The organism is Pseudoduganella violacea, assembly GCF_014191875.1.
GTDB lineage: Bacteria > Pseudomonadota > Gammaproteobacteria > Burkholderiales > Burkholderiaceae_D > Rugamonas > Rugamonas violacea_A.
Window position 1 is genome coordinate 1 of sequence record NZ_JACHXD010000014.1, and the last position, 56,292, is coordinate 56,292.

Below are 56,292 nucleotides of genomic sequence, written 5' to 3' on the forward strand. Positions count from 1 at the left end.
AATTCAGCATTGGGCAATCTGTCGCCCGCCGTCTATGAACGGAAAATGGCAGTGCGTGAACCTATTGTTGTGTCCGAAATTTCTTGACCACCGCATACGCACCCGAAGATGAGAGTGCGTCTGTCACGCTGGACAGTGGCAAAGGACAAGTCGTGGCCTTCTGTTGGCCTTGTGGGCTGCGCGTTGGAGATGAGGTTGAGAACCGCTTTTCCACCTTGGAGGGAAGTGCAAGTGCCGCTTATTTTCACGATTGGCCAGCCGAGGAAATAGAGGCGCTATCCTCCGAATGGATAGAGCGCACCGGACCGTATTCATATAAAGGCCGGGGCCGCGTCGTCGATGAGGCCGAAGGGCTTATTGAGGTTAACGGGTTTTTAATCGAACTTAGTAATGTACTTGGTGATGGCTACGTTGACTTTGAAATCAAGCGCCTTGACGTTCAAGCATAGCGAAGACAAAATCGGCCAAGAGCTGACGCTGGGTACGGATAGCGATCTTTTCGCGAAAAAACATTGGAGCGGCAGCGGAAATGACTAAGTGGTGCAATTACTGCAGGGTTGTGGATCTTATTGCGTTTTGGGGGGCGCTGCGTGAAGCGAAATGGAAACGGCCCGCGCTGTTCATCTGCTCTCTTGTAATGGGAGGGGGGGCGGCATTTGTAACCTGGATGCTATTCGGACAGGAAGAATATAAATTCTTTCCCTTCCTCTCACTACCAATCGTGACTCTTGGATTTCTTGGCGTGTTGGTTGCACTCAAGGGGTGCGATGCTTGTGTTGCCAAAATGTTTGGAAGCGCGTAGTTTCTGACTGTGGTCGAAACTATCGTAGGTTTCGTACTTTGGTGGTCGTGGGGCTCCTGTTCGCGGTGACGTCGCTTGCACGAACGCGTACTATCGGCCAATAGCCGCCGGATGTATCTGTAATAAATAAGGAAATCTGTGAAGAAATTGTTTGCTTTAAAGGAGTAGTTAATGGTTCAGTTGCAACGACCGAAAATCGCAACTCCTGAAAGTGCCAAAATACTTTATTGCATTCACGAGACTGGCTCTCTTCTCATCGGGGACCGTTTTCTTCCGGGTTACATCGCGGACTGTATCCAGATGACAGAAGGGCTCGGTCACCTTCATAAGCTGCTTATCGCTCAGGAAGGTGCTAAGTGGAACACCGACCAAGAAATCTTAGCTCGCCTTATTGCGCAAGCTGACGATACCATACGATGGGCGAAAGAGATTCGTAGCGAGAGTTATCATCAAATTCACACGCTCACCTTTCTAAGTGAATGGTCCGCTCAAGAAGCTGGTACCGAGAATGTCATAGCAGCTATTCTTGAAACCATTAAGGACGCTGCCAACGTAGCTGCTTCAAAATTTTCCGTTGGACGATATGACATGAAAGATTGGCCATGGGTGAACGAAAAATGTCTTGAGATAGCGCAGAAACTAGACCAAAAAGCGAAAGAGAAAACTGCGGATGGGGGCTGGGACATCTCTGCAAGACTTGCTGTTTTATTTGGATGGTTGGGCGTCACTTTGAAAGTAGAGCCTGAAGTTGCAGCCAAATATAACGAGGCTTCCATGGTACGTAATGTTATTGTCCATCGGTATGGACGGCTCGGGACTAACGATGTTAAGCGAGCGCCTCATTTGTCCGAATGGATTGGCAAAACCGTACCTATGACCAAGGATAGACTTGCTGAATATCACCAAGCCATAGTCGATGTTCACCTAGCAGTGATGAATGGCGTGCTCGCCAATGGCTGGAAATAACGGTGACGGGCCGTAGGCGCAAGCAGTCTCCGGCCTCGCCACTGGTGGCAGACGACCAGCTTTGAACTAATGCAAGAGTGTAAATAGATCAATTCCTAGCTCATTTGCATCGCGAATACATGAACGATGCTCGTGGTTCGTGACCGAGGTTGGGGTGGACGATATAGCGTTCCAACCGGCCTTCACGCTTGAAGCCGGATTTTTCCAGCGTGCGTGCCGACGGAAGATTTTCGGTATCGCAGGTGGCCTGGATGCGGAAGTAGTCCGGCAGGGCGAGGGCGGCATCGCAGAAAGCCACAATGGCCTCGGGCATCAGGCCCGCGCCCCAATATTGGCGGCCCAATACATAGCCGATGTCCACTGTATGCGAGAAAACCAGCGCATCCAGCATGCCAATCGGGACGTCTTCACGCTCCGCCAGCGCCAGGATATATGGGCGGCTTTGATTGCTCTCCCACCGGTTGATGCAGCCTTCGATGAAATTTTTAGTTTGACGCAGCGTTTTATGCGGCCGCCAGACCATATAGCGCGCTACGTCCATATCCTGGGTATAGGCCTCAAAAATCAAAGCGGCGTCCTCGGGACGCGGTTCGCGCAGAACCAGTCTTTGCGTGCGGAGCAGGGTGGGAAGCATGTTGATATTGCCAAATATTGAAGATATTTATTGAAACTTTAACTCATTTGCAAGTCCGTGTCATCGTGGTCTTGACTTAACGGTCGATGAAGAAAAGGCGCCGCGGCGCCTATTTTTCTGGCCTCGGCGCGATTGATACATTACGATACATGCGACTCTACCCATGCTTAATCAATATGCAATCAATGTTTCTTCCCGCCGCAGCGCTGCCTTCCGGCCGTCGTCTTTCCAATCTGCTGATCGTGCTCGGACTGGCGCAGATCCTGATCTGGGGCGTGGCGGCAGGGCTGGCATATAGTTCGACCGAGCTGGATTCGGCTGAGCAGCTGGTGTGGGGCGCCGCCATCGAAGGCGGCTACTGGAAGCATCCGCCGCTGCCGTCGTGGATCATGAACGGCGTGTTGCGGTTTACCGATCCTTCGGTGGCGCTGCCGCTGATGATGGCGCAGGCGGCCATCGTGATCGCGCTGGCGCTGAGTTGGCGCCTGGCGCGCGAGTTCCTGCCGCCGGCGCAGGCCGCGTTGTCGGTGCTGCTGACGTCCTTGGTCCTGTACCACAACGCGGGCGCCGACAGTTACAACCACAATACGGCGTTGCTGCCGTTCCAGGCGGCGGCGACCCTGGCTTTCTTCCTGGCGACGCGGCGCGACAGCTTGCTGTATTGGGCGGGCGCGGGCTTTTTCGCAGGCCTGTCGATTCTGGTGAAGTATGTGGCGGTCATGCCGTTGGCCGGCCTGTTGCTGTATTTGCTGCTGGACCGCAGCCTGCACCACCGTCGCACGCTGATTGGCCTGCTGCTGGGCGCCGCCGTCTGTGCGTTGACGCTTAGTCCGCACCTGCTTTGGTTGCAGCAGAACGATTACGCGCCGTTCCAGTATGCGCAGTCGGTGGTGCTGCCGCTGCAAGGCTTCGGCGCGAAGCTGGGCAGTGTCGCTTCCTTCCTCGTCACCCAGCTTTATCGCGTGCTGCCCTTGCTGCTGGTGCTGGCGCTGCTGGCATGGCGCCGTCCGCGTGAAAAGAAAGAGGCGATGCCCTTGCAACAGCGCGACCGCCTGTTTATCTGGATTGCCACCTTGTCGCCGTTGGTCGTGACGATCCTGTTCGGACTTGCCTCGGGCACCCGCCTGGAGGCGCGCTGGGGCGCCAATGCCTTCCTGCTTAGCGGCCTGCTGGCGGTGATGTTGCTGCGTCCCGTGACGACGGCGGGCCTACTGAAGCTGATTACGGTGCTGACGGTGGGCGTGCATGTGCTGTTATGCGCCGGCCTGGTACTGGGCAAGTCCATGGTGGCCGAACACTTCGGCCGCACCACGCGCGCCAATTTCCCGGCGGCCGAACTGGCGCAGGCAACGCAGCAGGCCTGGCGCACGCACACCACGGCGCCGCTGCGCATCGTGGCTACTGACATCTGGCTGGGCGGGAATCTGCGCGCCTTCGGCCTGCCGGACATCGCGGTGCTGATCGATGGCAGCCACCATAAATCCCCCTGGGTGCGGCGCGAGGACGTGCGCAATTGCGGCGCGATGGTGCTGGACGATCAGAGCAAGGATGGCCGCGCCGGTCCCGTCAATCCGCCCGAACAACTGGCGCTGATCGCGGGCGCCGCCACCACGGGCACCTGGCAACTGGCCTGGGGTAACGATATGAAGCAGCGCCGCACCGTGCGCTGGGCTTATCTGCCGCCGCAGGATCCTTCGCGCTGCGCCCAATGAATTCCGTCGCGCATATTGCCGAAGGCTTGTAGTACACGGGTGGCTGGATAGTCCTCGAATACGGGATAGCGATCCCGATAATAGCAATACCAGTAGCTCCGCACGCGGCGCGCGGTGGTCGCGAAATGGCCGGGATTCTGTGTCAGATATCTGGCATACATAGACTGGTCGAGCAGGGGCAGGGCTTGGTCTATCCTCTGGATAATCTCGATAACGTATTCGCCCACCAGTTGAATGACGTAGGGAGCTATCCAGTTTTCACCGCGTGTGAGTAGACGTTGCAGGCACGCTTCTCGTACGTGGCCGTCGGCATGACGGGTACCGAGGCAGAGCGCCATGGTTTGCGAAGGCTGGCAATTGACTGCGAGAGCGAGCAGGCTTTCCGCCGGATAGTAAACGCGGCTGGGGATGACCAGGGTTTCTCCATCAAGATAGACCTGAAATGAGTATCGCGGCGCACCTAGCCTGTTTTCATTGAGCATGGAAAGCAGTTCAGGTGCGTAAGCCGATAGCGCCCGGGGAAAGGCCTGGATTTCAAGACGGTCTTGAGCGGAAGAGTGCATTTTTCGGAATCCGTTTAAACGGTGCGTTGGACCAGTTGCAAGGCGGCGCGGATATGCGCGGCCGCATCCCATTCCGGCATCGGCGAAATCAGGCCCAGGGCCATGCGCCGCAGCGGCTCGCCGATGGCCATCCCCAGCAGCAGTTCGCAGAAGATGCGCGGTTCGCCGATCACGATCAGCTTGCGGCTGCGCTGGCGCTCCAGCCAGTCCACCAGCATTTCCGTACCGCGCTCGATGCCGTTGCGCTGGTAGATGGCCAGCATCTCGGCGCGTCCCGGAAATTCCGTGGTCAACAGGCGGAACAGGCCGACCGCTTCGGCCGATAGCACGCTGCGCGCAATCGCCAGCAGCATGCGTTCCAGGGCCGGAAAGACCTGACCGGTTTTGCCCACATCCTCCAGCAGCAGCGGCGCGAAAGCATCCGTCATATGGCGCACCACCAGGCCCACCAGCTCCTCGCGGTTGGCGGCGTGGCGGTATATGGTCTTCTTCGCCAGGCCGGCGTGTTTGGCCACAGCCTCCATCGTAGTCGCCGCGTAGCCCTGGTTCAGCAGCAGCCAGGTGGTGGACGCCAGCATCGCTGCCACCACTTCTTCCTCGGGCCGCGCCGGCCTGCCGCGCTGTTTCGCAGATGTTTCGCTCATTCCCGCCTCCTGAATCGTCCTGCCGGTATTTTAACCCAACGAAGAATAAAGAAACGTACATCGTTTCCTTAATATATAATCGGCTTCCCAACAAGCGAAGGAGCGTTGTTATGAAACCGAATCACACTGCAGCACAATGGGATCTGCCCGAAATCGAACAACTGCTGGAACGCCGGCCGGTGCGGCTGGAAACCGGCATCACGCGCAATGCGGCCGGCCAACTGGTGGTGGCGGTACGCACCGATATGCACGGCTGCAAGGGCCGCATGCTGGACTGGTGGTTCAAGTATTTCGAGACCACCCAGCACATCAAATGGTGGCACCCGCATGACCATGTGGAGCACCGCGGCTGGGACAGCAAATGGAAGAAGGGGGAGAGCTATATCGGCGCATCGATCCACGCCGTCGAATCGTTGTGTGACATTCCGCCGGTGGCGGCCAAGCTGAAATTCCACGCGCCGGAAGAGGCTTTCGCGCCGGACCGTTTGCGCCAAGCCTATGCCCAGGGCGATGTGGCGGCAGCGGTGTATGCCCGCATCGGTTTCGGCGACCATATTCAGCTCGATGAGGATGGCGACCCGCAGGACGGCCATATGCTGCATATCGCCACCGATACGCCCTTTGGCTGCGTGCTGCGCAGCCGCTTTCTGCTCGGCCTATCCGCCGCCCAGCCGGTGGACGAGGTGCCGGACAATCTGGGCCTGAGTCTGATGCGCCATTGCTATACCGAGTTTACCTACCTGAGCCGCTTCCTGCCTTCGCTGTACTACGGCGAGCATGCGAACGGGGAAGCCGTGCCGCTGCCTTGGTAAGTCAGTCGCCGAGAACGGCCGCCTGCTGTGACAGGCGGTCCGCTTCGTTGTTCCTATGGCGCGGTATCCAGCGCAGGGCCACTTGCGACAAGAGGCCCATCAGCTGGGTGACGCGCGCGCGGTGCGCTTCCAGCCCCTTGGCGTTGGCGGCCTGCTGCAGCACGTCGTAAATCACCACCTGGCTGTCGCCATGTACCAGCAGCTCCGGCACCCGCATTTGCACGGCCGTTTCCAGCAGCGCGATCAGGGCCAGGTATTCGGCATCGCCGCTGCTGCCATGGCCGGCGCGCCTGCTGATTTCGATCCGTTCGCCGGCGGGACCGGCCAGCAGGCCGCCAATGCCGATGCGGCCCGGATTCGGATGGGCGGAACCGTCGAACCAGGCGCGCCAGGCGGTGGGGGAGGTATCCAGACTTGTTTTTTGCCGCGCCAGCTTTTCGGCGCGGGCGCGTTCAGTGGCAGCCAGCCGGCGCGGATTTGGCGGTAATACAGATAAGGTCATGCTGATAAGTTTATTGACAACAGTATTCGATCTTGCAAGACTATGAAGCGCTTTCACCCGTATCCTAACAGGAGATTGTTTATGCGCTTAATCCACCGTGCCGCGCGACTGACTGCGCTGGCCTTGTTGTTGCAGTGTGCATTTGCCCCAATCAGTTCCCAGGCCGCCTCCGTGGCGCGTTCCGTTCAAAAGACTCCCAAGAAGTACAGCATCGAGCAGTTCATGGCGACGACTTCCATTTCGGGCGCAAGCTTCAGCCACGACGAGAAGAACATCCTTTTCAGCAGCAACGAGAGCGGTATTTTCAACGTCTATTCGATCCCCGTGGGCGGCGGCAAGCCGGTGGCGCTGACCAAATCCACCGTGGACAGCCACTACGCGGTGAGCTACTTCCGCCATGACGACCGCGTCCTGTTCACGCGCGACAAGGGCGGCGATGAACAGAACCACCTGTATGTGCGCGAACTGGATGGCACGGAAAAAGACCTGACGCCGGGCGAGAAGCTGAAAGCGGCCTTCGCCGGCTGGTCGCAAGATGGCAATGCCTTCTATGTGCAGACCAATGAGCGCGATCCCAAATACTTCGACCTGTACCGCTACGACGCGAAGACGTATGAACGCAGCCTGCTTTACAAGACCGAGAGCAGCCTGCGGCCCGTGGATGTGAGCCGCGACGGCAAATGGATAGCGCTGGACAAGCCGAATACCACGGCCGACAGCGATATCTATCTGTATAACGTCGCCAGCCAGGAGACGAAACACATCACGCCGCACCAGGGCACGGCCAGCTATAACACCGCGACCTTCGATCCGGCGTCGAGCAAGCTGTTTTTCACCTCCAACGATGGCGGCGAATTTACTTCGCTGCGTACCTATGACCTGGCCAGCGGCAAGGTAAGCGAGCATGAGAAAGCACGCTGGGACGTGATGGGAACCGACTTCTCGCACAATGGCCGCTTCCGTATCACGCCCATTAATCACGATGGCACCATCGTACTGCGCATTGTCGAAGGGGGACAGGAAAAGCCGCTGCCTCTGCCCAAGCTGGAGGGCGGCGAAATGCGCGGCGCCACCTTCTCGGACAGCGGCAATCTGCTGGCCTTCTACGTGAATGGCGACCGCTCGCCCAGCAATCTCTTCGTCTACGACCTGCGCGCGAAAAAGCTGAACCAGCTGACGCGAAGCCTGAACAAGGAAATCGACGCCGCCGACCTAGTGGAGGCGGAAGTGGTGCGCTTCAAGTCCTTCGACGGCGTGGAAATTCCATCGATCTTCCTCAAACCGAAGGGCGCTTCATTGACGAACAGGGTGCCGGCCGTGGTGTTCGTGCATGGTGGTCCCGGCGGACAGACGCGGCGCGGCTACAACCCGCTATTCCAGTATCTGGCCAATAACGGCTATGCGGTTCTCGGCATTAACAACCGGGGCAGCAGCGGTTACGGCAAGACCTTCTACACCGCCGACGACGGCAAGCATGGCCGCGAACCGCTGTGGGATTGCGTGGAGGCGAAAACCTATCTGGCCAGCCTTGGCTATATCGATCCGGACCGCATCGGCATCATGGGCGGCAGCTACGGTGGCTATATGACGCTGGCGGCGCTCGCCTTCCGCCCCGAGGCCTTCAAGGTCGGCATCGATATTTTCGGCGTCAGCAACTGGGTGCGCACGCTGGAATCGATTCCGCCTTACTGGGAGGCGCAGCGCAAAGCCCTGTATGCGGAAATCGGTGATCCGGTGAAGGACAAGGAGTTCCTGATCGAGACCTCGCCGCTGTTCCACGCCAAGCATATCCGCAAGCCGCTGATGGTCATTCAGGGCAAGAACGATCCGCGCGTGATCAAGCCGGAGAGCGACGAGATTGTGGAAGCGGTGAAGAAGAACCAGGTGCCGGTCGAATACGTGGTCTTCGATGACGAAGGCCATGGCTTCAGCAAGAAGAAGAACCAGATCGAGGCGAACGGAAAAATGGTCGAATTCCTCGACAAATACCTGAAGCCGGGACTGCCGCAGGCGAAGTAAACGGCAAAGGGCCATCCAGCGATGGCCCTTTTTACATGCCGCGCCGGTTTGGCTTAGCGGCGGTGCGGATTGTCGGGGCGGCGGTCGTGGCGGTTTGGCACGCCGTCGCCATCGCGGTCGCGGTCGCGGCGGTTGGGAATGCCGTCGTTGTCGCGGTCACGGTCGTAGCGGTTGGGGATGCCGTCATGGTCGCTGTCGCGCCAGCCATCGCGTCCATGTCCGCGGCCGTGGTTATGGTCGCTCCAGTGGCCGCCGTTGTGCGGGCGCCGGCCGCCGTCGATCCAGACCTGGGTATTGCCGCGATAGTCCCAGTAGCCGGGCGCCGGTTCATAGCGCGGCGGCGGCGGGGGCAGGGCGACGTAACTGCGGCCGCTGATGCGGTTCGTAACCCAGCCGCCACGGTCCAGGCGCCAGCCGGAGCCGGTGTGAATCCAGACCGGCTGCTGATAGTACATGCCGTAGCGTTCCGTTTCCCAGCGGCCGGGCAACCATACGTGGCGGTAGCCGTCCCAGTTCCAGTAGCCGGGCGCCCAGATATAGCCGGAGCGCGGCGGCGGCATCGTTTCCAGTCGCATCGGTGGCGGCGCGTTGCCGACAACAATGCTGACGTCGACCTGCGCCATCGCGGCGGGCGCCATTGCGGCCGAGCCGAGAAGCAGGGCGGCGGCGATAAATGTCGGCTTGATCATGATTCACTCTCCAGTTGCTAGTGCGCTGAATTCACTATATCAAGCGCCAGTGGCGGAGGGTAAATCTGATGCAGTTTTTTACAAATGACCAGAGTTTGCTACAGAGTTTTGCTGCATTGCCGCATGTGGCCGCGTTCAGATCGTGCTTTGGCTCAGCGGCTTGCGTTCATCTTGCAGCAATTGCTTCTTTTGCTCGGCATTCGGGCGCTTGGCGCTGACCACGACAACTTGCATATCGGGCGCCACGCTGGCTACCTGGGCTGGCAGGCTGCGCGCCGGAGCGCCTGCAACCACGGGCTTTGCATCGAAAACGTAGGTGGCGGCGCAGGCCAGGCCGAGGGCGATGACGAAGATCGCTTCAAAGTTTTTCAGCGTATTCATTTGATTGCTTCTCCCTTGTGAGTAGTTTTGCTATGTGCTCACTGTACCCAAACCCAGGGATGGCCGCCACGCGCATGCGACGAGCTGTGGTTTTTGCGGTGCGAGATGCAAAAAGACAGCGACGAATGATGCCGCTTTCGCCACATTTGCCCATCCCCCGGCTAAGGCTTGCCGAGTACATTGTCGCGGGGGCGCCATGCCACGTTTCTTCACACTTTTACGCCAGGCCTTGAACTGGCCGGGCCATGCCGGCCGCATATGGCGCCGGCGCGCCAATTTGCGCGCGGGGCGGCGCCAGGTTGGGAGTCCGGCGCGGCGCGCAATGAAAGCGGCGCCGGCCGGGAGCTGGGGCTGGTGGACGGCAGGGGCGCTGCTGCTGGTCCTGGGCGGGGCGGCGTTGCTGGTCTGGCATGCGCGCCGGCTGGGCGAGTCCAGCGTGAGCACGGCCGGCGCGGCGGCACAGCAGCAGGCGGCAAATATCTATCAAACGGTGTTGCCCGGGGCGCGCTTCAATGTGCCGTCGGTGGCGGGTATTTTTATCGAATTGCAAGCGAATGGAGCGCTGCTGATGGTTTCGGGCTTGCGCGCGGGGCCGGCGCAGCGCGTGGACCTGTGCCATCAGATGCGCGATGCGCAGAGCGGACGGTTGCTGCCTTTGCGGATCGGCTACCGCTTTGCCGATGTCGCGCGCTGGGTGGGGCGCGGCCGGGACGATGGCGTGCCGCTGGCGCTGCGCAATGTGCTGCTGGTGTCGGACGAGGCTTCGGACGCGATGCCCGAGGTGCAGCTTAGCGGTACGGCGCGCGCCGACTTCGCCGATCCGCTGGGCGAGCCGCTGAAACTGAGTTGGCGCGCCAGGCAAGGCGCGGCGCGCTGGCTCAGCGACGCAAGCTTGGGCCAGCCGGCTGAAGGCGTCAGCGGCGAGGTGGGGCTGCGTCAGCAGGGCTGGCTGGTCTGGGGCGCGCAGGCCTTGCGCGTCGAGCGGCGCGTCAGCGGCGCTTGTCCGCAGGCAGGGGAGCTGGTGGTGCAGTTGTTCCGGGCTGCCGACGGCGCGGACAGCGGGGCCGCTGCGCCTGCCGCCGCCAAAGCCTTGGTCGTGGCTTTCCCGGCGCGCGGCAAGGCGGTCAGCGCATGGCTGCCAGCCGGCGACTATGCGATTCCCGGCACGGCACGGCCCGCGCTGGAAGATGAAACCCTGTTCGACGCCTTGTTGGCCCGGGGGCTGGTGCGTCTGGACGCCGACGGCGGGATTGACGCCGTGCCGCGCGACCTGGCGCTGTGGCGCGCAGCGCCCGATTCCGCGCGCGCGGCCGATCTGGCGCGTTGGCGGCAGGTGCAGCTCGACGAGGAGGGCCGCAGTCTGCTCAAGCGCCTCTACCGCCAGGCCGATGGCGTCTACGTGCGCCAGCAGATCGATATTTTCAATAGCGAGCGGCGCTTGCTGGCCTGGCGCGTTCCAGACGAGGGCGCGGCCGATGGCGGGCCGGAATGGCGCGCCTCGGCGGGTGGCAGCCCTTTGCCGGCGGGCGAGGCGATGCCGCCTTTGGTTGCGCGCCTGTTTGCCGATCTGCCGCAGGGTTGGGCGCCGTGGTCGCGCGTGCTGCAATGGCCGGCGGCGCTGGTGCGCCAGCCGCTGCGGCTGACCTTGGACTTGCCCAGCCCCGCGGGTGGCGGCGAGCGCCTGCGGTTGATGCTGCTGGGCCGGGCCAGCGCCGCTAGCGGCGCTGCTTTGCGCGCCGATCCTGCTTGCAATGGCCGCGCATGCAGCCGCCCGGACGACGCGCAAATCCTGACGCTGACGCTGCAAGCCGGCGCGCGCAGCGTGGCGCTGGACGTGCAGCCGCTTCTCCCTGCCACCAGCGTCGATCAACAATATCGCCATCTGCGGGTGAGCGGCGGCCGCATGGTCTGGCAGCGCCTGCCCGATCCGGTGCGCGTGGCGGCGGGGAAGGCAGCGCCGGCTGCGGCCGTGGGAGCGAATCCCGGCGCTGCCGCGTTCAATAAGGGGCAGGGCGCGGCCATCGCCGCCGTCCGGCTGCAAGACCGCAACGGCACGCTGCTGTGGGCCGACGGCGCATCCACCTCCGCCGCCAGGGACGCCGGGCTGGCGACCATGCTGGGACTGGCGCCGGGCCATGCCAGCAGTATCGCCGGCATGCTGGCGCGCCTGCCGCAGGGCGGCGAAGCGCGTCTGACGCTCGATCTGCCTTTGCAGGCTTTGAGCCAGCGCATCCTCGATTGCGCCGGCATGCGCCATGGACGCTGGGACGGCGCCGCATGCAGCGCAACACGCGAAACTCCGGCGGGCCGCCGCGCCGGTCTGGTGATTCTTGATGCTGAAAACGGCGATATCCTGGCCGCCGCCGGCGCGGGTACGGGAGAAGCGAATGGCGCCAACTGGGCCGAAATCCGCGATTTCGACCGTGCCAATCCGGCCCGCAGCCCCTTGCGTCTGCCCGCCTTGCAGCACGACGGCGGCGCGCACCAGAGTCCCGGCTCGACCTTCAAGGTGGTGACGGCCCTTGGCCTGGAAATGGCCGCGCGCAAGGATGCGCAGATGGACGCGATGCTAGGCGGGCTGTCGCTGGCGGCGCTGAACGGCGTGGCGCGCCAGCGTGGTTTTGCCTTTGAAACCAGTGCCGCCAGCTACCCCGCCGCCGCCGCTTCGGCGCACCAGGCCCGCGTCACCAACTATCGCGAGCAAGGGCTGGACCGGCGTGCCCAGGAAGGCAAACTGGGATTGGCGCAGGCCATGACGTACAGCCTGAATACCTGGTTCGCCTGGTCGGCTGAATTGAGTGACCGCAGCCTGTTCGGTCGCGCCGAGGGCGGCGCGCCGGATTTGCAGGCACTGGAGCCGGGGGCGCTGGATGGCGTGCGTCCCATTGTCGCGGCGGCGCGCCTGCTTGGCTTCGAACAGCCGCTGCGCCTGGATGGTGGACTGCTGCCGCCGGATTTCAACTGGCAGGCGTATGATGCCTTACAGTCCACGCCTGCGCATATGGACCCGATCCACACCCGGCACGAGCTGCGCCAGATGGCCATCGGCCTGCGCATGCAGGCCACGCCGCTGCAAATGGCGCTCGCTTCCGCCGCAGTGGGCCAGGGCCGCGTCGTCGTCCCGCGCCTGCTGCTGCAGCTGGACGGCAAGGAGGCGCGCAACGAGGCTGGCGCGCGCCTGGAGATGCGGCTGGACCGCATCCGCGCCGGCATGAAGGGCGTGGTGGAGCGCGGCACGGCCGCCTCGGCGTTTGGCGGCGCCGCGCTGGCCGCGCTGAAGCCTGGACTGTATGGCAAAACCGGCACCGCGCCGGTCACGGACCAGGAAGGGACGGTGTGGTTTACGGGATGGCTGGAGCCGGGCAGCCTGCCGAAACAGCAGCGTCGGCTGGCGTTTGCCGTCTTCATCAGCCATTCGCCGGGCAGCGGCGGCGAGCATGCGGCGCCGGTGCTGGCCGCCATCCTGGCCAGCCTGGCGAACCAGAACGTGGAAAAGAGGGGGAAATAAGCCTGTGCCGCGCCGAATGATATGGCCTGCTCTGTGCCATGCTATGCAAACGACCATTGGCAGCCATGCGATTGTCCATGGACCGATGATGGTATTTTTATCAACAGGATAGTATGCGGCTGCCAGGAACCCGGTATCAGGAGCATGGCTGGGAACAGGTGCGCAAGCTGTTGGGGCATTGCTCGCTGCAAGCCTTCCAGCACTGCGAGATGCACCATTTGCTCGATCGCGCGCAGGAGGCTGCGCTGTTGGACTGGTACATCGATGCGATGGCCGTCCTGCTGCGCCGTGCCGCCCGCAGCGCGCGCGGCGAGGTGGCCGGCAACAGCTATGGCGACAGCGTGGCCGAGCTGTCATTAAGCCTGCTGTATGAATTGCAGGTCCAGCCCGCGTTCTGGAGCGCCTTCGCCGCCGCCGTGGCGTCCGAGCATGCGCGCGTGCCGGCTTTCTGGACCGGTACGGCGGGCGACGCCATGCTGCGCAAAAAGGTCAACGATATGTTCGCCACCCTGCGCGACAAGGTAGACGCCGACAATTACCAGGTTGCCACCGGCCGTTCCTGCTCGCCCAACAAGATTTATACCTACCGTATGCTAGATACCGCCTTCGGTGAGATCGAGCGTCTGTTCGCCAACTGGGCGCAGAATGCCGGGCAGGTCGGCGCGATTCTGGGGCGCGTGAGTGACGGCATTCCGATCGAAGTGCGGCAGATGCGCGGCATCGGTGGCTGCCGGCCCGAATGGCTGATACGCTGGAGTGAAACGCTGGAGCGCTTCACTGGCGCGCCCGGGCCGCTGCATACCAAGTCCAAACGCTTCGCCAGCCTGAAAAACAATCCGGAGAAGATCGGCGCCATGCTGGCCGAAATAGGCGACTACGCGGAGCTGTCGTCGAACCAGGACACGGCCGCCTGGGCCAGCGACGCGGAGGAAGCCGCGCTATGGCTGGAGGATTACTGGCGCGTGGTGGCTGAATCGCAGGCGCAGGGCGCGTTTGCGGAGCCCGACCGTTTGCTGGTGGTCGAGCATGACGATGATGAGGAGCGGGAGGGCGCGCCGGAGGAGGATGCGGACGAGGATGCCGCGCCCGACCCGGAACTGACGCAGGCCGTGCGCGCCGCCTGGGAAGCCGCCGCCGCCGCGCTTTCCCTGCCCCTCCGCTATATGGAATTGGCGGGCGCCGCGCAGGATCGCGGCAGTCCCTTGAACCGGCTGCTCGAAGGCGCAAGCCTGCCGGTGCGCCTGGCGGTGTATCAGAAGCTGCTGGGCGCTGCCGACGACAGCTATCCGGACGAATGGCTCGACCCGGCAACCGGCGAGCTGCCCACTTTAGGCCAGTTGGCCACCCTGGACCAGGTTTCGGTCCCCACGCTGCGCAAGCGGCGCAATGAAGCGATAGACCGGCTGTACGCGGCGCAAGGCGCCCTGCAGCCATGAAGGAGAAGCAATTGGACACGAAATCGCCGGACCAAAAACTGCAGGAACGCCTGATGCTGGCGCGCACCGCCCCGGATGACCGGCTGCTGCTGGCCGACGCGGTGCTGCTGGCCGCGCTGGATGGCAGCCGGCCGCTGTCGCCGGGCGAACTGGCGGCCTTGCAGGCATCGCCGCTGACGCTGCGCCGCTTCCGCCATCTGGCGCTGGAGCGGCGCGCGTGCAGCGCCGGCCCGGTGGCCGCCAACGATCCGGTATGGAGCCGCAGCCACGGCATGCTGCGCGCCGCCGCCACTGCCGCCGCGCTCGACGAACTGGTGACGGACGACGGCTGCTGGTCGCTGCATTTTCTGGCGCAGGGAGCGGGCTGGCAGGTGATCCTGAAACTGCATGCCGACGCGCCTTTTGCATCGCGCGTGATGCGCGAATTGCCGCTGCTGCGCGTGAGCGATGGCGGCGGCGCGGTGCTGTTGCAGGGCCGGCTGGATACGGACGGCGAGTGCGAGCGCGCCTGGCCCCATGCCGACGCGCCGGCCGAACACTTCCAGCGTTATGGCGCGGTCTTTGCCATCGAAGCGGTGGAACCTGCGCTATGAGCCTGTTCCAGCGCCTGCGGCGCGGCCTTGCCGCCCACGATGACCAGGCAGCGTCCGCGCGGCTGGGCAAGGACGTGCTGGCCATGCGCCTGGCTGGTGGCAGCATCGTGCCGCCGGACTGTACCGCCGTGATCCTCGGCGAGAGCGGGCAGGCGCGCCGCTTGCCCGAGTTTCGCGCCGGCGGCGCGGCGCAGCGCTTGGTCTGCGGCGAGAAGGAAAGCGCATGGTGTTTTCATCCCGGCCCTTACAGCGTGGATCTGGCGCCTTTCGCGCTGGCGCCGGAGTTGGGCCTGCGCCTAGGTTTTGTGGTGGATGCGCCCGACCCGCGCGTGAGCCAGCAGCGTTTCGACCTTTTCCTGTCCAGCGAAGGCGGGCAGGGCGAGGCCTTGAGCGTGCAGGCTTTCGCCGCCGCCGTGCAAGACAGCCTGCGCCTGGCGCTGGCCCAGGGCCGGCTGGAACTGCCGCCTTGCACCTCGGCGGAGGAATGGACGGCTTTCCGCGCCGGCCTGAATGAATTGCTGTACATCCGCTTCGGCATCACGGTCGAGGACTGCATGCCGGTCGATCTGGGCGACGGCATCGACTTTGCCGCGATCCTGCGCGCGCGCGCAAGCGCCGACGCGGCGCCAAGGCCGGAGCCGCAGCCAGAGCCGCAGCCGGAGCCGGTTCGCCAGGAGCCAGCCACCGCTGCCGGTCCGGCATCGGCCGCTTTGCCGGCGTCCAGCGTGACGAGCGCCGTCTCAGCCTCGATTCCGGCGCCGCGCGCGCCCGCCGAGGCGCCCTGCGCGGGCGACGATGCGGCCGCGCTGCGCCGCCTCTTCCTGGAACTGCCCGCCTTGAGCGGCGGCCTGCGCATGCTCGACCTGCCCCAAGGCCAGGGCTTGTTCCTGGTGCATCAAGGCCTGCTGCAAAGACTGGCCCTGCTGGCGCTGGACGTCAACACCATGCCGGCATTGGCCATGGCCGCGCCCGGCCAGCATTTGCCCGCGGCGCGCCAGCGCCGCCGCAGCGGCGGCACGCTGCAGGCGGTGACGGCGTTGGACGAAGCCTGGGGCTTGCTGGCGCGCCTGAAACTGGCCGCCGCCGACGCCATGCCCACCCTGCTGGACGATGCCGACCGCATCCTCGCCAATATGGAGTTGAGCCTGGAGCAGCGCCGCGCCGCGCAGGATGGGCCGGAAGCGCCGGGCGCCGCCCGCATCTACGAATTGCCGCGTATCGAGCCTTCGCTATGACCATGTCCGCCACCCTGTCCATCCCCCTTTCAAACGCTGCGGCCGGCAGCGCCGAGTGTTTCTGTCCGCTGCCGGATGGCCGCCTGCTGCGGATCACCGCCACCCGCCGTCCGCGCGCCAACCGCGCCGAGGTCAAATGCGTGGTCGCGGGAGCGCCAATGCTGAGTGAACGCATGCAGGAAGTGGTGCGGCTGGCGCGCCATACCGAGGTGCTGTTCGACAGCCGCGAGCAGGTGGTGCTCAGCCTGGAGCCGGCGCCGCCGGCGGGGGAGCGCGGCTGGGAGCTGGCCGCCGTGCTGGCCGACCGCATGGTGCGCGGCGTGTGGCTGGCGCCTGCGGGCGGCGTGGCGGCGTATGGCTGGTCCGACGCCTGGCATCTGGGCCGGCTGGACGGTGGGCAGCGGCTTGCAAACGCTGGCCGCGGGTCCAACATACGGGAAGAATGCCAGCTGCTGTTGGGTGGCAGTGTCGATGTGGCGGACAGCGCGGCCGTGCAGCTCAGCCATATCGGCGCCTTGCACGGCCACGCCGATCCGGCCGGCGCGCTATCCCGCGCGCGTGCCTGGTTTCCCCTGCATAGCGGCGGCATCAACGACAGCCTGGCCTGGGTCGAGGTTTGCGTGCGCCCCTTGCAAGCCGAAGAGACTTGCGAAGAAGAAGACACCATCGCCGCGCCAGGCCTGGACTTGACCGCCCAGCAGGCGGTGCGCCAAGCCTTGGGCGGCGCCCGACACTTCGACGGGCGGGCCTTGGGACGTTGGCGCACCGTGGTGCGCTTCAGCCAGACGCGCTTCCAGGGCAGCTCGTACCAGCTGGCGCTGGTGATGGCCGACCGCCTGGCGCGCGGCCGCGAGTTCGTGCCGCGCGGCCGCCTGATCGCCAGCGGCTGCTCAGCCGCATGGCATGCGGGCCGCGTGGATACGGTCGAGGGCCGGGAGGCCAAGACGGAGTTGATACTTCGTCAAGCGGCGCCGGGCGACCGCGTGCTGCTGCCGCATGCCTGGCGCCAGGAGCTGGACGATGGCGCCTATGCTGAATTGGCTGGCGCGCTGAAAGCGAAAGGCGCGTCGCTGGCCTGTATTGAACGCATTGGCCTGATCTGAATCAGGGCCGGTGCAATGGAGGCGGTGCGGCGCGCCTGCCCCTGCTAAAATCGGCAAAGCAGCCGATACAAGAAGAAAGAGTTTATAGGAGTCTGGCATGTTCAAGATGTTTGGTTTTGGTGGCAGCAAGTGCGTGCGTTGCGAGCATAAAAATGCCGAGGCGGCGGCCTACTGCGCCCAATGCGGCCTGTCGCTGGGCGCGGCGCGCAATGAACCGGTGCTGCGCGATAACCGCTGGATTCCCGCCAACGACGAACTGGCCGTGTATTTCGGCGTGCGCCAGTTGTCTGGCCTGTTCAGCAAGACCCTGCGCGTGCCGCCCACCACCCGCGCCTACATCTTGCAAGGCAGCCAGGCTACCGAAGTGCCGCAGGGCGAGTATGAACTGGAAGGCTTTTTCACCCGTCTGAATAATCTGCTGCGCGACCAGCATGCCGAAATCCTCATCACGCGCACCACGCCGCTGCCGGTCGAGTTCCACTTCGGCGATCTGCCCAGCGCCGAACACCTGAAGGTGGCGGCGCGCTTCAGCGTCGGTATCAAGGTCGAGAATGTGGCCGCCTTCGCGCAGCACTTCATGCTGGCGCCAGGTGCGGTGACGGCGCTCCAGCTGCATGAGCTGCTGGCGCCATCGGTGCGCCAGATCGCGGCCGAATTCATCGGCGCGCGCTCGCTGCGCGAAATGAGCGGCAATCCCGATCTGCGCGTGCAATTGGATGAGCGCCTGCAAGCCTTGCTGAAACAGCGCCTGGCCGAATTCGGCCTCGCCGTGGCCCAGGTGGAAACGCTGTCCCTGCGCCATGATAAATTCGACAACAACCGCGAGCGCGTCGGCAGCCTGTGGCTGGTGGCCGACGAGCGCCACGCCCAGCTGGAACATGTGAAGCAGCTCGACCAGCTTTACGACGACGAAGAGTGGCAAGTCATCTGGCGCGAGGAGCAGAAGCGCCGCAGCGAGTACCGCCGTGGCGAGCTGCGCGTGGACGCGGCCGTGGACAAGGCCGAACTGGCGCAGCAGGAAGCGGAGCGGGTGCAGGCCATCCGCGCCCGCGAGGTGGAACTGTACGGCCGCATCGTTGACGCCAAGACGCGCAAGCTGGCCTTCGAGCGTGGCGCCGGCGCCGTGCTGACCGAGCTGGAACACGAGCTGGCGCAGAAGAAGGCGGCGCGCAGCGGCGAGGCGGCGCAATGGGACCATGTGCGCCAGCTGGCGCAGATCCGCATGCGCACCGAGCTGGAAGTGGCGCAGCAGGAAACGCAGGAGCAGCGCCAGTTGGCCAGCCAGCGCTTCTCGCACCAGCTGCATGTCCAGCAGATCCGCAACCAGATCGAAAAAGCCCTCGCCATCGAGGACGAAGCCCTGCGCCGCGCCCAGTTGCAGCGCCTGCGCCAGGCCGAAGACGAGGCGCAGCGGCGCGAGGCGTCCCTGGAAGCCGAGCAGCACAAGGCGCGCTTCCAGGGATTGAGCCTGGCCAATGCCGCCCGCCAGCGCGAGGCCGAACGCGTGCAGGAATGGGAAGAGCTGCAGCATGCGGCGCGCCAGCGCGAGCTGGGACGCGGCGAAGAAGCCAAGGACGCCGAAGGCCAGGTGCAACTGGCCCAGATCACGGCCAAGCTGGAAGAGCTGAAGCGCGCCGGCGCCGGCGCCGATTCCATGCTCCAGTATGAAAAGCTGCTGCGCACCATCGAAGCCGACGCCATCCAGCAGCGCAAGGCCCAGGAACTGAACACCCAGGGCATGCTGGACCAGGTGGTGATCGAGGAACAGCGCCTGCACCTGAAACAGAAGGAGCAGGAGGCCCAATGGCAGCAGGAGTTGAAGAAATTGGCCCAGCAGCGCGAAGAAAGCTACGCGCGCTGGAAGCATGAATACGACAGCATGGTGGCGCAGCAGGAGCACGCCGCCGCGCTGGCCCGCATCGAGATCGAGAAGGCGCAGGCCATCGGCAGCTTGAGCGACACGGCCAAGGTGGCGCTGGCGCCCACGGCCAATGCGCAAGCCTTGGCCCAGTTGCTGAAAGTGCAGGCGCAGTCGGGCATGAGCGCCGACCAGATCCAGGCGCTGGCGGCGGTGGTCGCCGCTGAAAACAGCATGACGCCGGCCGAGGCCATGCGCCTGGCCGAGGACAGGGCACGGCAGGAGCGCAGCCACGCCGACAGCCAGGCCGACAAGGACCGCGCCCACCAGCTGGAGCTGCTCAAGCTGCAAAACGCCACGCACGCCAATGCGCTGGCGTCGCAGATGCAGCTTGGCGTGGGCGTGGCGCAGGCGGGCGCGCCGGTGCGTCACCACCATACTGCCGCCGCGCCTGGCCTACGCTACTGCATCAATGGCCACGCCATTCCGGCCGATACCCCGAATGCGAAGTTCTGCGCCGAATGCGGCGTGCCGCTCCGATGATGCAAACAGCAAGAGACAAGATCCGCGAACTGCGTGCCCTGCATGAAGACGGTCTGTTAAGCCTGGCGGAATTCGACCGCCGCAAGAACGCCATCCTGGACGCCGAGTATGCGCCGCCCGGCCACGCCGCCGCGGCTTTGCCCGTGCCTGTGCGGCAGGGCACGGAGCTGGGACTGATGGCGGGCCAGGAAATCGGCCCGCAGAACCGGCGCTACCGGCTGGAACGTCTGCTCGGCATGGGCGGCATGGGCCAGGTATGGCAAGCCACCGACCTGGCTACGCACGCCGAGCTGGGACACAGCGAACAGGTGGCGCTGAAAATCTTGCCGCCGCAGCTGACGCAGAATCCCGTGCACGCCAAGCTGCTGATCGAGGAAGCGACGCAAGCGCGCCGCCTGGCGCATGACAATATCGTGCGCGTCTACGAGTGGGCGCAAGACCCGGCCACGGCCAGCTACTTCATCATCATGGAGTGCCTGGAAGGCCAGGACCTGGATGCCTGGCTGGCCGAAACCGGCGCCGCCACGCTGGACCAGGTGGTACAACTGCTGCGCCCCGTGGCGAACGCCCTGCAATACGCCTGGGACAAGCACCGCCTGGTGCACCGCGATCTCAAGCCCGGCAATGTCTTCCTGACCCGGCGCGGCGAAATCAAGCTGCTCGACTTCGGCATCGCTTCGCGCGTGCGCAGCTCGGGCAGCACCCTTGGCCTGCTGCAGACGCCCAATGCCGGCACCGCCGGTTACCGCGCGCCGGAAGCCGGCACCAACCAGGGCCAGCCCGCGCCGCAGCTCGATGTGTACGCGGTGGCCGTGATGATTTACCAGATGCTGGAAGGAAGCATGCCTTTCGGCGAAAACCGCTCGGCCCAGGTCCAGCCCGATGCGCCCAAGGCTCTGAACGCGCTGCAATGGCAGGTGCTGCAGCGCGGCTTCGCTTTCGACCATGAGGAGCGTCCCGGTTCGGTGGGTGGGCTGCTGGATGCCTTGCAGCGCGCGGCCGGCCCCAGCGAGGAAGAGCTGGCGGCGCAAGCCGAGCAGGCGCGCCAGCAGCAGCGCGAGCTGGAACGCCAGCGCGAACGCGAACAGGCCGAGGAAAAGGAGCGCGCCGCGCGCGCCGAACAGGAACGCCTGCATCAGGCGCAGCTGGAAGCGCAGCAGCGCGTCGAGACGCTGGCGCGGCGCAAGGCCGAAGCCGAGGCGTTGGCCCTGCAGAAGCTCAAGCTGGAGCAGCAGCGCCGCGAACAGGAAAAGCAGCGCCGCCTGGACGCGGAAGAGGCAACGCGCCAGCGCAAGGAACAGTTGCGCCAGCAGTTGCTGGCGCGGCGCGAGGCCGACGCGCAAAAGGCGCGCCAGGAATTCGAGGAGAAGCAGCGCAAGGCCGCCCAGATCAAGGCCGAAGCGGCCTATCGCGCCGAGCAGGAACGCCACCGCAAGGAACAGGCGGCGCGCAACGAGGCCGAGCTGCGCGCCATCCTGCCGACGGCTGACAGCCCGGTGGCCGACGCCAGCGGCGTGCTGCGCGACAGTTTCGCCGACGGCAGCGGCAAGGGACCGGAGCTGGTGCTGATCCCGACCGGCCGCTTCCAGATGGGCGGCGCGCCGCATGAACATGCGGTGGCGCTGAAAGCCGGCTCCCAGCAATCGTGGCTGGAGCGCGAAACGCCGCAGCGCTGGGTCGGCATCGAACAGTCGTTTGCGCTGGGCCGCTATCCGGTCACGGTGCGCGAATGGCGCCAGTTCGCGCGGGCCACTGGCTGGGAGTCGAAGCTCGACGTGGACTGGAGCGCGCCCGGCTTCGCCCAGGACGATTTGCATCCGGTGGTCTGCGTCAGCTGGAACGACGTCCAGCTTTACCTGCAATGGCTGAGCGAGATGACCGGGCAGACGTATCGCCTGCCGAGCGAGGCGGAATGGGAATACGCCTGTCGCGCCGGCACGCGCACCGCCTTCAGCTTCGGCGACACCATCAGCACTGAGCAGGCCAATTACGACGGCAACTTCACCTACAACGGCGGGCCGCGCGGCGCGCACCGCAACGGCACCAGCAAGGTGGGCAGCTTCCCGCCCAATCCCTGGGGGCTGTACGATATGCACGGCAATGTATGGGAATGGGTGCAGGATACGGTGCATGAGAATTACCAGGGCGCGCCGCTGGACGGGCGCGCCTGGGAAGAGGGCGGCGATGCCGCGCGCCGCATTCTGCGCGGCGGCGCCTGGCTGTACAACCCGCGCTATCTGCGCTCGGCGCTGCGCAACGGCTATTCCGCCGTATTGGCCAACGATGTGGTGGGCTTCCGGGTGGCGCGCAAGTTGGCTTGATGGCGGCAAACGGTGTACATTGCGGTATTCGCAATTCGCCAGTAAGGAAACAGCCATGACCATCAAAGTAATCCGCGATCAATCCCTGCCCATGCGCCATATCGCCCACGTCCGCAACCACCTGATTTCGGTGGACGGCACGGTGGCGGAGGGCGGCAATGACGCTGGTCCGGCTCCGCATGATCTGTATGACGCCGCCATTTCCGCCTGCAAGGCGCTGACCGTGGTCTGGTACGCCAAGCGCAAGGGCATTCCGGTCGAGGATGTGCAGGTCAGCACGGAGCGCGACGACAGCGAGGAACGCAAGGGCGTCTACCGCCTCGCCACCACCCTGCATCTGACGGGCGACCTGACCGAGGCGCAGCGCGAAGAGTTGCTGTCGGTCGCGCAGAAATGCCCGGTGCATAAGCTGATGACCAGCGTGACCACCGAAGTGAGCACCGTGCTGGGGTGATGCGATGACGATTTCCCATGTATTGAAAGGCCATGAGAAGGACCTGGGCGGCGGCTTCATGGTGCGCCGCTATCTGCCCTCCGTCGTCAAGCAGGCGGTCGGCCCCTTCATCTTCTTCGACCATTTCGGCCCGGTCGACGTGAAACCCGAAGACAACCACGATGTGCGCCCGCATCCGCATATCGGCCTGGCCACGGTCACTTATCTGTTCGAAGGCGCGATCGAGCACCGCGACAGCATCGGCTCCCTGCAGCGCATCGAGCCGGGCGCGATCAACTGGATGACGGCCGGCAGCGGCATCGTGCACTCCGAACGCACGCCCAAAGACCTGGCGGGCAAGCCGCACCGCACCCATGGCCTGCAACTGTGGGCGGCCCTGCCCAAGGCGCATGAGGAAACCGAGCCGGCCTTCGTGCACACGGCGGCCGAAGAGATTCCCGAGCTGGAAGTGCAGGGCGCGAAAGTGCGCGTGCTGATCGGCAGCGCCTTTGGCCGCACCTCGCCGGTGGCCACCTTCAGCCAGACCCTCTACCTCGATGTGCAATTGCAGGAAGGGCAGGAACTGGGCTTGAGCGGATTGCCGGAAGAAGCGGCGGTGTATCCGGTCTCCGGCGAGCTGGAAATCGACGGCACGGCGCTGGCGCTGCACACCATGGCCTTGCTGGATACGCGCAGCTCGCAGCGCGTGGTGGCGCGCAGCACCGCGCGTTTCGTGGTGATCGGTGGCGAACCGCTGGATGGCCACCGCTTCATGCTGTGGAATTTTGTTTCGTCGAGCAAGGAACGCTTGCTGCAGGCGGCCAGCGATTGGGACGCGCAGCGCTTCCCGAAAGTGCCGGGCGAAACGGAGTGGATTCCTCTGCCGCAGAATACGCCGCGCGCATCCTGAGGCCGTGCGGCCGTATTGACTCAGGCCGTTTGCATATCGTGCAGCGGCAGCGTGCCGTGCTGGCCGGCGCCGCCGGTGCGGATGATCCAGCACTCCGGATAGGGTTCGCTGGCGAAGCGCGTATGCTTGGGCAGGCGGCTCAGGCGCTCCAGCGAGGCCGATGGCGCCAGCGCCGTTTCCTTGCCGGTCAGCTGGTCCAGGTGCCAGAAGCCGCCGCTGTGGTGCATGAGCAGCGGCAGCGCCGCCGCATTCGGCGCGGCGGCAAAGCGCGGCATCGGATAGCCGGGGTGGGTCTCCGGCATCAGCAGGTAGAAGCACTCGGCCGGGGCGCCCTGGTCCAGGCGGTGCAGGATCACGCCATGCGGCATGACGGCGCTCACCGTCAGCACCACGATGCCCTTGATGCTGGCGCTCATTTCAATGCGCATGCCTTGGCGCAGCGGCACCGGCTTATGCTTGCCGGGCCAGACGCCGTCCAGCAGCAGGCCGTAGCGCGACACATCCTCGATCTCGAAACCTTGCTTGCCGCGCCGGATCACGGCGTGGCGGCCCGAGAGGCGGCGCGTCAGGCCGCCCGTGTCCTGGCCGTTCTCGCTGAAATGCGTGAGCAGCACATCGGCTTCCGGGTCCACCAGCTCGTGGCGTCCCAGCACGCAGTCCTCCAGCGCGAACAGGCGGATCTGGCGCTGCGCGCCGCCTTCCGGCGCGGCGTTGACGATGCTGGCGGCCGTGCTGGGATGCGGGTGGCTTTCGCCCGCGTGCGGCAGGTCGATTTCGATCAGGTCTTCATCCCAGGCGATGGTGGTGAAGCCCATGTCCACCTTGCCCTGCGGCGCGCCGAGGTCGAGATGGGCGATGCCGGCATTGCGCGCGGTGACGTCGATGTCCATGCTGGCGCCACCTTGCGCGGCCACACGGGCGATCGAGGCGTCGTCGGCCATCACGCGCACATTCTTGTGCGTGCTGAGGAAGATGCGGTGGATGTCGGTCAGCGTAGCATCCAGGCGCGGCACCAGGATGACAAAAGTGCATTCCCATTTGCGCGTGGGCTGGCCCGTGGCCTGGCTCAGGATTTCGGCGCGGATCTGGTACTGGCCGTGCTCCTTGCCGCGCGAGGAAAATTCCACGAAGAGCGGGCGCCAGCCGCCCTGCAGCACGCGTGAGAATTGCTGGCGCGAGGCGCCGTTCGGTATCAATTCCGATTGCAGATGGATAGCCAGCTGCGGCGCGCAATCCTGCGGCATGCCGCGCAGTTCCATCTTCAAGGTCTGGCGGCCGCCGGCCGCGCGCGGATCGAAACCGCTGATATGCAGCTGCGGCCGGGCGCCGGAAGAGCGCATGGCCGTGGCATAGTTGGCAACCATCTCCGCCGCCGCCTGCGTGGCGGCCTGGGTGGCCGCCGGCGTCTGCGGACCCGAACGCGCGCTGCGCACAGCCGTCAGCAAGTCATAGCTGGTCGGCGCGGACGCCGCCTGGCTATGGCCAGCCGTGCAGCTGCTCTCGCCGGGCGTGACCCAGCAAGTGCAATGCGGATGGTCGGGGTTACTGCATTTTTTCATGGCAGACGGGAAGAAGGGATAGACGAGAGCTTACGCGCTTTCTCATCGTTTTGGCAACCTGCCGTTAGTATGAATAGCGCAGTTTTTTCGCCTGTGCTCAAGGCACGCTTCTTCTGCAACAGTGGGGCGTATCGATTCAGGCCAGGCGGAAGGCGATCGCTGTCAAATTGTCAACGTGCAGGCCGGGCGGCGGATGGGCATTGAACTCGCCGAACAGCGCATCGAGCGCGCCTGCGGCGCTGGCATGCGCCAGCAGCTCGGGCCAGCGCGCCGTCCAGAGCTGCGGCTGGCGGCAAGCCCAGAAACCGTCGCTGGCCAGCAGGTACAGGGCGTCGCGGCGCAGTTCCAAAGCGCGGCGGTCGCCCAGATGGCGCAGGAAGGGCGGCAGGCAGCCGCGGTCCAGGGCGCGCAGCCCGTCTTCCAGCTGCAGGGGATTGTCGAAGGCATTGCCAAGGATGAAAGCTTGCGAGATCTGCGCGCGGTGTTCGCCGTGCACCTGCTGCCACCATTCTCTTTCATCGAGCAAGCCGTGCAACGCAAACATCGTGGCCGGCACATGGTCCACCGTCAGCGGGGCGGCCCATTGCGGCGTGATCTCGTACAGGCGCGAGTCGCCCACGTGGTACAGCAGCGGCGCCTGGCCGGGCGCCAGCTCCACCAGCGTCAGCGTGGTGCCGGGGCGGCGCTCGTTGTGGGGCTGGCCGGGTGGACTGAACTGGGCTTGCAAGTCGGCGTGCAGGGCGTCCAGCTGCTGCGACAGTTGCGCCAGCGTGGCGCAAGGCGGCATGCGCAGCAGGCCGGCAGCCGTGGCTTCCGCCGCCTCGCGGCCGTGGCCATGGCCGCCCATGCCATCCATCACCGCCAGGCGCAGATGGCCGGCTGGCCAGTGGGGCAGTTGCAGGCGGCGCGGGACTTGCTGGTGCAGCATCACGGCTTGGCCGCTGGCGTCGATCAGCACATAGTTGTCCTGATTCTCCAGCCGCAGCGCGGCGCCGGCGATGGCGCAGGGATTGCTGCGCGCCGCCACATCGAGCAGCGGGCCGAAATTGAGCGGGGCAGGCAATGTTGTCATTGTGCTCCCAGTGTAGCGCGAAGCGGGCGCACTGGCGACTGCGGCGACGTCACTCATCGGCCTTGCGCAGCCACAGGCTGCTGGCCCAGCCGGTATACATATTGCCATCCACCTTGGCCTGCACCTGCCACCAGTCGCCTTGGCGCGCACCGGTAAAGGTGACGCTGGCGCCGGCCGGCACGGTGGCCAGGCGCGACGCCCCCACGCTGGCCGCGCTGCGCAGATTCAGGTCGCGGTGGACGCGGTAGAACGGCCCGGCACCTATCCGCTCAGCCGCTGGTGCCGCCGTCGGCGCCGCCGGCATCGGGCGGCTGGGCGGGATGCGCGTGGCGCTGGCGTTGGCGACGGCGCTGCTGAATGGCAGGGGCGAGGCGTGGAAGAAATACAGCAGCAGGCCGCCCAAGGCCCAACTGCCCGCAGCCAGGATGAACAGGCCGCGCGCGGTGGGACGGCGCCACCAGCTGCGCGGCGTCAGGTAGGAGGCCAGCACCAGCGTCATGGCCAGTCCGGCCAGATAGGCCAAGGCGCCGTAGTAGGAGGCGAAGTCCATGCTGGGTTCCATCCTAGGCCTCGTAGCGCAGCACGTAATGGCCGGCGACGAGGTGGTGGCCCGGCGGCAGCAGATAGGGCGCTTCGCCCGCCGCCTCGTCGATGCGGGCGACAGGATGCAGCTTTTCATCCAGGTGGTATAAGGCCTGGCTGGACGAGAGGCGGCCGATCAGCAAGCCTTTGGCGCTGGCTTCGAAGCTGAAAGCGTTGCGCGAAAGGCCGATGCGGTCGGGGCTGGAGCTGTGCTGTCCCGGCGCGGCTGAGGGCTCGCCGCAACGCAGATAGCGCGGCGAATCGAGCACGCGCAAGGCGCTCAGCGCCGGCATGCCGCGGCCGAAAGTGAGGCGCGCGCCGCTGGCGATGGGGGCGCTGGCCGCATGCGGCAGCGCGAGCAGGGCGCAGTAGCGCTCCGCCAGCGCGCCGGCGGCCGGCAGCAGCTGGATGCTGCTTCCATCCACCGGCGAGAAGCTGGCCGGGGCATGGACGCGCTGGCGGCCCGCTTCGGTGATGGCAAACATTTCGTCGCTGGCGCTGACCGTGATGGTCAGCAGATTGCCGTTGCCGGGCACGGGCGCCAGCGCGAGCTGGCCGTCGAACGGGATTTGCAGCGCCGTGGCGCCGGTGTCGCGGTAGCGGCTCAAGCGCGGCAGGGCCAGCGCGGCCAGCACCAGGCGCTGCTGCGCCTTGGGGGCGTAAGTCGCATCGCTTTCCGGCGTGACCGGCGCCGGCCGCTGGCTGGAGGGCAGCGGCGCGGCGGTGCGTTCTTCAGGGAGATCGGGCAGCCTGGCGCGCGCCTGCCAGACAGCGGCGCGCGCCGCCGCCCATTCCGGCGCAGTGCCGCCGGCATTGCCGTCGGCCGCTGCGCGCGGACCGGTCTGGCGGGCGATATTGATGGCGGCATCCGACGCGTTGCCGGGGCCGGCCGCGCCGCTGGATGCCGTGCCGCGCGTGGCGACGGCCGTGGGCGTGATCTTCAGCAGCAGGCGCGGGGGCTGGCCTTGCGGACCGATGCCGCCGCGCGCCGATTTGATGACGTAGCAGCCGTTGGCGGCGTCGAAGCTGCAATCGAAAACATCCTTGGGACGCATATGCAGCACGGGCGGCGCGTCCGGCCCGTCGTTGAGCAGCAGGATGGCGCCGTCGCCGCCGAAGGGCCAGCCTTGCACGGCGCAAGTGGCCGGACCGTTGTCGCCGCCGATCAGCACCAGGCGCTGGTTGGCGTACACCGGGCAGACCGGCTTCCACACCGCGCTGTCGCGCGAAGCGCTGACCATGAACAGCGCCTTTTCGCCGCTGGCGGGCAGATAGACGGCATGGCCGAAGCGCACTTCGATTTCGCCGGCCGCCAGATGTTCGCTGCCCATCACGTCGTAGCGCACTTCGTCGCTGCCGAGCAGATCGCCGAAATCCTTCTGGTGCAGGCTGGCCAGCGTGGCGGCCAGCTCGCGCGCGCGCGCGCCGCGCGTCAGGTGGTAATCGTCGTCCACATCTTCCTGCGGCAGGGCCAGCGCCACGTGGGAGAAGCAGCGCGTGGCGGCGCGGCCGCGCTGTTCGCGCGGGCAGCGTTCCAGCAGGTCGCGCAGCAGCGGGCGGCGCGCGAACAGCGCCAGGCCGGGCGCCTGCCAGATCGATTCGGCGTTGAAAACATCGGGAATGCGTCCCAGGACTTCGTGTTGGACATAGATCGGCATGGCGCTTACTCCTCAAAAGATGCGCTGCTCAGCGCATCGAGTGCTAGCAGGGGGAGCAGGAAAAACAGCAGGTGGCTGCCGCCCGCCGACAGAAAACTCATGGGCTGGCCCATGATGGGGAAGATCGCCAGATTGGTGCCCCAGGACAGCAGCAGGTGGCCCAGCACGAAGGCCGCGCCGCCGCACAGCGCAAAGCAGCGGAAGCGCGCCCGCCAGGCCTGGCGGAAGTCGCGCGCGGCACGGCCGGCCGCATGGCAGCGCCAGGCCGTCAGCAGCAGGCCGCCGACCAAGGCCGCCTGCACCAGCCATAAGGCCAGCGCGCCGGCCAGGCCGTGGCGGTTGAGGAAGAAGGAGGGCGCGAAATCGTCCTGCACGGCCGGGATGGCCAGCGCGCCTGGTGCAGCCTTGCCCAGCGTGGACAGGCCGAACCAGCCATCGCTGCCGCGCCAGCCGCCTTCCGCGATGGCCTGGGCGCCCAGCAGCATCTGCTGACCCGTATGCGGGTGGCGTGCCGGATCGAGCCAGACCTGGAAGCGGTCGGCGTAGAAGGCGCGCAGCACCGGCAGATGCGCCACTCCCTCCGGCCCGGCCTGGCGCAGCAGCACAATGCCGCCCGCGCCGGCAGCGGCGACGCACAGCAGCAGGGCCGCCAGCCAACGCCGGCGCGCGGCGCAGGCATAGGCCAGGGCCAGGCCCATGCCCCAGACCAGCAGCAGGATCAGGGGCGAGTAGTCGTCCACCTGCACCAGCGCCAGGCCAAGCAGGGAAAGGAAGAGCAGCACCGGCGCGATCAGCTGCAGCCAGCGCAGGCGCAGGGCGGCACCATCGCCGGCCATGCTGTGCCAGCCCATGCGCAAGGCCAGACAGTGCGCGCTCAGCGCCGCCAATGCCAGTTTGGCCAGTTCCACCGGCTGCATATCGAAGACGCCGGTTTCGTCGCCCCACAGCACTTGTGCCGCCAGGGCCAGCAAGGCCAGGGCCGCGAAGAGCGCCAGCAGGCATTCGACGCCGCGCATGGAGAGCCAGGCCGGCGCGGCATGGCGCCGCCCGGCCCACAGGCGGAACAGCTGGATGGCGCCGGAACCGGCGGCCAGCAGCGCGGCGGTTTTCAGGTAGTAGCGCAGCCACGAGCTGTCGCCGGCCGCCAATCCCAGCTCCAGCTGCGCCAGCAGGCCGGTGGCGGCCAGCGTCAGGCCGGCGGCCACCGCCAATGGCAGGCGGCCCGGCATCGACAGCCAGAGCGCGCAAGCGCCGCCCGCCAGCAGCAGCACATAGGCCGCGCCGGGCGCCTGTCCCATGCGCTGCGCGACGATGGCGGCAGCGCCGCTCACCAGCAGCGCGGCGGCGGCCAGCGCAAGCAGGGCTGGCCGCCACGGTTGTCCCGTTTGCGCGCACTGGGCGGCATGCGCCACGGCTTGCCGCGCGCCGGCCAGATGGATGCGCGGCAGCATGGGCGAGGCCAGCATCTTTGCCAGCAGCAGGGCGCTGAGCGCGACGGCCAATCCAAGCCAGAGGGTCGGCGATTGCGGCGCTGCCCAGAGCGCGCGCTGCTGCCATTGCCATTCCACGCCCGGCGGCAGCTGGATCTCCGGCGCGCCGTGCAAGGCGACCTTGCGCCCGGGCTGCAGGACCAGGGACTCGCCGCGCCCCGAGAGCCGGAAGCGCGTGCCACCCACCGCCAACGCCGCAACGCCGTCCAGGGCATATTCCTGCTGGCGGATATCGCTGCCGCCGCCATCTATCCGGCCGGAGGTCAGCGACAGTGCCGTATGCGCGCCCTCCGCTCCAGCGGCGAGACGCAGGCGACCGTGATCGCGGTAGAGCATGGCGGCGCCGGCCTCCTCGCCGGCCAAGCCAAGCCGGTTGCCGCAATGGACATTGCCGCCAAAGCTTAGCGGTCGTGCCGCGCTCAGGGGCAGCGGCATCAGACGGTTCCACCAGCCCAGGGCGCGTGCCGCCAGGCCAGCATCGGCGCATGGCGGCTGCGCCACGCCATCGCGCGACAAGGTGGCGCCGTCGTACTGCCAGTGATGTCCGGCGCCGCTGAAGGACAGCGATTCCTCCGTCGCATGGCTGATGGTGAAGACGGCCGCGCCGATGCGCATCTGCTTGCCGGCGCTGGGCAAGGTGCTGCCGCTGCGCAGCTCTCCCTCGCGACGGACAAGGGTGACAGGCACGCTGCTGCTCAAATTACGCAGCATCCAGCCCTGGCGTCCATCCTTGCGTAGCGCGAACTGGCGGCGCTCGGCATGCGGCGCGGCCAGCTCATGGCGTCCCAATAACAGTGGCTGCGCGCTGGGCTGGACCAGGATTTCCGCTGCCTGCCACATGGCAGGAGCGCGCCACAAGGCTAGCAATTGCAGGCCAAGCAGGCCAGCCAGCAGCACACCGGCCACCGTGCGCATGCCGTCACGGGAGGCGGCTTGCCGCAAGACTGATGGCTTACCCGCGGCACCCGCCATGCCAGATGCCGCTCCTGTGCGGTTTGCGTCTGGCCACACCCTGGCTGGACGCATCGAGGGCAGGGCAGTCGCTTCGCCGGCGGACTGCCGTTTGCGCTGGTCCATGTTTATGCCGCTGTCGCGCATGACCAGCCTTTCCGGGCGTGCATCTGGCCCAGCATCAGGGAATACGGCGTATCCATGGCTTGGTCGGAGGCGTTGCGGATGGTGCTCAGCATGCGGCTGATTTGCAGCGCATGGCGCGGACGTTCGCCCGGCTCGCGATGCAGTAGGGCGCGCAGCAGCGCAAGCGCCGGATCGGTCAGCGCCCGCGGCAGGCGCTGCTGGAACAGCGCCTCTTCGTCTGCCGACAGCGGTGTAGGAATGGCGCCGCCGGACTGCTCGCGCAGCCGTTGCGCGCCGGCCGTGCTGTGTTCTCGGTAAGACTGGCCGCAGGCCGCGCAAAAGCGCAGGGGCGTGCCGCCGCAGACCAGGAAGTAGAACAGTGCGCCCAGCGCAAAATAATCGCTTTGCGCCGCCGTGGCGTAGTGGCCGCCGGCGTCGGGAAAGAACTGTTCGGGCGCTTGCCAGCTCGCCGTTCCGGCGTAGGAATGGGCATGCAGATCCGCCAGCGCGCGGTTGGTGCCGAAATCGGCCAGCTTGACGATGCCCAGGCGCTTGTCGACCAGGATGTTGGACGGTTTCAGGTCCAGATAGCGCCAACCGTATTGGTGGACTTTGGCCAGCGCCTGGTTCAGCTGCGCCATCCAGTCCAGGATCTGCGCCAGCGGCAGGTCGCCGCCGTCGCGCTTCAGCGCCGCCAGGTGCTGGGCCAGATCGCCATCCATCAGTTCCAGGGCCAGCACCGGCAGGCCGTTATGCCAGCCCTTGTCCAGCAGCCGTACGATATGCCGTTCGTCCCACGGTTCCAGCGATTGCAGGAAGGCGATTTCGACGTCGGCGCTGGCGGCCCAGCGCGCGCGCTGCTGCGGCAAGGCGCGCGCCATCTGCTCCTCGTTCACCAGCTTGAGCGCCACTTCGCGCATCGTATACGGGGCGCTGGCGCGCCAGATCACGCCGTAAGCCGAACCGCCCAGCTGCTCGCGCAGGCGGTAATGGCCCAGTTCCAGCGGCAGCACGGCATCTTTGGCTAACATAGTCTCTCCCAGCGGCGGCATGCCGTCGCGGGAACTTAGCGGAGGGACGGGAAAAGCAAACGGCCCGACAGCTTGCGCATGCCGGGCCGTGGAAGGCGGGACCGCTTGAAATCAGCGGCCGTGATGGTGGTGATGGTGATGACGGTAATAAGGGCGCTCTTCGCGATAGTACTCGCGGTAGTAAGGACGGCTGCGCTCCACATACACCACTTCCGGCGGCGAATAGTAGCGTGGCGGTGGCGGCGCGTAGTACACCGGGGCCGGCTCGTAATAGACCGGCGCCGGCTGCGTGTAGACGCGGGTTTCCACATAACGGTCGTTGCGGTAGCGGCGGTTGTCCGAACTCAGGCCATTGCCGACGGCTGCGCCGATCAGGCCACCGACCACGGCGCCTTCGGTGCCGCCGCTATGGTTGCCGATGGCCGCGCCGATCACGGCACCGGCGGCGGTGTTGAAGTCGCGGTCGCCGGCAGCGAAGGCCGGCGCGCTGGCGGCGGCTGCACCCAGCAACAGCGCAGCGATGAATTTCTTGTTCAGCATGGCGTTCCCCTTATGCTCGGCGCCGCGACCGGGATGGTTCGCGCCGTTCTCTATGACTGCACTATATAGGAGCGACCGAAAACCACCCACACCATATACAGATTCTTACAAAGTCGGCCAGTCTAGGCGCTATGCAGGCGCTCCCATTCCGGCCGCAGCAGGCTAAATACCTTAACGTCCTGATAATGGCCATTGATGAAGAAGGCCTGGCGTAACGTGCCTTCCTCGCTGAAACCGCATTTCTGCGCGACCCGCACCGAGGCTTCGTTCTGTGGGGCGCTCAACACCTCCAGCCGGTGCCAGGTGTGCACCTTGAACAGGTAGTCGCACAGCAGGCGCAGCGCCTCCGTGGTATAGCCTTGTCCGGCCAGCGAGGGATCGAACAGGCGGTAGCCGATCTCGCGGCTGACCGGCGTGCGGCTTTTGAAATGGGTGACGACGCCGACGATGTGGTGCAGTTGGTCTTCCACCACGAACAGCTCACTGTCCTCGCTGACGAAGCCGTTTTGCAGGAATTCCCTGCGCATCGCCTCGGGCGACTTGAAGTGGCTGGAAAAATAGTCGCCGCGCGAAGGCAGGTCGTTGACCAGGGCGATAAAAGTATTCAGATCGGTATTCAGCAGATGCCGCACCGTGCAGCGTAAACTTTTTAACATGATTGCCTTCCGCCGGATGGAGCAGGCATGGTAGCCCGCGCTGCCAAATGGGTCAATTTCTGCGACTTGCTGCACAATATTGTGAAATAGGCTAATCTTTCCATCCCATCCATATTCACCGGACATAGGATCTGCATGAATCTCGCTCTTCGCAAGCCAGTCATCGCCGCGCTGGCGGCCTGCTTCTTGAACGCCGCGTCGGCCGCGCCAGCCAACGAACCCGCCACCCTGAACCAGATCCGCGATACCGCCATGCAGAGCGACTGGGCCTTGAAGCGCCTGGAAGACCTGACCGACCTGGTTGGCCCGCGTCTTTCCGGTTCGGCTGGCGCTGCCGCCGCCGTCGAGCAGGTGGCCGACGCCATGCGCAAGCTGGGCGCGAAAGTCACGCTGCAACCGGTGAAAGTGCCGCATTGGGTGCGTGGCGAAGAGACGGGCGAGTTGGTGGATTATGCCGGCCGTCCCGCCGGCGTCACCCAGCGCGTGGTGCTGACCGCCCTGGGCGGCTCCGGCGCCACCCCGGCTACCGGCCTGAATGCGCAAGTGATTATCGTGCATGATCTGGACGAGCTGCAGGCGCGCGCCGCCGAAGTCAAAGGCCGCATCGTATTGTTCGACGTGCCTTTCGACCAGGGCATGGCCGACCGCGGCCTGGCCGGCCCGGCCTATGGCCGCCTGTCGCGTATGCGTACCCAGGGACCGAAGCTGGGTTCCAAGCTGGGCGCGGCGGCGGTGCTGATCCGTTCCATCGGCGGCGCCGACTACCGCCTGGCCCACACCGGCGCCACCGGTTTGAGCGCCGACGACCGCATCCCGGCCGCCGCCATCACCTCGGAAGACGCGATGCTGATCGCGCGCCTGGCGAAGCGCGGCCCCGTCACCATGAAGCTGACCCTGACCCCGCAAAACCTGCCGGATGCCGACACCTTCAATGTGATCGCCGACCTGCCGGGCAGCGACAAGGCCGATGAAGTGGTGGTGGTGTCCGGCCACCTCGATTCCTGGGATCTGGGCACCGGCGCGCATGACGACGGCACCGGCGTGGCCAGCTCCATGGCCGTGATCGAAACCTTGAAAAAGCTCAAGCTGCAGCCGCGCCGCACCATCCGCGTGATCGCCTGGGCCAATGAGGAAAACGGCACCCGTGGCGGCGCCGCCTACCACGCCGAGAACAAGGGCCGCCTGGACAAGCAGTTCGCCGCCATCGAAAGCGACGGCGGCGCCGGACGTCCCTTCGGCATCCGCGGCAGCGTGAAGCCGCAGTACGCCAAGCTGTTCGCGCCTTTGCAAGCGGCCCTGCTGCCGATCGGCGCCGGCCACTTCGCGCGCCAGGACGCCCTGGGCGCGGCCGACCTGTACCTGATGGAAGCCGACGGCGTGCCGCTGTTCGAGCCGCTGTCCGACGGCAGCGCCTATTTCGACTACCACCACACGGCGGCCGACACCTTCGACAAGGTCAACCCCGACTACCTGCGCCGCCATGTGGCGCTGATGACGGCGCTGTCCTGGTACCTGGCGAATATGGACCAGCCTATCGGCCGCGCGCCGGAACAGCAGCAATAAGCCTTAAAAGCGATAAGCCTTAAATCGCGTTGATCGGAATCTTCAGATAACGCACGCCGTTTTCTTCGGCTTCCGGCAACTGGCCGGCGTTGATATTGACCTGGATGGCAGGCAGGATCAGCGTCGGCATCGCCAGCGTGGCGTCGCGCTTGGTGCGCATGGAGACGAAATCGTCCTCGCTCACGCCATCGCGGATGTGGATATTGCTGGCGCGTTGTTCGCCCACTGTCACTTCCCAGCGCGGCTCGCGGCCATTGGGCGGATAGTCGTGGCACATGAACAGGCGGGTTTCATCGGGCAGCGACAGCAGCTTGTGCACCGATTTGTACAGCAGGCTGGCGCAGCCGCCCGGAAAGTCGCAGCGCGCCGAACCCACGTCCGGCATGAACATGGTGTCGCCCACGAACACTGCATCCCCGACCTGATAAGCCATGTCGGCCGGCGTATGGCCCGGCACATGCAGCGCCTTGGCCTGCAATGCGCCGATGGCGAACACCTCGTCCGGCTGGAACAGGTGGTCGAATTCCGAGCCGTCCATGGAAGCGGGCTTGCGGTTGAAGACATTGGCAAAAGCATGCTGCACGGCGCGGATATCGACGCCGATGCCGATGCGCCCGCCCAGCTTCTCCCTCAGGTACGGCGCCGCCGACAGGTGGTCGGCATGGGCATGCGTTTCCAGCAGCCAGACGGTATTCAGGCCGTGGGCCTGCACGAATTCCACCACCTTGTCCGCCGACGCGGTGGCGGTGCGGCCGGACTTGGGATCGTAATCGAGCACGGAGTCGATGATCGCGCAGTCCGCGCCATCCTTCTCATACACGATGTAGGTGACGGTGGCGGTGGCCGGGTCGAAAAACGCTTGAATCTGAGGCTTCATGGCTATTTGAGAGTAGTCGAAGGGCGGCGTCATTATAAATAAACTTCATAAGACCGGCAGCTCTGGCAGGTTTTTTGACGGAGTGTGGCATCGCCGCGATTAGCTTAATGATAGTCTTTTCGTGTTCCGTGCAAAACCAGTATGATGAATTCCGGGGCGGCACACTGGGAGCAACGATGGCAAAACCATGGCCTGAAAGTGTAGTCTGGATCGCGCTGGCGCTTCTTCCCGCCACCGCGTGCGCGAACTCTGTGCAGGACAACTTGAGCGCCATGTCGCTCGAAGAGTTGAGCAATGTGCGCATCACCTCCGTCTCGCGGCGCGAAGAAAGGCTGGCCGATGCCGCCGCCGCCGTGTTCGTGATTTCCGCCGACGATATCCGCCGCTCCGGCGTCCAGAGCCTGCCCGAGGCGCTGCGCCTGGCCCCCAATCTGCAAGTCAGCCAGGCCTACAGTTCCGGCTATGTGATCAGCGCGCGCGGCTTCGCCAATAACGACGGCAACAAGCTGCTGGTGCTGATCGACGGCCGCTCGGTCTACACGCCGTTGTTTTCCGGCGTGTTCTGGGACGCCCAGGATCTGCCGCTGGACGATATCGAACGCATTGAGGTCATCAGCGGGCCAGGCGGCACGCTGTGGGGCACGAATGCCGTGAATGGCGTCATCAACGTGATCACCAAGCCGGCCAGCGCGACCCAGGGCGGTGCGGTGGCGCTGGGCGGCGGCACGCTGCGCGCCGATGCGGGCGCGCGCTACGGCGGGCGCTTCGGCGAGGACGGCGCGTGGCGGCTGTATGCCAAGAGCTCTCGCGTCAAGCACACGGAAACGGCCAGCGGCGCCGAGGCCGACGATGCCTGGCATCAGAGCCAGGTCGGCTTCCGCGCCGACTGGCGCCAGGCGCGCGACCAGTTCACGTTGCAGGGCGATGCGTACCGGGGCCGCCATGGACAGCCCAAACCGGGCAATATCTCGCTCACCGGCGTCAACGTCCCGCTGGGGAATGTCGTGCTGGGCGGCGGCAACCTGATGGCGCGCTGGACGCGCAATTTCGACGGCGGCGGCAATCTGAGCGTGCAGGCCTATTACGACCGCACCGAGCGCGATCTGCCGCCTTTCTTCAATGAGAACCTGGATACGGTCAGCCTGCAGGCGCAGTACGCGATGGCGCCCATCGGCCGTCATGCGCCGACCTTTGGCGCGGAATACCGCCGGTCCAAGGACAGTCTGGAAAATAGCGCCATCATCGGCTTCCTGCCGGCCAACGACACGAAGAGCTGGACCAGTCTTTACGCCCAGGATGAAATCGCGCTCAGCCCCCTGTGGAAGCTGACCTTGGGCGCGCGCGTTGAACGCAACGACTATACCGGCAATGAATTCCTGCCCAATGCGCGCCTGGCCTGGCAGGTGGCGGACGACCATTTGCTGTGGGCGGCCGTGTCGCGCACGGTGCGCGCGCCATCGCGGCTTGACGCGGAAGTCTTCTTTCCAGCCAAGCCGCCTTTTATCCTGGCCGGCGGTCCCGGCTTCCGTTCCGAAGTGGCGCGCTTCTTTGAGCTCGGCTATCGCGGCAGGGTGGGGCAGGACTTCAGCTATTCGGTGAATGCTTACCGCGCGCTGTACAACGACCTGCATACCCAGGAGCTGGCGCCCAGCCGCACCTCGGTCTTTTTCGGCAATGGCATGAAGGGCTCCACGCGCGGCCTGGAAGCCTGGGCCAGCTGGCAGGTGCAAAAAAACTGGCGCCTGAGCGCCGCCTTCACCGCGCTGCATGAGCATTTCTGGCTCAAGCCGGACAGTATCGACACGGCAGCCTCGGTCAGCCGCATGGGACACGATCCGCGCCATACGGCCATGCTGCGTTCCTCATGGCAGATCGGCGACGAGCGCGAGTTCGATATCGCACTGCGCCATGTGGGCAAGTTGAGCAGCCCCGATGTACCGGATTACCGCGCGCTGGACATGCGCTTCGGCTGGCGCATCCAGCCCACGCTGGAGCTGTCGCTGACCGGCACCAATCTGATCGGGCCGGATCATGGCGAGTTCACGGCCATCGCGACACGCTCGGTCATCAAGCGCGCCGTATATCTCAGTCTGAACAAGCGTTTTTAAATCCTGCCTAAGCCAGCGCCGGAATCATTATGCTAAGATTCCGCGCATGAAGCTTCTGTTCCGATCCATGCTCGTCTGGCTGATGCTGCTGGCGCTACCCTTCCAGGGATTCGCGTCGGCCAGCATGCTGCTGTGCGCCCCGATGTCGCCGCCCGCCATGCTGGCGCAGGCGGCCGCGCGCGTGCAGGCCGATGCCGGGCATGACCACGCGGCCATGCTGGCCGCTGGCGCAACGGCCGATACCCAGCATCAGATGCAGGATCACAGCCAGCATGGCCAAGGCAAGCAGGATCACAGCAAGGACCGTTGCGGCACGCCCGCCGCCTGCTGCGTGGGCGCCGCGCTGGCGCCGGCCATGCCCGATCCGCTGCCCGGCTTGCAGTCTTCCTCCGAAGCCATCCCCTTCCACGGCGCGCCCCAGTCGAGCGCCGACCTGGCGGCATTCGAACGCCCGCCCAAATCCCCCGCCGTCTGATTTTCGGGCCAGCCAAGCGGCTGGCATATCCCGGCGCGTGCCCACGCGGCTTGCGCCAAACTGAATTTCAAAAGGTATAACATGAACAAGCTGTTTGCAGCGGTTGGCGTATTGACGCTGGCCGCCACCGGCGCGCAGGCTGGAGACCCGGTGCGCGCCGACGCGCCCGTGCCGGCCACGCGCTACGTCCCAGTGCTGGACGCCTACCGCGCCGAAGCGCCCCTCGGCAAAACGCCCGCCGTCGCCTGGGCCGAATCCAACCGCATCGTCGCCGGCCAGGAAGGCATGGCCCATGGCGGCCATCAAATGCACGGCATGCACGGCGCGCATCAGCACAGCAAGCCGCAGGAGACGGGCAAGCATGAGCATAGCGGCCATCACGGTCATTCCGGCCATGACATGAAAGAGCACAAGCAATGAGCGCACGACAAAGACTCAAGCCCCGCCATGCCGGCCTGGCCTTGCTGGCGCTGCTGCTCAGCGGCTGCGCCTCGTTCTCGCCGGATGGCGGCTTCGGCGTGGTTTCGCCCGCCGTGCAAAGCCGCACCGGCGCCGAAACCCGCCTGCTGCGCAATGAAGACGACCAGCGCGCCCTGGGCAAGCTGATTGCCGAAAAACTCGCGCAAGAGCTGAGCGCCGACGATGCCGTGCAAATCGCGCTGCTGAACAACCGTGGCCTGCAGGCCCGCTACTGGGAGATGGGCATCGCCGAAGCCGATCTGGTGCAGGCCGGACGCCTGCAAAATCCCGGCTTCAGCTTCAAGCGCAGCCATGGCGGCGGCGAGCTGGAAATCGAGCGCACCTTCACCTTCAATCTGGTGAACCTGATCACCGCGCCGCTGGCACAGCGCATCGAAGGCCGCCGTTTCGAGCAGACCAAGCTTGCCGTGGCCGAAGACGCCATCAAGCTGGCCGCCGAAACGCGCCGCGCCTACTATGAAGCGGTAGCGGCGGAGCAGGGCGTCGAGTACTCGCGCCAGATCGCCGCGGCGGCCGACGCCAGCGCCGAACTGGCCGAGCGCATGCGCAAGGCCGGCAACTGGAGCAAATTCGACCTGGCGCGCGAACAAGCCTTCTACGCCGAAGCCATGGCCGAAGTGGCGCGCGCTGGCAAAGCCGCCACCGCCTGCCGTGAAAAGCTGACGCGTTTGATGGGACTATGGGGCGCCGACACCGGCTTCAAACTGCCGCAGCGTCTGCCCGAGCTGCCCGCATCGGCCGCCGAACTGCACGACGTGGAACAAGGCGCCATGCGCAACCGCATCGATATCCAGGCCGCCACGCTGGAGACACAGCACACCGCCAGCTCCCTCGGCCTGAACAAGGCAACGCGCTTCATCAACGCGCTGGAACTGGGCGTGGTGCGCGAACGCAAAGGCGAAGAGCGCATGCGCGGCTACGAGCTGACGCTGGAAATCCCGCTGTTCGACTGGGGTTCCTCGCGCGTCGCCCGCGCCGAAGCGGTGTATATGCAGTCGGCCAACCGCCTGGCCGAAACGGCGGTGCAGGCGCGCAGCGAGGCACGCGAGAGTTATCTTGACTACCGCAGCTCCTACGATGTCGCCAAACACTATCGCGACGTCGTCATCCCGCTGCGCAAGCAGCTATCGGACGAGACCCTGCTGCGCTACAACGGCATGCTGCTCAGCGTATTCGAGCTGCTGGCCGACTCGCGCGAGCAGACCGCCACCGTCAAATCCTATATCGAAGCGCTGAAGGACTTCTGGATCGCCCACGCCAATCTGGAAGCCGCCACCGGCACCCGCCTGAACAACGCCCCCGCCGCCGCGCCAACCCTGCAGAAGGAAACCCCGGCGCACGACCACTCGAATCACGGAGCACATCAATGACCAACCGCCGATCCTTCCTGACCGGAGCCGCCCTGATTGGCGCAGGCATGGTAAGCCGCGCCGGCGCCGCCAGCCTGCCCGAAGCGCCGCTGCAGCCGGCCGCAGCCACCGCCGTTCCGCCGCCGCCACCGACCGGACGTCACTTCAATCCCGTCGTCACGCTTAATGGCTGGAGCCTGCCGTGGCGCATGAAAGACAACGTCAAGGAGTTCCACCTCGTGGCCGAACCCGTGGTGCGCGAAATCGCGCCCGGCATGTTCGCCAATCTGTGGGGCTATAACGGCCAGACCCCCGGCCCGACCATCGAAGTGGTGGAGGGCGACCGCGTGCGCATCTTCGTCACCAACAAGCTGCCCGAGAACACCAGCGTGCACTGGCACGGCCAAATTCTGCCGAACGGCATGGACGGCGTCAGCGGCGTCACCCAGCCCGCCATCCCGCCCGGCAAAACCTTCGTGTACGAATTCGTCGCCAAGCACGCTGGCACCTTCATGTACCACCCGCACGCCGACGAAATGGCGCAGATGGCCATGGGCATGATGGGCTTCTGGGTCACGCATCCCAAAGATCCGGCCCTGCACGCGGTGGACCGCGACTTCGTCTTCCTGCTCAGCGCCTACGACATCGATCCGGGCAGCTACACGCCCAAGATCAACACCATGCTCGACTTCAATCTGTGGACCTTCAACAGCCGCGCCTTCCCGGCGATCGACCCCATGGTCGTGCGCAAGGGCGACCGCGTGCGCATCCGCGCCGGCAACCTGACGATGACCAACCACCCCATCCACCTGCACGGCCACACCTTTGAAGTGACCGGCACCGACGGCGGTTGGGTGAGACCGGCCGCGCGCTGGCCCGAAGTCACCACCGACATCGCCGTCGGCCAGATGCGCGCCGTCGAATTCATCGCTGACAATCCCGGCGACTGGGCCTTCCACTGCCACAAATCCCACCACACCATGAACGCCATGGGCCACGACGTCCCCACCATGATCGGCGTCGACCACCGCGGCGTCGCCGAAAAGATCAACAAGCTGGTCCCCGGGTATATGGTGATGGGCGAGAAGGGCGGCAGCATGGGCGGCATGCAGATGCCCATCCCCGAAAACACCCTGCCCATGATGACCGGCACCGGCCAATACGGCGAAATCGAAATGGGCGGCATGTTCACCCTGTTGAAAGTGCGCGAGAACCAAGCCCGAGGCGACTACAGCGATCCCGGCTGGTACAAGCATCCCCAAGGCAGCGTCGCCCGCGAATGGACCGGCGAGCTCCCGCCCCCCAGCAGCGCCCCGAACGTCCCCGTCACCAAGGCCGCCGCCCCCCTCAACGTCAAGCGCAACGCCCCCCATCGCCACTGACGTTTGATCTTCCTCAACAAATGTCCACCCTGGTGTCAGGCACTAAGGTAGGACATTTACTGATTTAGATCAAAGAATGTCCGACTCTGGTGCCTGACACCAGGGTGGGACATTTGTTGATCGGGATCAAAGGGTGGGGTAATCTTCTTGATTCTGTTGGGGTTTGATGATGAAGAGACTTCCTGAGCAGCTGCGGCTGCTTCCTTATTTGTTGAAGTGGTGTGGGCTGGCGGGCATTGTGGCGGCGCTGGCAGGGAGCGCTTCGGCTTTCTTTTTGATGGCGCTGGATGCGGTGACGGCCCGGCGTGAGGCGTCGCCTTGGATTATCTGGCTGCTGCCGCTGGCGGGTTTTGCCGTGGGCTGGATTTATCTGCAGTTCGGACGCAAGGTCGAGGGCGGCAATAATCTGCTGATCGATGAGATCCACGATCCGAAGCATGTGGTGCCACTGCGCCTGGCGCCGCTGGTCTTGTTCGGGACGGTGGTGTCGCATCTGTTCGGCGCTTCGGTGGGGCGCGAGGGGACGGCGGTGCAGATGGGCGGGGCGCTGGCGGATCAGCTGACCCATGTCTTCCGCCTGCGCCATGAGGACCGGCGCATCCTGCTGATGGCCGGCATCAGCGCGGGCTTCGCTTCGGTTTTCGGCACGCCGCTGGCGGGCGCCATCTTCGGCCTGGAGGTGCTGGTGATCGGCCGCATGCGTTACGACGCGATCTTTCCCTGCATGGTGGCGGCCATCGTCGCCGATCAGATCACTTTGGCCTGGGGCGTGCACCATACGCATTACGCGCTGGGCGTGGTGCCGGCGGTGAGTGCGCTGGGTGTTGCGGCGGTGCTGGCCGCGGGAATCGCGTTCGGCGTGACGGGCATGCTGTTCGCGCGCGGTACGCATCTGGCTTCCTCGTTCATGAAGAAACGGGTGGGGTACGCGCCTTTGCGGCCTTTGCTGGGCGGCTTGCTGATTGCGGCGGCAGTCTGGCTGCTTGGTTCGCAGCGCTATATCGGGTTGGGGATTCCTGTCATCGTGGAGGCGTTCCAGCATCCGGTCGCGCCGTGGGATTTTGCGGGCAAGTTCCTGTTCACTGTCGCTTCTCTCGGCAACGGTTTCAAGGGTGGGGAGGTGACGCCGCTGTTCTACATTGGCGCGACTCTGGGCAATGCGCTGGCGCCTTTGCTGCATCAGCCTTTCGCGCTGCTGGCGGCGATTGGCTTTGTGGCGGTGTTTGCGGGGGCGGCGAATACGCCCTTGGCCTGCACGGTGATGGCGATCGAGCTGTTTGGCCCGCAAATCGGGCCATATGCGGCGCTGGGCTGCGTGGTAGCGTATCTGTTCTCGGGACACGTGGGCATTTATCGTTCGCAGCGCCTGGAGCGGCTGAAATCGGCGATGGACGAGGACGCGCCGCGCTAGCCGCTGCCGATATCGGCCAGCCCTTCATCGAGTCCGAGTTTCTGGATCAGGCGGCGCGCGTCGAACGGCGCGCGCACCTTGATGTCGTTGTCGAAGTAGCAGTAGATATCGCGGCTGGCGCGCTGCGGCGCCTTGTGCTCCGAGATGAGTTTTGCGTCGTCGGGCTGGTCACCGTCGCTCCAGGCGCGGATGCGTTGCGCCCAGCGTTCCAGCGCCGCGTCGGTATAGCCGCTCGCGTACAGCTCCTTGTCGCCGTGCAGGCGCAGGTACATGAAGCTGGCGCAGAGGTCTTCATAATCGGGCCATTTGCCGGCCGTGTCGGCCACCACCATCGCCACCTTGTATTTGCGCAGCAGGGTGATGAAGCGCGCGTCGATGAAGCTGTCGTTGCGGACTTCCATGGCGTGCAGCAGCTTGCGTTTGGCGTCGACCTGCAGCGAGGTCCGTCCCTTCATCTGCGGGCCGTGGTGGCGCGCCAGCTCCAGCGCCTGTTCCGTGTTGTGCGGCAGCAGGCTGAGAAAACCTTCGACGGTATCGGCGTCGAAGCGCAGGCTGGGCGGCAGCTGCCAGAGAAATGGCCCCAGCTTTTCGCGCAGTTCGAAGACGCCGGAGGCGAAGATATTGGCCAGCGCTTCGCGCGGTTCGCGCAGGCGGATGATGTGGGTCAGGTAGCGGTTGCCCTTGTGGCTGAAAACGAAGCCGGGTGGGGTAGCCTCGTACCAGGCGCGGTAGCTGGCCGGGCGCTGCAGCGCGTAGAAGGAACCGTTCAGCTCAATCGAGGGCAGGGCGCGCGACGCGAATTCCAGTTCGCGTGCCTGCGCCAGCTTTTTGGGATAGAACACGCCGCGCCAGGGCGGGTAGCGCCATCCCGAAATGCCGATATGGATTTTTGCCATGCCCGAGTATAGGCGGCTTGGCGGCACGGCGGCGCATGGATGCTTAACGTGGCGCAGCGGGGATCGGCGCTTGGGGGGATGGAAGATAAATCACCACCGGCGCGGGCTGGGCGGGCGCGGCCTTGGGCGTGGCGTTGTTCAGCACAAAGGTCATGACGGTAATGCCGGCCATGGCAATGCCCAGCGACATGCCGATCACCCACTTGATGGTATCGGCAAACCCCTTGTGCATCTCGGCGCGAAGGGAGGAGATAGCTTCGTAGAACTCGGTCTTGGTGACTAAGGTCGCCTCGATCCGGGCTAGACGTTCGCGTGTCTCAACCGCAAAAGCTTCCTGATTCGTGATCCGATGTTCCATGCCTTCATCGTAGTTTTCGTGAGGTGCCATGTCAATTCTCCTTTGTGCACGAGTGCGCCGGTGAAAACACCAGTGCCGGACAAGCGGAGAAGACGGACTTTGCGCTGGCTCAGGCGGCAAAGCCGCCTGAGCAGAGGGGGCGGGGATCAGCCTTGCTTGCGGCGGCGGGCGATGAAGGCCATCAGGCCCAGGCCGCCGAGCAGCATGCCGTAGGTGGCCGGCTCGGGTACGGCCGAAATGCTGCTGAAGGCGCGATAGTTGCTCGAACCGCGCGGCAGGCCGCTGAAGGTGAACAGGGTATCGGCTGCCACGGGCTTATCCCAGTGGAACACCAGTTCGCCACGGCCATAGTGCACGGCCAGGTAATCGAAGCTGGCGCCGACCTTGAACGAGCCGGCTTTGCTGTTGGCCAGGTCTTTCGCGCCCACCAGTTGCAGCGAGCCTTTGCCGGTCGACGGCAGCTTGAACAAGCCTTCGACCAGGGATTCGATATTCGCGGGGTTTTGCGGATTGATGTTCTCGCCGTCAAACACCCAGACCGAGGCGGCGGCGATAGGACCATAACTTACTTTGCCCGAGCCCACGGTAAAACCGCTGGTTTTCGGTGCGGTGATCTCGACCCATTTGGCGGCGTGGGCCAGAGGGGCGGCAAACACGGTGGCGGCGGCCAACGCAATCGCGGCGGCATGCGTCGTCAGTTTCTTCATCTTTCTTCCTGATTGTGGATGAGCTTGCCGTGGCACCGGCAAGGCGTGGGATCGTAGTGATCGCTAAATAGTTTCTAAAAGAAAACTATGCTTAGCATTATACAACGCTTTACCCCGCAAGTATTCAGCCCTGTCGTAATTTCCACACGACAGTGTTCGTGGCCCACCTGCTTTTTATATTGCCATAAAGAATTACGTAAAAACCTTACGCAACTTACCAATTGCTACCCCCGGGAGAGGCCGATACTATCGGTGGCCTTGTAACGTATTGTTTCGGGAATGTATAACAATGTTTCTGCAAAAGAAACAAATAATCGGGAGACAAACCATGCAGCCCATCACTCTGACCGTCGGTCTGGAGAAGAAATCGCCGCTCTCGCACTTCGCCGCGGCGCTGAAGCTGCATACGCGCGCGCTGGCGCATTTCCGCATGACGCGCGACTGGCTCGGCATGCTCAACTCCGACCAGATGCTGCGCGAATTGGCGCATGCTCAGCCGCGCCTGATCCACAAGGTTTACCGTCCCTGGCTCAGTCAGCGCATGAACCGGCGCGAACGCCTGGCGGCCCTGGTCGGCCATTACCGCTTCATTCTGCGCCAGGGCTTGGGCGCCTTGGTGGCCGAAGCCGCGCGCGGCCCGGTGCAATTGGCGGCCTTCGCCGGCAAGAGCGGCACGCCCTATAGCATCGAGCTGTGCGCCATCGTGCCGATGGAGCGGGAAGGCGAACTGGTGCTGCAACTGCGGCGCGATGGGACGCTGGTCTGCTCGGTAGCGTTTTCCTTCATCAACGATGGTCCGCATATGCAGATCGGCGTCGGCTGCATCCAGGGACCATCCTGCGGCGCGGGCCTGGAACTGATGCGCGAAGCGACCCGCGAACTGCATGGCTTGCGCCCCAAGAGCCTGCTGGTGCGCCTGCTGCGTCACCTGGGCCACGCCAGCGGTTGCGCGCGCATGGTCCTAGTCTGCAATAAGAACCGCACGGCGGCACGCACCGCCCTACGCGACGGCAAGATCAAGGCTTGCTACGACAGCCTGTGGCTGGAAATGGGTGCCATAGCGCGCCCTGACGGCGACTACGAACTCGCTTGCAGCGCCTTGCAGCCGCCCGAGCTGGAAGCCGTGCCGTCCAAAAAGCGCTCCGAAATGCGCAAGCGCCACGACATGCTGGCCCTGCTCAATGCCGATGTGCTGGCCCGCCTGGCGCCGCAAACCCCTTAAGCCATCAGGCTTCCAGCCCCGCTCTGGAAGTTATTGTTCAGCCATGTCATAATAGCGGGCTGTGCCCCGGTGGTGAAATTGGTAGACACACCGGACTTAAAATCCGTTGGCCGCAAGGCCGTGCCGGTTCGATTCCGGCCCGGGGCACCACGTCTCTCTTCATCTGCGCTGTTCCGCGCAGCCGCAGCGCCCCCTCCCATCCGCTGCCATATTAAAACCCGCATAAAAATGGTGTAGGATTCTGGACGGCGAAATTGGCGCCCCGCTGTCGCAACACGCGGCAGTGCGCCGCGCCGCGGTTACTCAAGGATTAAATCAATGCAAATCAAGATCAACGATATGCTGCGCGACTATATCGAGCCGCTGACCGAGGCGGAGCATAGCGCGCTGGAACGCAGCCTGCTGGCCGAAGGCTGCCGCGATGCGCTCGTGCTTTGGGACGATGTGCTGGTCGATGGCCACAACCGTTACGCGATCTGCCAAAAGCACGGCATTCCCTTCAAGGTCACGCAGAACACCAGCTTCAAGAGCATGGAAGACGTGATGCTGTGGATGATCGATAACCACCTCGGCCGCCGCAGCGTGTCCGACTTCCAGCGCGGCGTGCTGGCGCTGCGCAAGAAAGATATCCTGGCCCAGCGTGCCGAAGAGGATAACGCCCGCATCCAGGCCGAGGACGCGAGCATCGCGCCGCCCGAGCCGGAAGCCGAGGCCGCGCCGGCGCCCAAGGTGCGCACTTCGCGCGAGGACATCGCGCGCGCCGCGCGCCTGAGCAGCAATACCATCAGCCAGATCGAGAAAATCCAGAAGACGGCTACGCCTGAGCTGGTGGAGGCGGTGCGCGCCGGCACCATCTCGATCAACGCCGCCGCTACGGTGGCTTCGTTGCCGGACGCCGACCAGGTGGCCGCCGTGGCCGGCGGCAAGAAATTCCTGCAGCAGGCCGCACGCGAAATCCGCGAGCAGCGCGCCGCTTCGCGTCCGCCGAAAGCGCCGAAAGCCGTGCCGGAGGGCGAGGGCGAAGCCGAGGGCGGACACAGCGGCGCCCCGTGGGATGGCCCGAGCGAAGTCGAGCAGCTGCGCCTGGAAGTGGCCCAGCTCAAAGACAAGAACGCCGCGCTGCGCGCCGAAAACGCCGAACTGCGCGAACGCATCGCCACCCTGGTCGACGCGTCCTGAGCGCGCGCCATATAAAAACATACGGAGAAAAAGCCCCATGCCGAGACTGTCGCGTTCCGCGCTTGCCCTAGCCTGTGCCATGCCCTTGGCCGTCATCGCGGCCCCGGCCGCGCCTGCCCGCGCCGGCGGCGTCGGTGCGATCGAGGCATTGCGCCTGAAAATGGCCGCCGAGCGCGTCAGCATCCTGCGCGATAAATGGGGCATTGCCCACGTCTACGGCAATACCGACGCCGATGCCGTGTTCGGCATGGTGTATGCGCAGGCCGAGGATGATTTCAAGCGCATCGAACTGAACTACATCAATGCCATGGGCCGCCTGGCCGAGGTCGAAGGCGAGAAGGCGTTGTACCAGGACTTGCGCATGAAGCTCTTCATCACGCCCGAGCTGCTCAAAAGCCAGTATCAGGCCAGCCCAGCCTGGCTGAAAAAGCTGATGGGCGCCTGGGCCGATGGCTTGAACTTCTACCTGCATACGCATCCCGAAGTGCAGCCGCGTCTGCTGACCCGCTTTGAACCGTGGATGGCGCTCAGTTTCAGCGAAGGCAGTATCGGCGGCGATATCGAATCGATCGACCTCAAACAGCTGGAAGCCTTCTACTCCAAGGCGCCGCAGCGGCCGCATGTGCTGCCGGCGCTGGCCATGGAAAAGGAGCCGAGCGGCTCCAACGGCTTTGCCATCGCGCCGGCGCTGAGCAAGTCTGGCCATGCGCTGTTGATGATCAATCCGCATACTTCCTTCTATTTCCGGCCCGAGATCCATGTGGTCAGCCGCCAGGGGCTGAATGCCTATGGCGCCGTGACCTGGGGCCAGTTCTTCGTCTACCAGGGCTTTAACGAGCGCCTGGGTTGGATGCACACCTCGGGCGGTGCCGATGTGATCGACGAGTTCGTGGAAACCATCGTCGAGCAGGACGGCAAGCTGTTCTACCAGTATGGCAAGGAACAGCGTCCGGTCAAGGCGGTGGCGATCCGCCTGCCGTACAAGACGGCGCAGGGCATGGCCGAGAAGACCGTCACCGCCTACTTCACGCACCACGGCCCCATCGTGCGCGAACAGGATGGCAAATGGGTGGCGGTGGCCCTGATGAACGAGCCGCTCAAGGCGCTCACGCAATCCTATGTGCGCACCAAGGCGCGCAATTACGCCGCCTTCTACAAGGCCATGGAGCTGCGCACCAACTCGTCCAACAACACCGTGTATGCGGATGCGGATGGCAATATCGCTTACTTCCACGGCAATTTCGTGCCGGTGCGCGATGCGGCCTTCGACTACACCAAGCCAGTCGATGGCAGCAACCCCGCCACCGACTGGAAGGGCTTGCACGCGGTGAAGGACACCATCCAGCTCTTCAATCCGAAGAATGGCTGGATTCAGAACACCAATAACTGGCCGTTCTCGGCGGCCGGCGCCTACAGCCCGCGCCGCCAGGACTATCCGGCTTATATGTCGGTGTATCCGGAAAACGCGCGCGGCATCCACGCCGTGCGCGTGCTGCAAAACCAGCAGGACTTCACGCTCGACAGCTTGATCGCCGCCGCCTACGACAGCCAGCTGACCGCCTTCGAGCCGCTGCTGCCGCAGCTGGTGCGCGCCTATGACGAATCGCCGGCCAGCGATCTGCTGAAAGCCGGTCTGACCGAGCAGATTTCCCTGCTGCGTGACTGGAATATGCGCTACAGCCTGAATTCGGTGCCGACCTCGCTCGCCATCTACTGGCTGCAGGAGCTGGTCAAGACCCACGGTGCGGCGGCGCGCGAGAAGCGTATGCCGGTGCTCGATTATCTGGGCAGCCAGATCAATACCCAGCAGCGTCTGGAAGCGCTGACGCGTGCCTCGGCGCGCCTGGAATCGGACTTCGGCAGCTGGAAGACGCCCTGGGGCGAGATCAACCGCTTCCAGCGCCTGAGCGGCGACATCGTGCAAGCCTTCGACGACGACAAGCCCAGCATTCCCGTGCCCTACGCTTCCGGCAACTGGGGCGCGCTGGCCGCCTACGGTCCGCTGACGCCGCCGAAAACGCGCCGCATTTATGGCGAGCGCGGCAACAGCTTCGTGGCGGCGGTCGAATTCGGGCCGCGCATCCGCGCCAAGAGCATCCTGGCGGGTGGTCAAAGCAGCGACCCAGCCTCGCCGCACTTCCTGGACCAGGCCGAAATGTATGCGCGCGGCGAGTTCAAAGAGGTGCTGTTCTACCGCGAAGACGTGGAAAAAAATCTGGAACGCAAGTACCACCCCGGCGAATAAAGTCCGGTTTGCGCTGGCGCAAAGTCCCGTTTGACGCCAGCGCTGTTCCCTCGCTCCGGCGGCGCAGAATAGTCAACAGCAAGCGACTACCGGGAGCACATCATGAGCACGCCAGACAGCGGCAAGCCCAGCCTCGACGCGCAAAGGCTGGAGGATTTCATCTTCGTCCGCGAACTCAACGAAGTTTTTCTACTGCTGGACCATATCTCGGGCTGCTGGGACAAAAGCTGGTACGCGCAGCCCAAGACCTTTGCCGACGAAATCATTCCCAACGTGCTGGAACTGTGCAAGATCGGCCTGGAAGCGGACGGCAGCGACAATAGCAAGGCCGAGCAAGCCTACAAGCTGCTGTGCGCCAAGGACAAGCTGAACGCCGCCGCGCGTCCCGCCAGCGGCATGACGATCGCCTTCACGCTGCTGGTCGTCGGCGAGGGCAACCGGCGCAGCTGGAGCGCCTGGATGACCGGCATCGGCAATCTGTGGCGGCACTGGACCCGGCCGCGCGAAGCCACGCTGGCGCTGCCGCCGCCGGACGCCGGCGCTTCCGCGCCGCAAGCGGTGGACGCGGGGACGGTGGCGAGCAACGGCGGCGCCGCCGTCCCGGTCGGCAACGCGCTGGTGGCGCTGCCGGTGCAGCGCAACAGCAGCCGTTCATGGGATAAGCCGACCCGCCTGACCCTGGCGCGCCACGCCTTTCCCGGCCTGGTGCATGTGGCGATCAAGTTCAAGCTGTGGCTGAGCTGCATCGTCTTGCTGCTGGTGCTGGGCTTGATGGGAACCTGCGTGATGTCCTGGCATATCACGGGCGGCAATGTGATCCTCCAGCATCTGGACGAGTTGAAAGTCAAGGAAGCCGTCCTGCAAAAAACCATCGCCGAGGCCGAGCTGAAATTTGCCACCGACGAGCAGGAGCATCAGACCGGCCAGCCCGCGCCGATGCCGATGGCGATCCCGGCCCGGGCCGATGCGCCTGGCCAGGCGAGGGCGCGCAACGCCAGCCGTCCCGTGCAGTTCTGTTCCTTGTTCGAGAAAGACGCTACGCCCTTTTACCGCAGCACCGAGGAATACCAGTTATGCAGCCGCAAGCGCGCGATCGAGCGGCAGATCGTGATCGCCCACGATGCCTTGGGTGACTGGTTGCAGCCTTGGATCGACGTCTATCAATATGTACAGGCTAAACTTAGCAGTGGCCGGATGTTCTATCCGCCTCCCGCCGCGCAAGGCAATACCGAGGAGCTGGCGCAGATCGTCACCATGGTCGTGGGCACGGCGGTGCTGCCGCTGTTCTATGGTGTGCTGGGGGCCGGCGCGGCCGTGGTGCGCGACCTGTGGGCCAAGATGCGCGAAAGCCTGCTGTCGCCGCGCGACCTCTCGCTGGCGCTCCTGCAACTGGCGCTCGGTGCGACGATAGGCGCTTGCATCGCCTTGTTCATCAGTCCCTCGCCGCAAGCCGGCGGCAAGGAGGCAGCGCTGCTGGGCAGCTGGGCGCTGAGCAGCTCAGCCCTGTCCTTTGTCGCCGGCTTTGGCGTGGAAGGCGTGTTCCTGGCGCTGGAAAGCCTGGTGCGGCGCGTTTTCAATGTCAGCGATCCGGCCAGGAAGCCCTGAACTTAGCGGCGCGTGCGCAGGTTGGAGGCATACAGATTATCGCGTTCCAGTGCCTCGCCGCTGCTGGCAGCCGCGATCCACGCCCGCGTGCTGACCACGGCCGCGAAGTTGGAGTGGAAGACCGTGTTGAAGACGCGATGGATTTCCTCGGCGCTGACCTTGCCCGCCGCGTTCTGGTAGGAGAGGGCGCCCGTCGCATCGTCCAGCACTTCGACCGTCAATCCTTCATGGGCGGCCTGGAAGACGGTGCTGGCGTTGCAGTTGTGCGTCATATAGCCGACGATGGTCAGCGTATCGATGGAACGCGCCGCCAGCCACTCGCGCAGGCCGGTGCCGGCGAAGGAACTCGCCATCGTTTTGTTGACGTGATGGTCGATGGGCAGTTCCGCGATTTGCGGATGCAGACGCCATCCAGCGGAACCCTTGGCGAAGATCGGCGAACCTTCCGGCGTGTCGTGCTGCACCACGATCACGGGAATATCCTGGGCCTTGGCCGTCTTCATGGCCTGCACGATATTCGGCAGTGAGGTCGCCACGGGCGGATATTCGATCGGCAGATCGCCGGTGAAATATTCGTTTTGCACGTCGATCACGAGCAGGGCGCGGCGCGGGGTAGTGGACATGGTGTTCTCCTTTATCGGTTGAGGGGCGGGGCGTTGCGTTCCCGGTGAGCAGCATTCTCATCCGGCACAGCGCACGCGAAAAGTGGCCTCAAGGCATATCTTCGATATAATCGGGCCATGCCCAAAACTTCCCGCAAAACCCGGCCATCGCAGCCTATTCGTGTTGCCGTGATCGCCTTCGACGGCATTACGCCTTTCCACGTCGCCGCGCCTTGCGCCGTCTTCGGCACCGTGCCGGAAGGCCAGGCTCCCGTTTTCGACGTGCGCGTGTGCTCGGCGGACGCCATGCCGCTGCGCACGGCGGCCGGATTTTCCATCGCCACCGAATATGATCTGAGCCTGCTGGAGGCGGCCGACATCGTCATCATGGCCGCCTGGCATGACGACTGCCGCAGCGCGCCGTCCGTGCTGCTCGATGCCCTGCGCCGCGCGCATCAACGCGGCGCGCGCATCGTCGGCCTGTGCCTGGGTGCCTTCCCGCTGGCCGAAGCTGGTCTGCTCGATGGCCGCACCGCCACCACCCACTGGGCTTTCGCCGATGGACTTGTGCAGCGCTATCCGAAAGTGAAGGTCGACGCGGAAGTGCTGTATGTCGATGATGGCGACGTGCTGACTTCGGCCGGCGTGGCGGCGGGCCTGGATTGCTGCCTGCACCTGCTGCGGCAAGTGGCAGGCGCGGAGCTGGCCAATAGCGTGGCGCGGCGCCTGCTGGTGGCGCCGCACCGGCAAGGCGGGCAGGCCCAGTTCATCGAAAGGCCGCTGCCCGTATCGAACAGTGAGGGACGGTTCGCGCAAGTGCTGGACTGGATGGCGGGCCACCTCGGCGACGAACAAAGCATCGACGCCCTGGCCGCGCGCGCCGCCATGAGCCGCCGCAATTTCACGCGCCACTTCCGCCAGGTGACAGGCACCTCGGTCAAGCAATGGCTGCTAAGCCAGCGCCTGGCCCAGGCCCAGCGCATGCTCGAAGGCAGCGATGCCGCTATTGAAGTCGTGGCGCAGGAAGCCGGTTTCGGCACGGCCCTCTCGCTGCGCCAGCATTTTCAGACTTCCCTGCGCACCTCGCCCTCGGCCTACCGCAAGCAGTTTCGTGCCCAGGGTGCGGCTGGATAAAAGCTCAAGCGCGTATTGAGTCAATGGATGATGCGCGCAGCGCATTCTCCTTTGGGAAGCATATATGTCCCATAGTTTCTTCGGATGTTCTTGATTGCATCCGGTGCCGCCGCCGTTGGCTCGATGGTCAGCTGAGCTTTGCCACTGGCCTTCCTAAGGGTTCCCACGCCGGAGTTACCCCAGCCGTCATTATCGAAGCGGAAAGCCATATCGCCATTTGCCTGCAGATTCAGCGGAGCCTCGATTTGCAGAACCTGTCCGGAATCCGGCATGGCAATGCTGAACGCAATCAAGGGCTTGGCGCCATGGACGAGCTGCACACATACCGACAGGTCGCCGAGCCGCTCTTCAGGCCCATTTCCACGATTGGCATAGATAGCCTCTTTCAATGAAAACGATTCCTGGGCGGTTTCAGCGGGTACACATGGAGAGAAAAATAGCGAAGCCAAGAAAACGCATGCGAGACGATGTTTCATGGATTGATATGCCGAGTTGGAATTATCGAGTGGGAGGATTTTCCTGGCTTGTCGTGATTTGATGGCCAGCAACGGCCAAAAGGGCTTTGGGATTGGTGCTGGCAATTGCCAGCAGAGTACGAGCAGCACCGCTAGGTTGTTTGCGGCCCTGTTCCCAGCCCTGCAAGGTACGCAGCGATACGCCCAAAAGTGTCGCAAACTGTGATTGAGATAGCCCGGTTTTCTTACGAGCTTCGATAATCGGCGACGAAACCACTTGAACGTGACCGGCCTTCATTTCTCGCACGGACTGTAGCAGCTCAGCCGCCAAGTCGCGCGAGGACTCATAGACATCCAGTTCGGATTTGCTAAGGGGGCTATTCTTCGAGGGCACGACGGATCTCTTTCAACTTATGGCCGGTAAGGTTGTCTGTCTCCGCCTTCGCGTACAAGGTGAGTAAAATAAGTTCACCTTTTGCTGAGCGTATGTAATAAATAACCCGAACACCGCCGGACTTTCCCGTGCCTGCTCGACCCCATCGCACTTTGCGAATTCCGCCGGATTCGGGGACAACGTCGCCTGCATCTGGGTGCTCTGCGATATAGGCCGCGAAGGCTCCTCGCTCCTCTTCGGTCCAGTAATGAGGCCACTGGCGCTGGAACAACAAGGTTTCAACGACTGTGAGCATTGTCGAATATACGCCTAAGGCGCATACCTGTCTAGTATGGGTAGCCCTTGCCACTAGCGAAGCGGATAGACGTTGCCAGTACCGGCACAACGTCTATCGCGCTACTGTGTTTTCCCCAATTCAGATCGCGTCGAGCGCCTGGCGCAGATCCTGGCGCAGGTCTTCCACGTCTTCGATGCCGACCGAGAGGCGGATCAGACCGTCGCCGATGCCCAGTTCGGCGCGCTGGGCTGGCGGGATGGTGGCGTGCGTCATCAACGCCGGATGCTCGATCAGGCTTTCCACGCCACCCAGGCTTTCGGCCAGAGCGAAGACTTCGCAGCGTTCCAGGAAGCGGCGCGAGCCGGCCAGATCGGTCTTCAGGTCGATCGAGATGATGCCGCCAAAGCCGTCCATCTGGCGCTTGGCCAGCTCGTGCTGGGGATGCGAGGCCAGGCCCGGATAGTAGACCTTGCGCACTTCGGGCTGCTGCTCCAGCCACTGCGCCAGGTCGAGCGCGCTGCGGCAGTGGCGTTCCATGCGGATCGCCAGCGTCTTCACGCCGCGCAGGGCGAGGAAGCTGTCGAACGGGCTGGCGATGGCGCCCACGGAATTCTGCAGGAAGGCCAGTTGCTCGCGCCATTTGGCCTGGCGTTCCTCGCCGCCCACCACGGCGATGCCGCCGATGATGTCGGAGTGGCCGTTCAGGTATTTGGTGGCCGAGTGCACCACGATGTCGAAGCCGTGTTCCAGCGGGCGCTGCACCAGCGGGCTGGCGAAGGTATTGTCGGCGATGGCGATGATGCCGCGCTCGCGGCAGATTTGGGCAATGGCTTTCAGGTCGGCCAGTTTCAGCATCGGATTGGTCGGCGTCTCGACCCACACCATGCGCGTTTCGGGACGCAGGGCGGCCAGCAGGTTTTCCGGCTTGGTCAGGTCGACATAGCTGAACTCGTGGCCGGCGCTGCGGCGGCGCACGCGCTCGAACAGGCGGTAGCTGCCGCCATACATATCGTCGCCGGCGATGATGTGGGAGCCAGCGTCGGCGATTTCCAGCACGGTCGCGATGGCGGCCAAGCCGGAGGCGAAGGCGAAGCCTTGCGCGCCACCCTCCAGGTCGGCTACGCAGCGCTCCAGCGCCCAGCGCGTCGGGTTATGCGAGCGGCCGTAGTCCAGGCCTTTGTGCACGCCCGGACTCTCCTGCACGAAGGTCGAGGTGGCGTAGATCGGCGGCATGATGGCGCCGGTCGACGGGTCGGGCGACTGGCCGGCGTGGATCACGCGCGTGGCCAGGTGAGATTTGAATTTGCGGTCGTTTGCTTGGCTCAAGATATGGTCCTGCGAAGATGGTTGAGAAGGTCGAAGCGCGTAATCAGACCATAGAAGTGCTGGCTGTCGGCCACCACTGCGGTCAGGCCGCGGTCGAGCGTGCTGCGCAGCGCTTGCAGGCTGGCGTTCGGCTGCAGCGTTTCCAGGCGGGCCGTCATGGTGGCGCCGACCGGGCTGGTGAACTGCTCGGCCTGATTGTCGACCTTCAGAAGGATATCCGATTCGTCGATGATGCCCACCAGCTTGCCGTTATCGAGCACCGGCAGCTGGGCCAGGTCGGCGGCGCGCATGCGGTTGAAGGCGATCAGCAAGGTATCGGACGGCGACACGCTGACCACTTCGCCCTCGTCGAAGCGGCGGCCGATCAGGTCGCGCAGATCGCCCGTGCGCGGGCGTTGAATCAAGCCCTGGTCCACCATCCAGCCATCGTTGTAGACCTTGGACAGGTAGCGCGTGCCAGTGTCGCAGACGAAGGTCACGACTTTCTTCGGCGAGGTCTGTTCGCGGCAGTATTTCAGCGCGGCCGCCAGCAGGGTGCCGGTGGACGAGCCGGCCAGGATGCCTTCGGCGCGCAGCAGCTGGCGCGCGCTGTCGAAACTTTCCTGGTCGGTGATGGTGTAAGCCTTTTTCACGCCGCTCAGGTCGGCAATCGAGGGAATGAAGTCCTCGCCGATGCCTTCCACGGCCCAGGAGCCGCTGGTGTCGGACAGGTGGCCGGTTTCCACGTATTCGGCCAGGATCGAGCCTTTCGGATCGGCCAGCACGAAGTCGAGGCCGGGCTGCACCTTCTTGAAGAAGTTGCTGAGGCCGGTCAGCGTGCCAGAGGAGCCGACGCCCACCACGATGGCGTCGATCTCATGCCCGGTCTGTTCCCAGATTTCCGGGCCGGTGCTGGTTTCATGCGCCAGTGGATTGGCC

50 protein-coding genes and 1 tRNA gene (1 of these 51 only partly in view) are annotated in these 56,292 nt (G+C 64.8%); 27 read left to right on the forward strand and 24 right to left on the reverse strand.

Going from position 1 to position 56,292, the window contains the following annotated elements; genetic code table 11:
* Window positions 1-83: 83 nt before the first annotated feature.
* A complete protein-coding gene (locus FHS03_RS20900; RefSeq protein WP_183442866.1) occupies window positions 84-449 on the forward strand; it encodes a hypothetical protein in 366 nt (121 codons plus the stop codon).
* Between the two features lie 524 nt (window positions 450-973).
* On the forward strand, window positions 974-1,768 hold the full coding sequence (locus FHS03_RS20905; protein ID WP_183442867.1) for a hypothetical protein: 795 nt from the start codon (window positions 974-976) through the stop codon (window positions 1,766-1,768).
* Between the two features lie 100 nt (window positions 1,769-1,868).
* Here FHS03_RS20905 and FHS03_RS20910 read toward each other — a convergent pair whose 3' ends face one another.
* A complete protein-coding gene (locus FHS03_RS20910; protein ID WP_183442868.1) occupies window positions 1,869-2,402 on the reverse strand; it encodes a GNAT family N-acetyltransferase in 534 nt (177 codons plus the stop codon).
* A 185-nt stretch (window positions 2,403-2,587) separates the two neighbouring features.
* On the opposite strand from FHS03_RS20910, the gene FHS03_RS20915 reads away from it, so the two are divergent.
* Window positions 2,588-4,114, forward strand: coding sequence for a glycosyltransferase family 39 protein (locus tag FHS03_RS20915; protein ID WP_183442869.1), 1,527 nt, complete (start codon window positions 2,588-2,590; stop codon window positions 4,112-4,114).
* Here FHS03_RS20915 and FHS03_RS20920 read toward each other — a convergent pair.
* Both FHS03_RS20920 and FHS03_RS20925 read right to left on the reverse strand, forming a co-directional pair.
* Window positions 4,075-4,677 (reverse strand): hypothetical protein, encoded by a 603-nt coding sequence (locus FHS03_RS20920; protein ID WP_183442870.1) that lies wholly within the window; start codon window positions 4,675-4,677, stop codon window positions 4,075-4,077. The two genes, FHS03_RS20915 and FHS03_RS20920, sit on opposite strands and share 40 nt — an antisense overlap.
* Before the next feature lie 14 nt (window positions 4,678-4,691).
* Window positions 4,692-5,321 (reverse strand): TetR/AcrR family transcriptional regulator, encoded by a 630-nt coding sequence (locus FHS03_RS20925; protein WP_183442871.1) that lies wholly within the window; start codon window positions 5,319-5,321, stop codon window positions 4,692-4,694.
* Between the two features lie 110 nt (window positions 5,322-5,431).
* Between FHS03_RS20925 and FHS03_RS20930 the strand changes: the two genes are divergently transcribed.
* Entirely contained in the window at window positions 5,432-6,133 is a 702-nt protein-coding gene (locus tag FHS03_RS20930; RefSeq protein WP_183442872.1) for a DAPG hydrolase family protein, read from the forward strand.
* Between the two features lies 1 nt (window position 6,134).
* Here the strand turns inward: FHS03_RS20930 and FHS03_RS20935 are convergent, their stop codons facing one another.
* The gene (locus tag FHS03_RS20935) at window positions 6,135-6,635 is read right to left on the reverse strand and encodes a ribonuclease HI family protein (protein ID WP_183442873.1); all 501 of its coding nucleotides are present in this window, start codon (window positions 6,633-6,635) and stop codon (window positions 6,135-6,137) included.
* Window positions 6,636-6,857: 222 nt separating this feature from the next.
* Here FHS03_RS20935 and FHS03_RS20940 point away from each other — a divergent pair, with 222 nt between their 5' ends.
* Window positions 6,858-8,654 (forward strand): S9 family peptidase, encoded by a 1,797-nt coding sequence (locus FHS03_RS20940; protein ID WP_229426326.1) that lies wholly within the window; start codon window positions 6,858-6,860, stop codon window positions 8,652-8,654.
* A gap of 53 nt (window positions 8,655-8,707) precedes the next feature.
* Here FHS03_RS20940 and FHS03_RS20945 read toward each other — a convergent pair whose 3' ends face one another.
* Both FHS03_RS20945 and FHS03_RS20950 read right to left on the reverse strand, forming a co-directional pair.
* Complete coding sequence (locus FHS03_RS20945) at window positions 8,708-9,343, reverse strand: hypothetical protein (protein ID WP_229426327.1); 636 nt, start codon at window positions 9,341-9,343, stop codon at window positions 8,708-8,710.
* Between the two features lie 135 nt (window positions 9,344-9,478).
* Window positions 9,479-9,724, reverse strand: coding sequence for a hypothetical protein (locus FHS03_RS20950; RefSeq protein WP_183442875.1), 246 nt, complete (start codon window positions 9,722-9,724; stop codon window positions 9,479-9,481).
* 322 nt (window positions 9,725-10,046) lie between these two features.
* Between FHS03_RS20950 and FHS03_RS20955 the strand changes: the two genes are divergently transcribed.
* The 9 genes from FHS03_RS20955 to FHS03_RS20995 all read left to right on the forward strand — a co-directional run bounded on the left by FHS03_RS20955 (window position 10,047) and on the right by FHS03_RS20995 (window position 23,664).
* Window positions 10,047-13,232 (forward strand): penicillin-binding transpeptidase domain-containing protein, encoded by a 3,186-nt coding sequence (locus FHS03_RS20955; protein ID WP_229426328.1) that lies wholly within the window; start codon window positions 10,047-10,049, stop codon window positions 13,230-13,232.
* A 113-nt stretch (window positions 13,233-13,345) separates the two neighbouring features.
* Window positions 13,346-14,668: a hypothetical protein gene (locus tag FHS03_RS20960; protein WP_183442877.1), complete on the forward strand. Its 1,323-nt coding sequence runs from the start codon at window positions 13,346-13,348 to the stop codon at window positions 14,666-14,668.
* An 11-nt stretch (window positions 14,669-14,679) separates the two neighbouring features.
* Window positions 14,680-15,261 (forward strand): hypothetical protein, encoded by a 582-nt coding sequence (locus tag FHS03_RS20965; RefSeq protein ID WP_307729561.1) that lies wholly within the window; start codon window positions 14,680-14,682, stop codon window positions 15,259-15,261.
* Window positions 15,258-16,496 carry a hypothetical protein gene (locus FHS03_RS20970; protein ID WP_183442879.1) on the forward strand — a complete coding sequence of 413 codons (1,239 nt, stop codon included), beginning with the start codon at window positions 15,258-15,260 and terminating at the stop codon, window positions 16,494-16,496. Before FHS03_RS20965 ends, FHS03_RS20970 begins: the two co-directional genes overlap by 4 nt.
* The gene (locus FHS03_RS20975; protein WP_229426329.1) at window positions 16,493-17,599 is read left to right on the forward strand and encodes a hypothetical protein; all 1,107 of its coding nucleotides are present in this window, start codon (window positions 16,493-16,495) and stop codon (window positions 17,597-17,599) included. The genes FHS03_RS20970 and FHS03_RS20975 overlap by 4 nt, the downstream gene beginning before the upstream one ends.
* Before the next feature lie 97 nt (window positions 17,600-17,696).
* Window positions 17,697-20,000 (forward strand): SPFH domain-containing protein, encoded by a 2,304-nt coding sequence (locus FHS03_RS20980; protein WP_183442880.1) that lies wholly within the window; start codon window positions 17,697-17,699, stop codon window positions 19,998-20,000.
* Window positions 19,997-22,321: a bifunctional serine/threonine-protein kinase/formylglycine-generating enzyme family protein gene (locus FHS03_RS20985; protein WP_183442881.1), complete on the forward strand. Its 2,325-nt coding sequence runs from the start codon at window positions 19,997-19,999 to the stop codon at window positions 22,319-22,321. Before FHS03_RS20980 ends, FHS03_RS20985 begins: the two co-directional genes overlap by 4 nt.
* A 55-nt stretch (window positions 22,322-22,376) precedes the next feature.
* Window positions 22,377-22,775 (forward strand): OsmC family protein, encoded by a 399-nt coding sequence (locus tag FHS03_RS20990; protein ID WP_183442882.1) that lies wholly within the window; start codon window positions 22,377-22,379, stop codon window positions 22,773-22,775.
* Between the two features lie 4 nt (window positions 22,776-22,779).
* Complete coding sequence (locus FHS03_RS20995) at window positions 22,780-23,664, forward strand: pirin family protein (protein ID WP_183442883.1); 885 nt, start codon at window positions 22,780-22,782, stop codon at window positions 23,662-23,664.
* Between the two features lie 20 nt (window positions 23,665-23,684).
* On the opposite strand, the gene FHS03_RS21000 is transcribed toward FHS03_RS20995, so the two are convergent.
* The 8 genes from FHS03_RS21000 to FHS03_RS21035 all read right to left on the reverse strand — a co-directional run bounded on the left by FHS03_RS21000 (window position 23,685) and on the right by FHS03_RS21035 (window position 33,329).
* On the reverse strand, window positions 23,685-25,223 hold the full coding sequence (locus FHS03_RS21000) for an FHA domain-containing protein (RefSeq protein WP_183442884.1): 1,539 nt from the start codon (window positions 25,221-25,223) through the stop codon (window positions 23,685-23,687).
* A gap of 136 nt (window positions 25,224-25,359) precedes the next feature.
* On the reverse strand, window positions 25,360-26,295 hold the full coding sequence (locus FHS03_RS21005) for a protein phosphatase (protein ID WP_183442885.1): 936 nt from the start codon (window positions 26,293-26,295) through the stop codon (window positions 25,360-25,362).
* 49 nt (window positions 26,296-26,344) lie between these two features.
* Window positions 26,345-26,845 carry an SH3 domain-containing protein gene (locus FHS03_RS21010; protein WP_183442886.1) on the reverse strand — a complete coding sequence of 167 codons (501 nt, stop codon included), beginning with the start codon at window positions 26,843-26,845 and terminating at the stop codon, window positions 26,345-26,347.
* Window positions 26,846-26,858: 13 nt separating this feature from the next.
* Window positions 26,859-28,535, reverse strand: a complete 1,677-nt coding sequence (locus FHS03_RS21015; protein ID WP_183442887.1) for a hypothetical protein — start codon at window positions 28,533-28,535, stop codon at window positions 26,859-26,861.
* 5 nt (window positions 28,536-28,540) lie between these two features.
* Window positions 28,541-30,997, reverse strand: coding sequence for an FtsW/RodA/SpoVE family cell cycle protein (locus FHS03_RS21020; protein ID WP_229426330.1), 2,457 nt, complete (start codon window positions 30,995-30,997; stop codon window positions 28,541-28,543).
* A gap of 107 nt (window positions 30,998-31,104) precedes the next feature.
* Window positions 31,105-32,133 (reverse strand): serine/threonine-protein kinase, encoded by a 1,029-nt coding sequence (locus tag FHS03_RS21025; RefSeq protein ID WP_183442888.1) that lies wholly within the window; start codon window positions 32,131-32,133, stop codon window positions 31,105-31,107.
* A gap of 111 nt (window positions 32,134-32,244) precedes the next feature.
* Window positions 32,245-32,673, reverse strand: a complete 429-nt coding sequence (locus FHS03_RS21030) for a glycine zipper domain-containing protein (RefSeq protein ID WP_183442889.1) — start codon at window positions 32,671-32,673, stop codon at window positions 32,245-32,247.
* 122 nt (window positions 32,674-32,795) lie between these two features.
* On the reverse strand, window positions 32,796-33,329 hold the full coding sequence (locus FHS03_RS21035) for a GNAT family N-acetyltransferase (RefSeq protein WP_183442890.1): 534 nt from the start codon (window positions 33,327-33,329) through the stop codon (window positions 32,796-32,798).
* A gap of 135 nt (window positions 33,330-33,464) precedes the next feature.
* Here FHS03_RS21035 and FHS03_RS21040 point away from each other — a divergent pair, with 135 nt between their 5' ends.
* Entirely contained in the window at window positions 33,465-34,892 is a 1,428-nt protein-coding gene (locus tag FHS03_RS21040) for a M20/M25/M40 family metallo-hydrolase (protein ID WP_183442891.1), read from the forward strand.
* A gap of 19 nt (window positions 34,893-34,911) precedes the next feature.
* Here FHS03_RS21040 and FHS03_RS21045 read toward each other — a convergent pair whose 3' ends face one another.
* A complete protein-coding gene (locus FHS03_RS21045; protein WP_183442892.1) occupies window positions 34,912-35,769 on the reverse strand; it encodes an MBL fold metallo-hydrolase in 858 nt (285 codons plus the stop codon).
* A 176-nt stretch (window positions 35,770-35,945) separates the two neighbouring features.
* Here FHS03_RS21045 and FHS03_RS21050 point away from each other — a divergent pair, with 176 nt between their 5' ends.
* From FHS03_RS21050 to FHS03_RS21075, 6 genes are all read left to right on the forward strand, one after another.
* Window positions 35,946-37,877, forward strand: coding sequence for a TOL_0244 family TonB-dependent receptor (locus FHS03_RS21050; RefSeq protein ID WP_183442893.1), 1,932 nt, complete (start codon window positions 35,946-35,948; stop codon window positions 37,875-37,877).
* Window positions 37,878-37,923: 46 nt separating this feature from the next.
* The gene (locus FHS03_RS21055) at window positions 37,924-38,352 is read left to right on the forward strand and encodes a hypothetical protein (protein WP_183442894.1); all 429 of its coding nucleotides are present in this window, start codon (window positions 37,924-37,926) and stop codon (window positions 38,350-38,352) included.
* A gap of 81 nt (window positions 38,353-38,433) precedes the next feature.
* The gene (locus FHS03_RS21060; RefSeq protein ID WP_183442895.1) at window positions 38,434-38,772 is read left to right on the forward strand and encodes a hypothetical protein; all 339 of its coding nucleotides are present in this window, start codon (window positions 38,434-38,436) and stop codon (window positions 38,770-38,772) included.
* Window positions 38,769-40,202, forward strand: coding sequence for a TolC family protein (locus FHS03_RS21065; RefSeq protein ID WP_183442896.1), 1,434 nt, complete (start codon window positions 38,769-38,771; stop codon window positions 40,200-40,202). Before FHS03_RS21060 ends, FHS03_RS21065 begins: the two co-directional genes overlap by 4 nt.
* Entirely contained in the window at window positions 40,199-41,563 is a 1,365-nt protein-coding gene (locus tag FHS03_RS21070) for a multicopper oxidase family protein (RefSeq protein ID WP_183442897.1), read from the forward strand. Before FHS03_RS21065 ends, FHS03_RS21070 begins: the two co-directional genes overlap by 4 nt.
* Window positions 41,564-41,732: 169 nt before the next feature.
* Entirely contained in the window at window positions 41,733-42,974 is a 1,242-nt protein-coding gene (locus tag FHS03_RS21075; protein ID WP_183442991.1) for a voltage-gated chloride channel family protein, read from the forward strand.
* On the opposite strand, the gene FHS03_RS21080 is transcribed toward FHS03_RS21075, so the two are convergent.
* The 3 genes from FHS03_RS21080 to FHS03_RS21090 form a co-directional block, all read right to left on the reverse strand.
* Window positions 42,971-43,870 carry a DUF72 domain-containing protein gene (locus FHS03_RS21080; protein WP_183442898.1) on the reverse strand — a complete coding sequence of 300 codons (900 nt, stop codon included), beginning with the start codon at window positions 43,868-43,870 and terminating at the stop codon, window positions 42,971-42,973. The two genes, FHS03_RS21075 and FHS03_RS21080, sit on opposite strands and share 4 nt — an antisense overlap.
* Window positions 43,871-43,913: 43 nt before the next feature.
* Complete coding sequence (locus tag FHS03_RS21085; protein WP_183442899.1) at window positions 43,914-44,258, reverse strand: hypothetical protein; 345 nt, start codon at window positions 44,256-44,258, stop codon at window positions 43,914-43,916.
* A gap of 116 nt (window positions 44,259-44,374) precedes the next feature.
* Window positions 44,375-44,935, reverse strand: a complete 561-nt coding sequence (locus tag FHS03_RS21090; protein ID WP_183442900.1) for a PEP-CTERM sorting domain-containing protein — start codon at window positions 44,933-44,935, stop codon at window positions 44,375-44,377.
* A 328-nt stretch (window positions 44,936-45,263) separates the two neighbouring features.
* Here FHS03_RS21090 and FHS03_RS21095 point away from each other — a divergent pair, with 328 nt between their 5' ends.
* From FHS03_RS21095 to FHS03_RS21115, 5 genes are all read left to right on the forward strand, one after another.
* The gene (locus FHS03_RS21095; RefSeq protein ID WP_183442901.1) at window positions 45,264-46,157 is read left to right on the forward strand and encodes a DUF535 family protein; all 894 of its coding nucleotides are present in this window, start codon (window positions 45,264-45,266) and stop codon (window positions 46,155-46,157) included.
* 63 nt (window positions 46,158-46,220) lie between these two features.
* Window positions 46,221-46,307 (forward strand) — tRNA-Leu (locus tag FHS03_RS21100).
* A gap of 168 nt (window positions 46,308-46,475) precedes the next feature.
* Window positions 46,476-47,336 carry a hypothetical protein gene (locus tag FHS03_RS21105; protein WP_183442902.1) on the forward strand — a complete coding sequence of 287 codons (861 nt, stop codon included), beginning with the start codon at window positions 46,476-46,478 and terminating at the stop codon, window positions 47,334-47,336.
* Window positions 47,337-47,373: 37 nt separating this feature from the next.
* On the forward strand, window positions 47,374-49,581 hold the full coding sequence (locus FHS03_RS21110; protein ID WP_183442903.1) for a penicillin acylase family protein: 2,208 nt from the start codon (window positions 47,374-47,376) through the stop codon (window positions 49,579-49,581).
* Window positions 49,582-49,683: 102 nt separating this feature from the next.
* Entirely contained in the window at window positions 49,684-51,186 is a 1,503-nt protein-coding gene (locus tag FHS03_RS21115; protein WP_183442904.1) for a hypothetical protein, read from the forward strand.
* 2 nt (window positions 51,187-51,188) lie between these two features.
* On the opposite strand, the gene FHS03_RS21120 is transcribed toward FHS03_RS21115, so the two are convergent.
* Complete coding sequence (locus tag FHS03_RS21120) at window positions 51,189-51,809, reverse strand: cysteine hydrolase family protein (protein ID WP_183442905.1); 621 nt, start codon at window positions 51,807-51,809, stop codon at window positions 51,189-51,191.
* A gap of 156 nt (window positions 51,810-51,965) precedes the next feature.
* Here FHS03_RS21120 and FHS03_RS21125 point away from each other — a divergent pair, with 156 nt between their 5' ends.
* Window positions 51,966-52,922 carry a GlxA family transcriptional regulator gene (locus tag FHS03_RS21125; protein ID WP_443094322.1) on the forward strand — a complete coding sequence of 319 codons (957 nt, stop codon included), beginning with the start codon at window positions 51,966-51,968 and terminating at the stop codon, window positions 52,920-52,922.
* A gap of 20 nt (window positions 52,923-52,942) precedes the next feature.
* Here the strand turns inward: FHS03_RS21125 and FHS03_RS21130 are convergent, their stop codons facing one another.
* The 5 genes from FHS03_RS21130 to FHS03_RS21150 form a co-directional block, all read right to left on the reverse strand.
* Entirely contained in the window at window positions 52,943-53,398 is a 456-nt protein-coding gene (locus FHS03_RS21130; RefSeq protein ID WP_183442907.1) for a hypothetical protein, read from the reverse strand.
* 22 nt (window positions 53,399-53,420) lie between these two features.
* Window positions 53,421-53,771, reverse strand: coding sequence for a helix-turn-helix domain-containing protein (locus tag FHS03_RS21135; protein ID WP_183442908.1), 351 nt, complete (start codon window positions 53,769-53,771; stop codon window positions 53,421-53,423).
* Window positions 53,755-54,066 (reverse strand): type II toxin-antitoxin system RelE/ParE family toxin, encoded by a 312-nt coding sequence (locus tag FHS03_RS21140; RefSeq protein ID WP_183442909.1) that lies wholly within the window; start codon window positions 54,064-54,066, stop codon window positions 53,755-53,757. The genes FHS03_RS21135 and FHS03_RS21140 overlap by 17 nt, the downstream gene beginning before the upstream one ends.
* Before the next feature lie 120 nt (window positions 54,067-54,186).
* Entirely contained in the window at window positions 54,187-55,374 is a 1,188-nt protein-coding gene (locus FHS03_RS21145; RefSeq protein WP_221208208.1) for a trans-sulfuration enzyme family protein, read from the reverse strand.
* Window positions 55,371-56,292 carry the 3' portion of a pyridoxal-phosphate dependent enzyme gene (locus FHS03_RS21150; RefSeq protein ID WP_183442910.1) on the reverse strand. It continues 455 nt past the right edge of the window, so the window shows 922 of its 1,377 coding nt (coding positions 456-1,377); the start codon falls outside the window, past its right edge; its stop codon occupies window positions 55,371-55,373. The genes FHS03_RS21145 and FHS03_RS21150 overlap by 4 nt, the downstream gene beginning before the upstream one ends.

What these genes read in the sequence shown, in the direction of transcription:
- FHS03_RS20905 (WP_183442867.1), top strand. Translation starts at nt 974, where the DNA reads ATGGTTCAGTTGCAACGACCGAAAATCGCAACTCCTGAAAGTGCCAAA.
- FHS03_RS20910 (WP_183442868.1), bottom strand. Translation starts at nt 2,402, where the DNA reads ATGCTTCCCACCCTGCTCCGCACGCAAAGACTGGTTCTGCGCGAACCG.
- FHS03_RS20915 (WP_183442869.1), top strand. Translation starts at nt 2,588, where the DNA reads ATGTTTCTTCCCGCCGCAGCGCTGCCTTCCGGCCGTCGTCTTTCCAAT.
- FHS03_RS20920 (WP_183442870.1), bottom strand. Translation starts at nt 4,677, where the DNA reads ATGCACTCTTCCGCTCAAGACCGTCTTGAAATCCAGGCCTTTCCCCGG.
- FHS03_RS20925 (WP_183442871.1), bottom strand. Translation starts at nt 5,321, where the DNA reads ATGAGCGAAACATCTGCGAAACAGCGCGGCAGGCCGGCGCGGCCCGAG.
- FHS03_RS20930 (WP_183442872.1), top strand. Translation starts at nt 5,432, where the DNA reads ATGAAACCGAATCACACTGCAGCACAATGGGATCTGCCCGAAATCGAA.
- FHS03_RS20935 (WP_183442873.1), bottom strand. Translation starts at nt 6,635, where the DNA reads ATGACCTTATCTGTATTACCGCCAAATCCGCGCCGGCTGGCTGCCACT.
- FHS03_RS20940 (WP_229426326.1), top strand. Translation starts at nt 6,858, where the DNA reads ATGGCGACGACTTCCATTTCGGGCGCAAGCTTCAGCCACGACGAGAAG.
- FHS03_RS20945 (WP_229426327.1), bottom strand. Translation starts at nt 9,343, where the DNA reads ATGATCAAGCCGACATTTATCGCCGCCGCCCTGCTTCTCGGCTCGGCC.
- FHS03_RS20950 (WP_183442875.1), bottom strand. Translation starts at nt 9,724, where the DNA reads ATGAATACGCTGAAAAACTTTGAAGCGATCTTCGTCATCGCCCTCGGC.
- FHS03_RS20955 (WP_229426328.1), top strand. Translation starts at nt 10,047, where the DNA reads ATGAAAGCGGCGCCGGCCGGGAGCTGGGGCTGGTGGACGGCAGGGGCG.
- FHS03_RS20960 (WP_183442877.1), top strand. Translation starts at nt 13,346, where the DNA reads ATGCGGCTGCCAGGAACCCGGTATCAGGAGCATGGCTGGGAACAGGTG.
- FHS03_RS20970 (WP_183442879.1), top strand. Translation starts at nt 15,258, where the DNA reads ATGAGCCTGTTCCAGCGCCTGCGGCGCGGCCTTGCCGCCCACGATGAC.
- FHS03_RS20975 (WP_229426329.1), top strand. Translation starts at nt 16,493, where the DNA reads ATGACCATGTCCGCCACCCTGTCCATCCCCCTTTCAAACGCTGCGGCC.
- FHS03_RS20980 (WP_183442880.1), top strand. Translation starts at nt 17,697, where the DNA reads ATGTTCAAGATGTTTGGTTTTGGTGGCAGCAAGTGCGTGCGTTGCGAG.
- FHS03_RS20985 (WP_183442881.1), top strand. Translation starts at nt 19,997, where the DNA reads ATGATGCAAACAGCAAGAGACAAGATCCGCGAACTGCGTGCCCTGCAT.
- FHS03_RS20990 (WP_183442882.1), top strand. Translation starts at nt 22,377, where the DNA reads ATGACCATCAAAGTAATCCGCGATCAATCCCTGCCCATGCGCCATATC.
- FHS03_RS20995 (WP_183442883.1), top strand. Translation starts at nt 22,780, where the DNA reads ATGACGATTTCCCATGTATTGAAAGGCCATGAGAAGGACCTGGGCGGC.
- FHS03_RS21000 (WP_183442884.1), bottom strand. Translation starts at nt 25,223, where the DNA reads ATGAAAAAATGCAGTAACCCCGACCATCCGCATTGCACTTGCTGGGTC.
- FHS03_RS21005 (WP_183442885.1), bottom strand. Translation starts at nt 26,295, where the DNA reads ATGACAACATTGCCTGCCCCGCTCAATTTCGGCCCGCTGCTCGATGTG.
- FHS03_RS21010 (WP_183442886.1), bottom strand. Translation starts at nt 26,845, where the DNA reads ATGGACTTCGCCTCCTACTACGGCGCCTTGGCCTATCTGGCCGGACTG.
- FHS03_RS21015 (WP_183442887.1), bottom strand. Translation starts at nt 28,535, where the DNA reads ATGCCGATCTATGTCCAACACGAAGTCCTGGGACGCATTCCCGATGTT.
- FHS03_RS21020 (WP_229426330.1), bottom strand. Translation starts at nt 30,997, where the DNA reads ATGGCGGGTGCCGCGGGTAAGCCATCAGTCTTGCGGCAAGCCGCCTCC.
- FHS03_RS21025 (WP_183442888.1), bottom strand. Translation starts at nt 32,133, where the DNA reads ATGTTAGCCAAAGATGCCGTGCTGCCGCTGGAACTGGGCCATTACCGC.
- FHS03_RS21030 (WP_183442889.1), bottom strand. Translation starts at nt 32,673, where the DNA reads ATGCTGAACAAGAAATTCATCGCTGCGCTGTTGCTGGGTGCAGCCGCC.
- FHS03_RS21035 (WP_183442890.1), bottom strand. Translation starts at nt 33,329, where the DNA reads ATGTTAAAAAGTTTACGCTGCACGGTGCGGCATCTGCTGAATACCGAT.
- FHS03_RS21040 (WP_183442891.1), top strand. Translation starts at nt 33,465, where the DNA reads ATGAATCTCGCTCTTCGCAAGCCAGTCATCGCCGCGCTGGCGGCCTGC.
- FHS03_RS21045 (WP_183442892.1), bottom strand. Translation starts at nt 35,769, where the DNA reads ATGAAGCCTCAGATTCAAGCGTTTTTCGACCCGGCCACCGCCACCGTC.
- FHS03_RS21050 (WP_183442893.1), top strand. Translation starts at nt 35,946, where the DNA reads ATGGCAAAACCATGGCCTGAAAGTGTAGTCTGGATCGCGCTGGCGCTT.
- FHS03_RS21055 (WP_183442894.1), top strand. Translation starts at nt 37,924, where the DNA reads ATGAAGCTTCTGTTCCGATCCATGCTCGTCTGGCTGATGCTGCTGGCG.
- FHS03_RS21060 (WP_183442895.1), top strand. Translation starts at nt 38,434, where the DNA reads ATGAACAAGCTGTTTGCAGCGGTTGGCGTATTGACGCTGGCCGCCACC.
- FHS03_RS21065 (WP_183442896.1), top strand. Translation starts at nt 38,769, where the DNA reads ATGAGCGCACGACAAAGACTCAAGCCCCGCCATGCCGGCCTGGCCTTG.
- FHS03_RS21070 (WP_183442897.1), top strand. Translation starts at nt 40,199, where the DNA reads ATGACCAACCGCCGATCCTTCCTGACCGGAGCCGCCCTGATTGGCGCA.
- FHS03_RS21075 (WP_183442991.1), top strand. Translation starts at nt 41,733, where the DNA reads ATGAAGAGACTTCCTGAGCAGCTGCGGCTGCTTCCTTATTTGTTGAAG.
- FHS03_RS21080 (WP_183442898.1), bottom strand. Translation starts at nt 43,870, where the DNA reads ATGGCAAAAATCCATATCGGCATTTCGGGATGGCGCTACCCGCCCTGG.
- FHS03_RS21085 (WP_183442899.1), bottom strand. Translation starts at nt 44,258, where the DNA reads ATGGCACCTCACGAAAACTACGATGAAGGCATGGAACATCGGATCACG.
- FHS03_RS21090 (WP_183442900.1), bottom strand. Translation starts at nt 44,935, where the DNA reads ATGAAGAAACTGACGACGCATGCCGCCGCGATTGCGTTGGCCGCCGCC.
- FHS03_RS21095 (WP_183442901.1), top strand. Translation starts at nt 45,264, where the DNA reads ATGCAGCCCATCACTCTGACCGTCGGTCTGGAGAAGAAATCGCCGCTC.
- FHS03_RS21105 (WP_183442902.1), top strand. Translation starts at nt 46,476, where the DNA reads ATGCAAATCAAGATCAACGATATGCTGCGCGACTATATCGAGCCGCTG.
- FHS03_RS21110 (WP_183442903.1), top strand. Translation starts at nt 47,374, where the DNA reads ATGCCGAGACTGTCGCGTTCCGCGCTTGCCCTAGCCTGTGCCATGCCC.
- FHS03_RS21115 (WP_183442904.1), top strand. Translation starts at nt 49,684, where the DNA reads ATGAGCACGCCAGACAGCGGCAAGCCCAGCCTCGACGCGCAAAGGCTG.
- FHS03_RS21120 (WP_183442905.1), bottom strand. Translation starts at nt 51,809, where the DNA reads ATGTCCACTACCCCGCGCCGCGCCCTGCTCGTGATCGACGTGCAAAAC.
- FHS03_RS21130 (WP_183442907.1), bottom strand. Translation starts at nt 53,398, where the DNA reads ATGAAACATCGTCTCGCATGCGTTTTCTTGGCTTCGCTATTTTTCTCT.
- FHS03_RS21140 (WP_183442909.1), bottom strand. Translation starts at nt 54,066, where the DNA reads ATGCTCACAGTCGTTGAAACCTTGTTGTTCCAGCGCCAGTGGCCTCAT.